Here is a 57,671-nt window from a genome sequence, read left to right on the forward strand (position 1 = left end):
CACGCATTCTACAAATTGGTGAAGAGGGTAGTCGCAAAGCGGATTACCTCGAAATCGAACCTCTCTTAAAGGCTGTGGTTGCGCGCATTGATGAGTTATATAACCGCGATGGCGGGAGCGATATTACTGGAATCGCAACCGGTTTTATTGATCTCGATAAACAAACCAGTGGTCTGCAAAAAGGGGATCTAGTGATTGTGGCTGGCAGACCCTCGATGGGTAAGACGGCGTTAGCCCTAAATTTTGCTGAGAATGTGGCCTTGCATGAAGGTCTTCCGGTCGTTGTGTTTTCGATGGAGATGTCTGGAGCGCAACTGGCAACTCGTTTACTCGGATCGGTTGGGCGAGTTGATCAGAGTCGGATGCGGACTGGTAAGTTAAACGATGATGAGTGGCCACGAGTCACTGATGCGATTGCGCGACTAAGTAATACCCAAATCCTCATTGATGAGACCGGCTCCCTAACCTGTCTCGAGTTGCGCGCCCGAGCTCGTCGCATTGCGCGCAATTATGGCGGCACCCTAGGAATGGTTGTGGTCGACTACCTGCAATTAATGAGTGGTAGCGCGGGTGGCGGCGGAGAAAATAGAGCCACCGAAATCTCTGAGATCTCACGGTCCTTAAAGTCTCTGGCGAAAGAGTTGCAGTGCCCAGTGGTCGCTTTATCTCAGCTCAATCGTGGTCTTGAGCAACGTCCTAATAAACGACCTGTCATGTCTGATCTGCGTGAATCTGGAGCCATTGAGCAAGACGCTGATTTAATTCTGTTTATTTATCGTGATGAGGTGTATCACCCGGATACCACCACTGATAAAGGTGTTGCCGAAGTTATTATTGGCAAGCAACGTAATGGTCCAATTGGTACGGTCCGCCTGAGTTGGCAAGGACAGTTCACTAAGTTCGATAACTTGGCCCCCAATACGCCTTCGTATGGCGGTGGGTTTAGCCCCTTTTAATTACTCGTAATCCGACGGGCCTCGGTATAACGCGCTGCCCAGTACGGCGAATCAATGCGTTCAAGACGCACTGTGCCACCTGCGCTAGGCGCATGCACAAAACGACCTTGGCCGACATAAATTCCAGCATGAGAGTAGCGCTCACCGGTGGTATTAAAAAACACTAAATCCCCTGGAGCTGGGGGCTGTTGACCAATGCCGGTACCGACATTACTCATTTGCTGAATCGTTCTTGGTAGCTTGATGCCTGAGCTATTCTGATAAACATAAGCAATTAAGCCGCTGCAATCAAAACCGCCGGCTGGGGTATTGCCGCCATAGCGATAAGGCACTCCTACTAAACCCATTGCAGCGATCGAAATACCCTCATTACCGGCGCTTGTATCGTTTTTAAAGTGGGCAATACGCGGGTTACTAACAACCCCCCCAGATTTATGAGTTGGGGTGGTTGAGCAAGCACTGAGTATCAATATACTCAGTGCAACCATGGCAGTACGAAGTAAATTTTTATTACAGGGCTTCAGCAGCATGATCGGCTAGTCGCGAACGTTCGCCACGAGCCAAAGTGATATGACCGCTGTGACGCCAACCTTTAAAACGATCGACCACATAGGTAAGGCCGGATGAGCCCTCAGTAAGATAAGGGGTATCGATTTGGGCGATATTCCCAAGGCATACGATTTTGGTTCCAGGGCCGGCTCGTGTAACAAGCGTTTTCATCTGTTTAGGTGTTAAGTTCTGCGCTTCATCAATAATCAGAAATTTACTCACAAACGTGCGACCTCGCATGAAGTTCATGCTTTTAACCTTAATCCGAGAACGGATAAGTTCTTGAGTAGCAGCACGACCCCATTCTCCTGCAGTGTCGTCACTTCGATGCAAAACCTCTAAGTTGTCGTCAAAAGCGCCCATCCAGGGCTGCATTTTTTCTTCTTCCGTGCCTGGTAAAAATCCAATATCTTCACCGACCGGAACGGTTGCTCGAGTAATGATGATCTCGTTATAGCGTTTACTATCCAATACTTGCTCAAGACCGGCAGCAAGGGCAAGTAAGGTTTTGCCGGTACCAGCTTGACCAAGCAGGGTTACAAAATCAATGTCTGGATTCATGAGGAGGTTCATGGCAAAGTTCTGCTCGCGATTACGCGCAGTGATGCTCCACACATTATTTTTCTGATGGGAATAATCCTTCAGAGTTTGAAGCAAAGCAGTCTTGCCATTGATTTCGCGAACCATGGCATAAAAGGGCGTTGTACCGTCTAGATTTTCTTGATAAACAAATTGATTGACGAGCATGCTGGGCACCAGCGGGCCAGTAACCCGATAAAACATCGTGCCGCTCTTGCTATCCGCCCAACTCTCCATGGCCTTGCCATGCTTAGGCCAAAAGTCACTCGGGAGTGCCATCACACCCGAGTACATTAAATCTCGATCTTCTAAGACCTGATCATTGAAGTAATCTTCGGCCGGAAGCCCCAGAGCTCGGGCTTTGATCCGCATATTGATATCTTTCGATACCAAAACCACTTCTTGGTGAGGTTTGGCTTTTTGCAGATCACGAACCACCCCTAAAATTAGGTTATCGCCTTTACCCTCGGGCAACCCCTCGGGTAGAGGAGCGGTGGAAAACTGGGTCTGGAAAAACAACCTCCCGGTAGCATCTTGGTTACCCAATTTATTTAGCGGAATTCCTTCGTCAAGCTGACCGCTGGTACCTGCAATGAGTTGATCAAGCGAGCGACTCACCATACGCGCATTACGTGCAACCTCACTCATTCCCTTTTTATGGTTGTCGAGTTCTTCAAGGGTTGTCATGGGGAGATACAAATCGTGCTCCTCAAACCGAAAGAGTGAGGACGGATCATGCATTAATACATTGGTATCTAAGACAAAAAGACTCGGTGGACCTGTTCGCACTGTGCGCTTTGGCCGCTCTGGCTTAGAGTCCAGTTGCTTTTCCAGGTGTTGGGCTGGAGCAGTGGTCTTAATCTGTTCTAATGCCGCCTCCGCAGCTGATAGATCATCGTCCATATCAATATTGGGTTCTACCTCTTGGGCCCAGCTTGGCGCATGTGCTTTTTTTACCTTCTTGGGGGGATTTTTGAGATCCGGCGTTTTCTGACGACTTAAATTGACTTGATCGGCAATTTGGGTGGGCAGTGGAGGCAATGGCATGCGAGACTTCTCCTAAATGAAAAAACCGCCTACGAAGAGCGAAAGGCGGTTTTGAGGGGTGACGCAGAGGGCGGGGTGATATGCACGATTTAGAAGGGGGCCGGTATCCCATCGTGGTCTAGATAGACCCCGATGCGGGTTTAATGGCATCCATCGCTTACGGTGCATATAGCCATACTGTAACCCAAATTGATGTCTTTGCAAGTACCGTATAAATCCCTAGGACATGGCCTTGGCGGCAGCGAGCACTTCGGCAACATGACCCGCAACCTTAATACCTCGCCACTCCTTTTGGAGAACGCCTTTGCTATCAAATAGGAAGGTGCTGCGGTCAACGCCACGAACTTGTTTGCCGTACATATTTTTCATTTTGATGACATTAAAGATCGTGCACAGTTTTTCTTCGGTATCGGCAACCAATTCAAAAGGTAGACCTAATTTTTGGCGAAAGTTCTCATGCGAGCGCAAATTATCCCGGGACACCCCAACCACCAAAGCATTGGCTTGATTAAATGCATCAATGTGATCCCGAAACTCTCCTGCTTCAACCGTGCATCCCGGTGTTGAATCTTTAGGATAAAAATAGAGCACTAGTTTTTTGCCTTGGTATGCTTTTGGCGAGAAGGTGAGGTTTGATGTTGCTGGAATCTCACACATTGGCATCGTCTGCCCAATCTTAATCGTCATCGTAATTCCCCTCGTCAATGGTTATGTGAAATTAGTTGCATGGCGCATTTGGATCATCAGTTCACCGCTGCGATTGGCAATACTGCCATACTGAAATGGCTCAGTCGCTATTTTATCGAGTTGCCCAGTTGCCAGCCAAGATTTGTGCAACTGACCCATCGTAACTAGTTCGTGCCCTTGCATCATCCACCCCTGGAGTAATGCTTTGAAGGCAGGCAGCAACTTTTGTCCTTCTAACTCAGCGTGCAGGGTAAAGACTTGATCATTCGGATTACTTTGAGTGAGCCCAAGAATTGCCTGGGCCGCTCCAAAGGCATCCCGTCCATCCACTCCAATGAGTTCATCAAAAGTTGGGAGTGTGGTGGGGTACTGAATATGCTTACTTCGCTCTTTGCTAAATTGAATACGGTAAGGCGCAAGATTGGGCTCAGAGCGCCCATCAGAGGCGTATTGCATACCCCAATTGTCCAGTTGCATCAGAGCCGCTTCATTCATTTGCCAGCCCGCAGCACCATGCGTTAGCGGAGGGTGTTTGAATATCTCACAAAAACGATCATAGGCTTTTTGCATTTGGATTCGAGTCCAAGCTGCATCACGTTGATACACATGATCTTGCCAATAGACGTGATCCCAGGTATGGATCCCGGTTTCATGACCGGCCTCATCAACGGCGCGCATTTCATGTGCAGCAGTTTTGCCAATGTCAGGCGCTGGTAGGAGAACCCCGTATAAAAGGGTTTTGATGCCGTAGTGCTCTACCACCGAAGTGCGCGATACTTTTTTCAGAAAACCTGGCCGAAAAACTCGTTTTAATGCCCAACCTGTATGGTCGGGCCCAAGACTAAATAAAAAAGTCGCTTGAATACCGAGCTCTGCAAAAAGCTTAGCTAGATTTGGAGTTCCAACTTGGGTTCCAAGTAAGGTATCAACATCAACTTTCAGTGCAATTTTTGCCATGGGACTCAGTACTATTCAACCAGATGTCGTGCTTTATCGACATCATGGCGATAGGCTTCAAATATCTTGCTTAGTGCATCGTTCATCGCAATAGTAGGTTTCCAGCCTAGCTCTGTCATCGTATTTTCGATGGCAGGAACTCGATTTTGAACATCTTGATATCCAGCACCATAGTAGTTTTTGGAGGTTGTTTCTACCAATTGGACTCGATCAGCTGTGACCGCATACTCCGGAATTTGCTTGGCAATCGCAAGCATCATGGTAGCCAACTCTTTGACGGAGTAATTATTTTTAGGGTTACCCACGTTATAGATCTTGCCATTGGCAATATCACCTTCATTGGTGATGATACGCATCAGAGCATCAATGCCATCGTCAATGTATGTAAAGGCACGCTTTTGCGAGCCCCCATCGACAAGATTAATCGGCTCACCACGCACAATATGGCCCAGGAACTGGGTGACCACCCGCGAGGAACCCTCCTTGGGCGTGTAAATACTATCTAAACCAGGGCCAATCCAGTTAAATGGTCTAAATAAAGTAAAGCGCAGACCTTCCATGCCATAGCCCCAGATGACTCGATCCATCAATTGCTTGGCGCAGGCATAAATCCAGCGCGGCTTATTGATGGGGCCATAAACCAAATTGGATGAGGCTGGATCAAATTCCGCATCTGTGCACATGCCGTAGACCTCGGAGGTTGACGGGAAGACGAGGTGCTTGCCATACTTCACTGCCGAGCGCACGATGGGAAGATTGGCTTCAAAGTCAAGCTCGAATACACGCAGTGGTTGTTGAACGTAAGTTGCTGGTGTGGCAATTGCAACGAGCGGCAGGATCACATCGCACTTGCGAACGTGATACTCCACCCATTCACGATTAATGGTGATATCACCCTCAAAGAAATGCATGCGAGGGTGGTTGAGAAGATCGCCAATCCGGTCGTTTTGCATATCCATGCCGTAGACCTCCCACGACGTGGTCTCCAATATGCGCTTTGAGAGGTGATGGCCAATAAATCCGTTCACACCCAAAATCAAAATCTTTTTCATAACACCATTCCCTTGATGAACTTCAAAAGCCAACGACCGACTACTCTTGTGCTAAAAATAGCTCAAGAACCTTGCCATCGCCGCATAGGCCAAAGTAACGATTATCGACGAGATGCATCCCCAACCCAGATTTTTTGAGGAATGCTGCGATTGAGGGGGGTAGGTCTACGCTAGGTTCCAGTGGTAGGGAGCTTTTGCTAAGAATCACTTTTTCTCCACTCAATTCGGTAAAGGCACCAGGGTAGGGCGGCGCCACCGCTCGAATCAGGTTGTAAATCGACATGGCTGACTTGGTCCAATCAATGCGACCATCTTCGGGTTTACGCCCCCCAAAGTAAGAACCTTCTGTCAAGCGATTGGCGTGTCGAGGCAGGTTTCCTTGCATGAGCTGGGGTAATACCTTCTCCATTACCTGTTTTGCGGCTTGACTGACCTTATCAAACACCTCTTTGCCTGTCTCATGAATTTCAATGGGAACAGCCACTTGTCCCACAATATCTCCGGCATCGGGTTTTGCTTCCATGACGTGCAGAGTTGCCCCCGTTTCAGTCTCGCCATGCAACACAGCCCAGTTCACAGGAGCGCGGCCGCGGTACTTCGGTAAGAGTGAGCCATGCATATTCAGAGCCGTAATGGTTGCGGTCTCAAGTAGCTCTGTGGGTAACATAAAGCGGTAATAAAAAGAAAAGAGATAGTCGGGTGCAATCGCCTTAATCTCGGGGAGCAAGGTTAATAATTCATTCTGTTGCACGATTCGACACGGTAAACCCCGCTGTTCACAAAGTTTTTGAACGTTGCCAAACCAAATCCTCTCATTGGGGTCATCGGCATGGGTGATGACTAGATCAACTTGCATACCTGCATCAATTAAGGCTTGCAAACAAGCAACACCAACATCATGGTAAGCAAAAACAACTGCGCGCTTAGGTGTTTGATTCAAGATTTACGATTTAGATTGCTCTAAGACCGCGCTGACCATATAGCGAGGCCGTTGACGAACCTGTTGGTAAATCCTGCCGATGTATTCCCCGAGGAGACCGAGGCCAAATAGCATGACGCCAATTAAAAAGAAGGTTAGTGCAAAGAGTGTGAATACACCCTCAACTTCAGCGCCCAATACAAAGCGACGGATTAAAAGCAAGAGGAATAGTGAGCCTGCTGCCCCCGCTAGTAGCATGCCTAGAATTGAAAAGAGTTGCAACGGCATCACTGAAAAGCCGGTGACCAAATCAAAATTAAGACGAATCAATTGATACAGGCTGTATTTCGATTCTCCAGCAAACCGTTCTTCATGCTTGACAGTAATTTCAGTCGGATTGTTAGCGAAGGTGTACGCCAAGGCTGGAATAAAGGTATTCGCTTCTTCACACTGCCGAACTAAATCGATGATGCGGCGATGGTAGCCGCGCATCATGCAGCCTTGATCGGTCATGGTGATACGGGTGAGCTTATCGCGTAATCGATTCATGGCACGCGAAGCCGTCTTTCGGAACCAGGAATCTTGGCGATTTTCTCGAATCGTACCAACATAGTCATGTCCTTCTTCGAGTTGGCGCACGATTTTGCCAATCTCTTCCGGAGGATTTTGTAGATCCGCATCCAAGGTAATGATGTATTCACCACGTGAATATTCAAAACCAGCCATGATTGCCATGTGTTGGCCAAAGTTATTTGCGAATAAGACCACACGCGTTACATCAGGCCGCTTTTCATATTGCATCGCGAGCATGGCAGCAGACCGATCTTTACTGCCATCGTTAATAAACAGAAGTTCGTAGCTAAGTGCATACTGACCCGCAACATGATCAAGCGCAGGGTATAGGCGATCAAATAGGGCCTGTAATCCCTCTTCTTCGTTGTATACCGGGATCACGACACTTAAACGTGGATGAGCAAAACTATTCATGACCACATTTTGCCTGATCTAGAGGCGTTTACGCTAAAACCTCTTGTAGTGCCTTGACTACGCGATCAACATCAGTATTGGTCATGGTGGGGAAAAGCGGCAGAGTCAAGATGGACTGACCAATCATATTAGCCACTGGGGTTGCCTGCTCCGAGTACCCATGCTCACGATACAGTGCAAAGCTGGTAATGATTGGGTAATGCACCCCAGTACCAATACCGCGTTCTTTTAAGGCAAGCATGATTTGGCTGCGTGATTGGCTCAAGCGCTCCAAGGGTAGTACGACCTGGAACATATGCCAATTACTATTTGCAAAATCGGCGATTGGTAGACCTAAACCCATTTTGCTCAAACCCGATTGTTCGAACTGATCAAAATAATGACGGGCGAGAGCGACGCGTTGCTCTTGAAAGCGATCCAATTGTTTTAATTGATGAAGACCAATAACAGCATTGACATCGGTCAGGTTGTCTTTGCCACCCAGAACATCGACCTCCATACCATCAGGACCATGACGCACCAATCCTTGCAGCCGCAATTTCTCGGCCAGACTCACTTGATGTTCACCAAAGCGCTCGGTGTTAAAAACCAAGCAACCACCTTCGATGGTGGTTAGATTTTTATTTGCCTGAAAACTAAAACTGACTAAATCGTGCCGACCTTTTGTGCCAATTCGCAATCCATTCCACGAGGATCCGAGTGCTTGCGCGGCATCCTCAATCACGCGCAATTGATGATGTTCTGCAATCGCGTATAGCGCATCAATATCGAGAGGTAATCCAGCCAAATATACCGGCATGATAGCTTTGGTTTTGGCATTAATGGCAGAGCTAACTTGACGAAGATCTAAATTACGGGTCTTTGGATCAATATCAACAAAAACAGGCTTCGCGCCCACAGCCAAGATCACATTGGATGTTGCTACCCACGAAATTGGAGTTGTGATCACCTCGTCGCCTGGACCAATCCCAGCAACTTGAAGGGCGATTTTCATGGTGGCCGTTCCATTCGCAAAGCAACGAACTGTCGCGCCACCTAAATACTGGCTCAAGGCCGCTTCAAACTCTAAAACCTTTGGGCCGGATGTAATCCAGCCGGAGCGCAACACATCCGCTACTGCTGCAATCGTGGCTTCATCAATTGTTGGCTTGGTAAAGGGAATGAATGGCTGGCTCATTTGCTCCATCCACCTATTGTCGCAAAGGCTCTTGTGGATGTCGAACCACAACCCGTCGACTATCGCGACCCAGTACCTCCATGGGTAGCCCGAGACCTTCTAGCTCAACGAATTGATCGGGGCGCATTAGTGCGATGGAATTAGGATCTTGGTTCCAGACAATGATAAATTCATTGAGAGTCGGTATCCATTTTTGGGGTTCTTGTTTGGCACCAAAGGTCAGCTCATCAGTAAACTCGACCATGATGGTGTTGCGTTCAAGATAAAACGGGACGGTGTGATCGAGTAAACGAACCGAATAAATTTTGGCATCCTTCGGGATTTGTGATTTCACCCTTTGTGCCAGGTCATAGCCAGACACGGCGCGACCAAGAGTCTCATGCCCTGTCCCAGCAATGGTGGCGGTTAAGAAAAAGCCAAAAGCAAATAGAGCAATACTAAGTAGCGCATTGCGCTTAGCAAACAGGCTTGCTACCAGACTAAATACCAATAGGCAGCACAGAGCGGCAACAATCCAGAGGGTGTAAGCCTGATACGCATCGACTTCATCGGGCTGACCATTGCGACCAATTTCGGACAAAAAGAAGAAACCGGTGAGCGCGAGTATTGCAAAAAATAAGGTTTGCAATCGCCAGCCAATGGAAAGATGCGCATGCGACTCTAAGTAATCGGCTATTGACTTAGCTGCCAAAATAGCCAAGGCTGGAAAGACCGGCATGATGTAGCCCGGTAATTTTGAGCGCGAGATACTGAAGAAAATAAGGATAACTGCGAACCATGCCCACAGCATCCACTCTGCCGAGAATGATCTGATTCTATATTGCTTGAGGGTTTGCCAGGCGGACCCAAAGAACTGGGGCATCCACGGCAAGAAGCCAACTACCACCAATGGCAAGAAAAAGTAAGCCGGTGCCGTGCGCCCATGCGCAGTCGCAGTAAAGCGCTCAAAATGTTCGTAAATAAAAAAGAAGTGAGGAAATTCCGGATTTTGTATCGATACCGCAACAAACCAGGGAGCCGTGACGATTAGAAAAATTAGTAATCCACTGAGAATATGTAAGCGACTAAACAATTTCCAATCAAAGCGCGTCACGATGTATGCAAATAACACCATTCCTGGAATCACAATGCCGATCAGTCCTTTTGATAGGGTGGCAAGACCCATTGCAAGCCAGCAAACCCACATCCAATGGCGACCTGATTGTGGGCGATGTTGCTCATACGCGTGTTGAGCTAATAAGAGTGAGCATAGGGCCAAATTTAGAAAAGCCGATAAGCCCATATCGAGCGCATTGAAATGCCCGCCGACGACCCACATGGGACTCGATAGCAGAATAAGTGCGGATAGGTATCCGGTAACCCGCCCAAATAATTTAGCCGCAGTAAATCCAACCAATAAAATCGTCAGATAACCAGTCAGCCCACTCCAGAACCGTGCTTGCCATTCCCCAAGTCCAAAGAGTTGAAATGTGATTGCTGAAGCCCAAATATGCAGTGGTGGCTTCTCAAAATATTTGTAGTCGTTATAGCGGGGGGTGATGTAATCGCCGCTCACCATCATCTCGCGGGCCATTTGCGCATAACGACCTTCATCCGTTGGAATCAGATGCCGATAGTCCAGGGTGGCAAACCATAATATGCTCGCAAGGACCAAGACAATCAGCAATGCAACTGCATTGAGCGGTGTGAGTTGGCGTTCAGCAAGCATCGGATTAATTTTTCTCCAAGATGATTGCGGCAAGTACTTTCCGCCCCTCGCCCATCAAGATGTTGTAGGTGCGACATGCTGCTTGGGAATCCATCATTTCAAAACCAATTTTGGCCTTAATCAGTGGTTGTAGAATCTTAGGGTTCAGAAATACCTGTTTCTTGCCGGTCCCCACGATCACTAACTCGGGTTGTAAGGTACTAATCATCGAGAAATGATCTTCAGTGAGCTCGGGGCTTTCTTCAACCGGCCACGCCATCACTTCGCCATCGGGCTGAACGATCAGAGCATGTGAATAGGGGGTTTTGTTGACCTCAATAAAGCCAATTCCGTAGCCAGTAATCGTATTTTGGCTAGATTGTGGGTCAGAATGTAACTTCACGCTGAGGCTCTGTCATAATTAGGGGATTATAGCTAGCAAATTATCCCTAAATTTCAATGGCTTAACCCTGTAGAAGATCTGATTGTGAAACCCATACAAAAGTCCGACAAACTAAATAACGTCTGCTACGACATTCGTGGCCCTGTACTTGAGCTTGCGCAACGCATGGAAGAGGAAGGGCACAAAATTATCAAGCTTAATATTGGTAATGTCGGCGTTTTCGGCTTTGACCCCCCGGAAGAAATCCAGCTCGATATGATTCGTAATCTTGGAAATGCGTCCGCTTACTCGGATTCCAAAGGGATTTTTGCGGCTCGTAAAGCCATCATGCAATATTGCCAAGAAAAAGGGATTCAGGGTGTTACCTTGGATGATATTTACACTGGCAACGGTGCCTCTGAGTTAATTGTTCTGGCGATGAATGCGCTTTTGAACAATGGCGATGAAGTGTTGGTGCCGGCACCTGATTACCCGCTATGGACTGCTGCTGTTTCATTATCAGGCGGCACTCCGCATCATTATTTGTGCGATGAGTCGAAGGATTGGCAGCCCGATCTTGAGGATATGCGCTCCAAAATCACTCCGCGTACCAAAGCCATTGTGGTAATCAATCCTAATAATCCAACCGGTGCTTTGTATTCCAAAGAAGTGTTGCTAGAAATCATTGCGGTTGCGCGCCAGCATAATTTGATCTTATTTGTCGATGAGATCTACGACAAAATGCTCTTTGATGGCGAGAAACACATTTCTCTGGCATCGTTATCGACCGACGTAGTCACGATTACGTTTAATGGTTTATCAAAGAACTACCGCTCCTGCGGTTACCGTTCTGGCTGGATGGTTGTGTCTGGTGATAAGGCAATGGTTGCTGATTACATTGAGGGTTTAAACATGCTGTCCTCAATGCGGCTTTGCGCTAATGTCCCAGGGCAATATGCGATTCAAACGGCATTAGGCGGCTACCAAAGCATTAATGACCTAGTGGCCAAGGATGGTCGATTAACTCGTCAACGTGACCTGGCCTATAAGCTCATGAGCGAGATTCCTGGGGTTAGTGTTGCTAAACCGAAGGCGGCTTTATATCTATTTCCAAAATTAGATCCACAGATGTATCCGATTAAAGACGATCAACAATTCATTGCCGATCTTCTCAAAGAGGAGAAAGTTCTTTTGGTGCAGGGTACTGGTTTTAATTGGCCCAAACCGGATCATTTCCGGATCACTTTCTTGCCTCATGAAGATACCTTGCGTGAGGCTATCAAGCGGATTGCGAACTTTCTTGAGCGCTATCGCATGAAACACGTAAGCAATTCGGTCGCAGCAACCACAGTAAAAGCATGATGAAACCTATTCAAGTTGGACTTCTTGGTATTGGTACCGTTGGTAGCGGAGTCTTCACCGTTCTCGCTCGTAATCAAGAGGAAATACAGCGGCGCGCAGGGCGCGGCATTCGGATTCACACAGTGGCGGATTTGAATACCCTGCGGGCGCAAGAGTTAGTGCAGGGCCAGGCCGAGGTGGTCAACGATGCACGCAAGGTCATTCAGAATCCTGAGATTGATATTGTGGTCGAGCTGATTGGTGGCTATGGGATCGCCAAGGATTTGGTGCTTGAAGCCATTGCGCATGGAAAACATGTGGTCACTGCCAATAAAGCATTAATTGCTGTACATGGTAATGAGATCTTTAAAGCAGCGCATGCTAAGGGAGTGATGGTCGCATTTGAAGCTGCGGTTGCAGGCGGCATTCCAATTATTAAGGCCTTGCGTGAGGGCTTGAGTGCCAATCGGATCGAATGGATTGCTGGAATTATTAACGGTACGACTAACTTTATTCTCTCTGAGATGCGCGATAAGGGTTTGGACTTTAATGTCGTCCTAAAAGAGGCGCAACGCTTAGGCTACGCTGAAGCGGACCCAACCTTCGATATTGAAGGAATTGATGCGGCCCATAAGGCAACTATCATGAGTGCTATTGCTTTTGGGGTACCGATGCAATTTGCGCAAGCGCATGTTGAGGGAATCACCAAGCTCTCTGCCACCGACATTCGGTATGCTGAGCAATTGGGCTACCGCATCAAGCTTTTAGGGATTACCAAGAAAACCCCAAGTGGTATTGAGTTACGTGTGCATCCAACTTTGGTGCCTGCTAAGCGTTTGTTGGCTAACGTCGAAGGCGCCATGAATGCGGTACAAGTATTTGGTGATGCGGTAGGTACCACTCTTTATTACGGGAAGGGCGCTGGTTCAGAGCCAACAGCCTCTGCCGTGATTGCCGATTTGGTCGATGTGACGCGTTTGCAAACGGCAGATCCTGAAAATCGGGTGCCCCATTTGGCGTTTCAGCCAGATGCGCTACAAAATACACCGATCCTCCCAATTGCAGAGGTGACAACCAGCTATTACTTGCGCTTAGCAGTTGCTGATCAGGCTGGCGTTTTGGCCGATATCACACGAATTTTGGCTGCTCACGGCGTATCGATTGATGCTCTCTTGCAAAAAGAAGCCGCCGAGGGCGAGAGCCAAACCGATCTCGTGATTCTGACCCATGAGACTAAAGAAAAAAATATGACGGCGGCTTTGTTAGAGATGCAAGATCTAAAAACCGTGATTGGTGAGATCGTGAAGATTCGTCTTGAAAATCTTTCCTAGACCCAGTTTTTACATATGCGTTATCAATCAACCCGAGGCGCAAGCCCAGAACAAACCTTTCAGGGAATCCTATTAGGTGGCCTGGCACCCGATGGTGGTTTGTATTTACCAACTCACTATCCTCAGGTGACTAAGGCGCAGTTAGATTCTTGGAGGGGTCTGTCGTACCCCGACTTGGCATTTGAAATTATTCGTTTGTATTGCGACGATATTCCTACTGATGATTTAAAAGTATTACTGCACAAGACCTATACCCCGCAGGTCTATTGCAATGGTCGTCCTACTGACGCAGCAAGTGACATTACGCCAGTGCATTGGTTAGGTGAGGAGCATGGTGCAAAGTTGGGGCTTTTAAGTTTATCGAATGGCCCAACCCTTGCTTTCAAAGATATGGCCATGCAATTACTGGGTAATCTCTTTGAGTACGCATTAAAACGTGCCAAGCAGGAGCTTAATATCTTAGGGGCTACTTCTGGTGATACTGGAAGTGCTGCTGAGTATGCCATGCGAGGCAAAGAAGGAATTAAAGTATTTATGCTGTCGCCGCGTGGCAAGATGAGCCCGTTCCAGTCGGCGCAAATGTATTCCTTGCAAGACTCCAATATTTTTAATCTCGCGGTCGACGGGGTATTTGATGATTGCCAAGATATTGTCAAGGCGGTTAGTAATGATTTGGAGTTCAAGGCCAAATATCGAATTGGAACAGTGAACTCTATCAATTGGGGGCGTGTTCTAGCACAAGTTGTGTATTACTTTCAAGGATATTTATTGGCAACGGAGTCGAGCGAGGAGAAAATCTCTTTTGCGGTGCCATCTGGTAACTTCGGAAACGTTTGTGCGGGACATATTGCCCGCATGATGGGTTTGCCGATTGCGCACTTAGTAGTTGCAACCAATGAAAACGATGTGCTCGATGAGTTCTTCAAAACCGGTATTTACCGGGCACGAAAATCGGCCGAAACTTTACATACCTCAAGCCCGTCGATGGATATTTCGAAGGCAAGCAATTTTGAGCGTTTTATTTTCGATCTACTTGGTCGTGACGGCAAGCGCACTGCCCAATTATTTAAACAAGTAGAAACGGATGGCGGATTTGATTTATCGAATGATCCGGCATTTAAAACCATTTCTAAATTTGGATTTGTCTCTGGTCGAAGTACGCATCAAAATCGTTTGGAGACGATTTGCGATATTGATCAGCGCTACGGAGTCATGATTGATACCCATACTGCTGATGGAATTAAAGTGGCGCGCGAGCATTTGCAAGAAGGGATTCCGATGTTAGTGCTTGAGACCGCCTTGCCAATTAAATTTGAAGAAACGATCCAAGAAGCATTGGGTCGCCCTGCGGATTGCCCAGCTGCATTTCGTGACATTAAAAATAAGCCACAACGTGTGACGAATGTGCCGGCCAGTACTCCGACAGTAAAAGCCTTTATTCAAGATCACGTCAATTGATCATGGCCATCAGCTCATCCTCAGGCTCTAGTAATAAACCACCACTACTAAGTGCAGCCGATGCTTTATCGCATTTACTGAAGAACCCTGTGCCGGTTGAGGCCCAAGAGTCAGTCCCCACCCAAGAAGCGCTTGGTCGGGTGCTTGCTGAGGATATTGTGAGCACCGTTGACGTGCCACCCTTGGATAACACGTCGATGGATGGTTACGCTGTGGCGACACAGGATATTACAGCTGCCGGGGTGATCTTAAAAGTGGATCAACGCATCCCGGCGGGATCAGTTGGTGAGCCGCTCAAGCCAAAGACCATTGCCAGGATCTTTACTGGTGCGCCGATACCCCCAGGGGCGGATGCGGTTGTGATGCAAGAGGATTGCGTGCCTCAGACCCAATTAGATTTGGTACAAATTAACTCCATTCCTAATGCAGGGCAGTGGATTCGTCGACGTGGCGAGGATTTAAGTATCGGAAAGGTCGCTTTATCGGCCGGCACTGTTTTAAGGCCTCAGCACCTGGGCGTTGCTGCTTCTGCTGGTTATGCACAGCTGCCTGTTAAACGGAAGGTAAGGGTAGCAGCATTCTTTACTGGCGATGAGTTGTCCTTGCCAGGTGAACCTTTAAAGCCCGGCGGTATTTATAACTCGAATCGGGACACTTTATTGGGGCTTATTCGGAGTATGGGATGTATTGGGACAGATTATGGGATTGTTCCCGATCGATTGGAGTCAACCCGGCAAGCTTTGCGAACTGCCAGTGAAGATCATGATCTGATTATTACCTCAGGCGGAGTCTCGGTAGGCGAAGAGGATCACATTAAGCCAGCCGTTCATGCGGAAGGTCGACTGGATTTATGGCAGATTGGTATCAAGCCAGGTAAACCGCTGGCATTTGGCGCGGTTCGTAAACAAAATCAGTTAAATCGCGAGGCATGGTTTATGGGCCTTCCTGGCAATCCAGTATCCAGCTTTGTGACCTTCATTCTTTTTGTTCGTCCATTTATCTTAAAACTTCAGGGGCGATCTGATTTAACGCCACCATCTTTTCAGGTCAGAGCGGATTTTGATTGGTTAAAGCCAGATCGCCGTAATGAGTTTTTGCGTGTCAAAATGAACGCAGAGGGTGGCCTTGACCTGTTTCCCAATCAGAGCTCGGGTGTTTTGACAAGCGCAGCTTGGGGGGATGGCTTGATTGATTGTCCGGCCGGACAGGGATTCAAAAAGGGTGATATGGTTCGATATATCCCCTTTAGTGGACTACTTTATTAATCCATCGCCATGAAACTCTATCTGCGCTTTTTTGCCTCGATTCGGGAGGGCCTAGGTGTGGCGCAAGAAGAGATTGTGATTCCCGACTCGATCAAAACTATTACAGATCTTCGCGCCTTCTTAACAACGCGAGGCGCGCCGTGGTCCGATGTGTTGTCTAAGGATCGCGTCTTGCGATGTGCTCTCAATCAGCAAATGGTCAGCGCAGACACCGCTCTATTGGAGGGTGCTGAGATCGCTTTCTTCCCTCCAGTAACCGGAGGCTGAAATGCCGGTTCGTATTCAAGAGCGGGATTTTGATCTAACAACTGAAATCGCCAATTTACGAAGTGGTGATGGCACAGTTGGCGCGGTCGCTATTTTTGTTGGCACGGTTCGAGATTTGAATGATGGTACTGCTGTTCGGCAAATGACCTTAGAGCATTATCCGGGGATGACCGAAGCAGCCTTACAGTCAATTATTGATCAGGCTAAGGGTCGCTGGGATTTGAATCAAGCCCTGATTATTCATCGGGTCGGTCCCTTGCAGCCGCTCGATCAGATTGTGCTTGTCGCCGTCACCAGCGCCCACCGTGGCGAAGCCTTTGCTGCATGCGAGTTCATTATGGACTATTTGAAGACGCAGGCACCATTTTGGAAGAAAGAAGATACGCCAAATGGTTCACGCTGGGTTGATGCCCGTGTTTCAGATGATGCAGCTTTGGCCCGCTGGACTAAGAGCTAGGACTGATTACTAAAGAATGCTCTTTTTCGGGCTCGGGGTAAACGTTTTACGGCACACTCCGCCTTAGAGGCCTCTGAGCGGTCAGGATAGTTCTTTACTTCTAGCAACCTCACTGGCCCCCGTCCGCGCGTATAGCGTGCACCAATCCCTTGATTGTGTGCAAGGATCCGTCCCTCCAGCTGATTAGTAATGCCTGTGTAATAACTACCATCAGCACATTCGAGTAAGTAAAGGAACCAAGTCATCACACGTTGCATTGAAATAAAAAACTTGAATAATGGGGTTTTACCCCCATATTCTAAGTAGACTTATTAATTGGTAAATAAATTCATTTAAATCATGCGGATAGATAAATTAACTACTAAATTCCAAGAGGCACTGGGGGATGCACAAAGCCTTGCCCTAAATAACGATAACCAGTTCATTGAGCCCGAACATTTGCTGCTTGCCATGTTGCGCCAGCAAGATGGAGGCGCGCGTAGCTTATTAACCCGTGCTGGTACTAATGTTACTGGCCTTGAAAAAGCTGCCGAGGCGATGATCGCTAAATTACCTCAGGTGCAGGGCACTGGGGGTGATGTTCAGGTCGGTCGAACTTTATTAAGCTGGCTCAATCAAACCGAAAAAGAAGCGAGCAAGCGTGGCGATCAATATATTGCAGGCGAGCTATTCCTATTGGTTTTGGCAGACGATAAAGGTGAGCTTGGCAAAGTAGCTCGTGAGAATGGTCTGAGCCGCAAGGCCTTGGAGGCCGCAATTGACTTAGTTCGTGGTGGGGAGTCGGTGAACTCAGCTGATGCTGAAGGGCAGCGCGAAGCTCTAAAGAAATACACCCTTGATCTAACCGAGCGTGCTCGACTTGGCAAGCTTGATCCAGTGATCGGCCGTGATGACGAGATTCGTCGCGCGATTCAGATTCTTCAGCGGCGAAGCAAAAACAACCCGGTCTTAATTGGTGAACCAGGCGTGGGTAAGACCGCCATCGTTGAAGGCCTTGCGCAACGTATTGTGAACGGTGAAGTGCCGGAAACTTTAAAAGACAAGCGCGTCTTGGTGTTGGATATGGCGCTGTTACTAGCGGGCGCAAAGTATCGCGGCGAATTCGAAGAGCGTTTAAAAGCCGTTCTTAATGATGTGGCAAAAGACGAAGGCCGTACCATTATGTTCATTGATGAAATTCACACCATGGTTGGAGCTGGTAAGGCCGATGGTGCGATGGATGCCGGTAATATGTTAAAGCCTGCACTGGCTCGGGGTGAGCTCCACTGTATTGGTGCCACCACGCTTGATGAATATCGTAAATACATTGAAAAAGATGCCGCTCTAGAGCGTCGCTTCCAAAAAGTGATGGTTGATGAGCCCAGTGTTGAGGCAACGATTGCGATCCTGCGTGGCTTACAAGAGAAATATGAACTGCATCACGGCATTGAGATTACCGATCCAGCGATTGTGGCTGCAGCTGAGCTTTCACACCGCTACATCACAGATCGTTTTTTGCCGGACAAAGCAATTGATCTTATCGATGAGGCTGGTTCTCGCATCAAGATGGAAATTGATTCAAAGCCTGAGGTGATGGATAAATTGGATCGCCGTTTGATCCAATTAAAGATCGAGCGTGAAGCGGTAAAGAAAGAGAAGGACGATGCTTCTAAAAAACGCCTAGACCTCATTGAGGAGGAAATCACCCGTTTGGGTGCCGAGTATGCTGACCTCGAAGAAATTTGGAAGGCAGAAAAGGGTGCGGCTTTGGGGGCTGCCTCTGTGAAAGAGGAGATTGACCGCGTCAAAGCAGAAATCGCCAAGCTGCAGCGTGAGGGTAAGCTCGAGAAAGTGGCTGAACTGCAATACGGCAAATTACCGGAGCTTGAACAAAAGCTGAAGTCAGCGGCGGCTGCTGAGGCAAAAGCAGAGCAAAAAGATACAAATCGGCCGAAACTACTTCGCACTCAAGTTGGCGCCGAAGAGATTGCTGAGGTGGTCTCGCGTGCTACCGGTATTCCTGTTTCAAAAATGATGCAGGGTGAGCGGGATAAATTGCTCAAAATGGAAGATCATTTGCACGAACGCGTGGTGGGCCAAGATGAAGCCATTCGTGCGGTATCGGATGCGATTCGTCGCTCGCGCGCGGGTCTTTCTGAGGAAAATAAACCCTATGGCTCATTTATGTTTTTAGGGCCTACGGGTGTTGGTAAAACAGAGCTATGTAAAGCGCTGGCCGAGTTTTTATTTGATAGTGATGACCGACTCATTCGAATTGACATGAGTGAGTTCATGGAAAAGCATAGTGTCGCCCGCTTAATTGGCGCACCTCCTGGGTATGTCGGCTATGAAGAAGGCGGTTATCTCACCGAACAGGTTCGTCGCAAACCCTATAGTGTGATTTTATTTGACGAGATCGAAAAAGCACATCCAGATGTATTTAATGTGTTGCTACAGGTATTAGACGATGGGCGCTTAACTGATGGTCAGGGTCGCACAGTTGATTTTAAAAATACTGTGATTGTGATGACCAGTAATATTGGCTCTCATTTGATCCAGTCCATGACTGGAAAAAATCAAGCTGAGGTGAAGGAGGCAGTTTTTGGCGAACTTAAGAATCATTTCCGTCCTGAGTTCTTAAACCGGGTCGATGAGATCGTGGTCTTCCATGGGCTTGATCAAAAGAATATTGCCTCGATTGCAAAAATCCTCTTGCAAAACCTCTCCGAGCGCTTGGCGCGTCTTGATATGCAATTGGATATTAGTGATGCCGCGTTGAATAAGTTAGCAGAGGTTGGCTTTGATCCTGTTTTTGGAGCAAGACCACTCAAGCGAGCGATTCAGCAACATATTGAAAATCCAGTATCGAAGATGATCTTAGAGGGTAAATTTGGCCCGCAGGATGTAATTCCGGTGGATGTAGATAAAAAGGGCGATTTCAGCTTTTCTCGTCTCGTGCATTGAGTATTTTGGCGGATTGGGCGACTGGCGCTAAACTAGTGCCATGTCGCTTGCCCAAGGCAGTTTTTACTCTAGTGATAACCGTACGATTGGCTTGATTAGCCTAGCGCACGGCACCTCTCATTTTTATCATTTAGTTCTACCCCCGCTGTTTCCCTGGCTCAAGATTGAATTCGGCTTGTCGTACGCCGAACTCGGTTTATTGATGACCGTCTTCTTTGTGGTCTCATGCGTTGTTCAGGCCTCGTCTGGTTTTCTGGTGGATCACAAAGGTGCGCGACCGATTTTATTTGTTGGGATTGGATTATTAGCTTTATCTGCAGTGACCTATGCTGTGAGTTCAAGCTATTTGGGGCTGATGATTGGTGCAATTTTGATGGGGTGCGGCAATGGTGTTTTTCATCCTGTTGATTACACTCTAATTAATCATAAGATCTCACCAAGACGATTGCCTTATGCGTATTCCTTCCATGGGGTCACTGGTTATCTGGGTTGGGCTTTGGCCCCAGTCTTCATGGTGGCGATTGCAGAGCTGGCGAACTGGCGAACGGCGATGATGGCGGCAGCCATCTTGGCGCTCTCAGTTCTGGTATTGCTGTGGTTTAACCGCGATTTGTTAACGGATGATGCAAAAGAGCGTCAGGCTAGTAATTTAGCGAATGCGCGCAAGGAAGACCCGAACCATAGTCCGTTAGGAACTTTTGATTTCTTAAAGTTACCCGCCGTTTGGCTATGTTGGCTGTTCTTCTTTTTCAGCATGGTGGCGATGTCAGGTATTCAATCATTTGCCCCTAGTGCCCTGTTTAAGACTTATGAAATCTCGGTTGCCTCCGGAAACTTTTTTCTAACCCTCTTGGCCCTCGGAACTGCTGGTGGCATGCTATTAGGTGGTTATCTCGCAAGTCGTTTTGCTGCGCCAGAACGTACAGTCGTGATCTGTTTATTTGTTAGTGCACTCATGTCGGTAACTATTGGGGCAGAGTTGGTATCAGCTACCATTATTCCAACTCTATTTGTTGTGATCGGGATTGGCTTAGGTATCGCTGCACCATCACGCGATTTAATGATCCGGTCCGCAACGCCACAAGGCGCCTCTGGTCGAGTCTATGGCATTGTCTACTCAGGTATCGACCTTGGCGCTTCAGTTGGCCCACTCGCTTTTGGTATTTTGCTCGACGCGGGAAGACCCAATTGGCTCTTCTTAGGGGTTGCCTTTATTCAGTGTTTGATTATCTTTACCGCATTTAAAGTTGCTAGTAAAACCCCTAGTCGACAAACTCAATCTATTTAATCTCACTGTTTTTCGAGGCTCCGGTCAGAATAATTTCGCGGATAGTCTGCATCACTTCGGATTCTTTACCCCTAAATCCATGTTCGGTAAATGCGTTACAGGGGTTACCCTGAAAATTACTTCCTCCAAAAACAGTAATCAATGGAATTCCATACTGATCACTAATCGATTTTGCCCCAGACCATGTTGTTAGATAGCAAGGATCATCCTTATGATGAATAAAGAATTGGGGGATCCCCGATTTTTTATAGTTGAAATTAATTAATTCGCGATACGAATTTCTTGCATAAGGTTCCGTAATGGCTGCCGTATGAATTGCCCCAGAGTATGTTTTTGGTTCATATGTGGGCATAAATGATGATGATATGGTTCCCATGCTAGTGCCAACTAGCCATACCCCTTGAATGGTTGGGTACCTTCTTTTCACTTCGTTGATTAATTTTTGAACATGCGCTTGACGCTCGTTACTTGCCTGATAGCTACTAGAACAGACATCGCCGCTTTCAGATTGGCAATCAATGGTAAGAATCGCGATTGATTCATCGGCAAGATGACGTCTTGAGCGAATTAAAAAATTTCCACTTAGTTTTGTGCTAACCATTGCGCCATTTTCAACAGCCGGTCTAAATACGGAGGGATAGCCTGGCACCAATACAGCTAATCTCGTGTGATTTTTAGAACCGCTTTTGATTGAAAACAATCCTGTTTGTTTTGCATCTTTATCTAAATCAACGGTTATTAGTTCTTCCTGTAAGCCGTCTGACGCATTAGGTAACTGTTGTGCATTATTCGCGTTCGAGAATAAGAAAAGAACGACAAATAAGATTCGGATCATTTTGCTTCTACGTTACATTTTTATAGAAGGATCTTAATACGCGAGAAAGGCCGTTTTATTATTTTCGCAATATGAAATTCTTCTTTCATAAGATAAAAAACTGAATTTAGGTTAAAACTCGAATAATTTCATTTTCTAATTCCATATTTCATATAGCAAAAATTTAATAATAAGTAATTGAATTTAATGATTTAATTTATTTATATATCGCTAGTTAAATTAGTCATTATTAATAAATTACTTTCTAAACTCTTATATAAGACATAAGAGTTTGGGTTTCTCAAGCCCTCGTCGATATCCATTTTTATCGTGAATGAAGGAGAGCAATATGGTGACTCGTAAAGCAGAAGCAGCAATTATTCAGAAGGATTGGGACACCAATCCGCGTTGGCAGGGGGTAAAGCGAGGCTACACCGCAGAAGATGTAGTTCGTCTTCGTGGTTCTGTTCGCCCTGAGTACACCTTAGCAAAACAGGGCGCTGAGAAGTTATGGAATTTGGTGAATAACGAAGCCTATGTAAATTGCTTAGGCGCATTGACCGGTGGTCAGGCCATGCAGCAGGTAAAGGCTGGTGTTAAAGCAATCTATTTGTCAGGCTGGCAAGTGGCTGCTGATAACAATACTTATGCAGCGATGTATCCCGATCAATCCCTCTACCCAGTCGATTCGGTGCCTAAAGTTGTTGAGCGGATTAACAATACATTTGAGCGCGCAGACCAAATTCAGTGGTCAAAAGGAATTAATCCAGGCGATCCTGGTTACATCGATTACTTCGCACCCATCGTTGCTGATGCTGAAGCTGGCTTTGGTGGCGTTCTAAATGCCTATGAATTAAGCAAAGCATTAATTAAAAATGGTGCAGCCGGCGTGCACTTTGAAGATCAATTGTCATCCGTTAAGAAATGCGGACACTTAGGCGGCAAGGTATTGTTGCCGACTCAAGAGTCCGTGCAGAAATTAATTGCTGCTCGCTTAGCTGCTGATGTCATGGGCGTGCCAACCATTATTTTGGCAAGAACCGATGCCGAAGCTGCTGATCTATTAACCTCAGATTATGATGAAAACGATAAACCGTTCTTGACTGGTGAGAGAACACCTGAGGGTTTCTATAAAACTCGTAAAGGGCTCGGACAGGCGATTTCTCGTGGTTTGGCGTATGCAGAGTATGCCGATATGGTCTGGTGCGAGACTGGCACCCCAGATTTGGATTTTGCTAAAAAGTTTGCTGAGGCTATTCGTGAGAAGTTCCCCGGAAAAATGTTGGCCTACAACTGCTCGCCGTCGTTTAACTGGAAGAAAAACTTAGATGATGCAACAATTGCTAAGTTCCAGCGCGAGCTAGGTGCGATGGGTTATAAGTACCAATTCATCACCTTAGCTGGTATCCACTCGATGTGGTACAACATGTATGACCTTTCACAAGACTATGTCAAGCGTGGTATGACGGCTTATGTTGAGAAGGTACAAGAGCCCGAGTTTGCAGCAAGAGATCGGGGTTATACCTTTGTTTCACATCAGCAAGAAGTTGGTACTGGCTACTTCGATGACGTTACGACCGTGATTCAGGGTGGGAAATCATCAGTAACCGCCTTGACTGGATCGACCGAAGAAGAGCAATTCCATTAATCATTCATCCGTCTAATCGACGGCTAATGCAGTCATGGCAGGCGCCTTAAGCATCCCCAAAGGGTGACTTAGGCGCCTTTCTGTTTTACAGTAGTAACTATGAATAATTGCATTCTTTGTCAAGACGAGGGCGGGCATCTAATATGGCGCGGTGATGATGCCCGCGTTGTTCTGGTCGATGCTCCCGATTTGCCTGGCTATTGCCGGGTAATTTGGAATCGTCATATTGCTGAGATGAGTGAGTTATCACGAGTTGAGCGAGAAATCTTGCTGGCCTTGGTGGACGTGGTTGAGTTTGCAGTTCGCCGTGTTATGCGACCCCAAAAAATAAACCTAGCCTCATTGGGCAATCAAGTTCCGCATCTTCATTGGCATGTGATCCCCCGTTTTGCAGATGATCCATACTTTCCAGAGTCAATTTGGTCGCCAAGGCAGCGCGACACGGCTGATGCTGTACTGAAGTTGCGACGTGAGCTTGCTAGGGGAATTCCGGAAGCGATTCGATCGGGTATTGCTGACTTAGCTTAAGCGTTGGTAGGCCCAGGCTTGATGAAAGCCATGGGCATCTAGTAAATCTTCCTGATGAAAGCCCGCCTGGCGGGCGAGCGATTGATATTCAGAGGGGCTCAAAGGAAAGTCATTGGCTCGCACATGCTCAGTAATGCGGGCACGTTCGATGGAGCTGATTGCCACCCAATCATTTTCAACCATGCATAAATATTGATCAAGATAATCATCTCGACTTTGTCCATCATTGCGCATCACATCGATCAACACAAACGATCCTGACTGTTTTAAGACTCGAAAGCATTCCTTAAAAAGAGCCAGCTTGGATTGGTCATTCAAATGATGAATGGCATAACTTGAAAATACTAAATCAAGGGCGCAGTCCGGTATTTGACGAAGTTGCTCAAGCATATCCAGGCAATTTAATTCCAATTGCGAGGACCAGGGTGCCAAATTAGTTTTAGCAAGCTGCAGCGCTGGTTGTGAAAGATCGCACGCCATGTAGCGTGAGATTTGATTATTCTTAAAAAGTGCTTGACTGAGAGAGGCGTCTCCGCAACCAAGATCTACTAGAGACAGTGGTTGATCAATTGATTGAATTAGCTGTTGACTTGCATGAACTAATTCGTGATGAAACATGTAGTTATGCTCAAGTAGTTTTTGATAGGTCGCCCAATTGGAGCGAAATAGAGTAATTGGGTCAGATTCGGCTGCTTGGTTCATTGCAAAACCTAAAGTAATTTTCGGATGGAATCAATGTATGCTAATGCATCTAAAGCCTGACCGTTTCGCTGCGCTTCCCAGAGTGCACGCCCTAAGCATTCCATGATTTGGTGCTGGGCCTCATGCTCCGAATCTAATTTTCGAGTCAGTTGCTCTGCCACTAACTTGATACCCAGGGGTTGATCAATTGAAATTTGCTCACTAATGGATAGGTGCATCGATAAATGCAAAAATGGGTTGGTTTGCCCTTGTTCGGGTGTGAATTCATGAGAGAGCGCTTCGTTGCTAGTCAAAATAGCGTGATACTCGGGGTGAAGCTTTATCCATGAGCAGGCTATCATCTCGATGGGTGTTAATACTCCCCCTGTTAGCTGTTTTTGCCATGCACCGCAAAAGAATTGTCGAACTTCATCACGACTTGGGTTAAACAGTGCCACGTATTTTTCCTTGATTGGATTTATATCGATAGGAGCATAAAGGCTCGACGATGCATTGTGCACATTCTGGATTACGGGCTTTGCATACATAGCGGCCGTGCAAAATCAGCCAATGATGAGCATCCATGAGGTAGTCCTTGGGAATTCGTTTCATGAGCTTCTTTTCAACTTCAAGGACATTTTTGCCAGGAGCAAGACCTGTGCGATTCGATACTCGAAAAATATGGGTATCGACTGCAATCGTTGGTTCACCAAATGCCGTATTGAGGATGACATTAGCGGTTTTGCGCCCAACACCAGGAAGCGCCTCAAGGTCTGATCGGTTTCTGGGGACCTCACCGCCATGGCGCTCAAGCAATATCCGACAGGTTTCTTGCAGATGTTTACCTTTTGTTCGATACAACCCAATATGTTGAATGTAAGGACGTACCCCTTCTTCGCCAAGCTCTAGGATGGCTTTGGGAGTATTGGCGACTGCGAACAATCGACGAGTTCCCTTATTCACCGATATATCGGTTGCTTGCGCAGATAGTAAGACCGCAGTTAATAGTTCGAACGGCGAGCTATATTCCAGTTCGGTAGTCGGCTTTGGATTATTTACCTTCAACTGCTCAAAAAAGGCAATGCGCTGCTCAAGATTCATGATGTTGATTAGCCCGATTGCTTTACTCGTGCAATAGCTGCAGCAATAATCGCTCGTTTTCGTTCGATTTCATCGATTTGTCCTTGATTCTTTGCTTGATCCTGATCCAATGCAGCTAATTTAGCTTTGGCTTTAGTGGCTAATCGCTCCTGTTGATCACGCTCTTCACGTTCCAATCGATTTAAATGTGACTCATAGCGAGCTCTCGCAAGATCGGCCTGGGCAGGTGACCAGGCATTCCAGCCGGTTTGCTCACCCGTTACATTCAGCATAAGAATACAATCTACTGGGCAAGGGGCAACGCATAAATCACAGCCCGTGCACCATTCAGGAAGAACGGTATGCATTTGTTTTGACGCCCCAACGATGGCATCGACCGGGCATGCCTGGATACATAGTGTGCAACCAATACAGGCTTGTGGATCAATCCAGGCGACAGGGCGAGGACGTTCGATCCCGCACTCTGGATTGATGCTACGGGTTTCTTCATTCAATGGGTAATTCAGGATTTGGCTAAGACGAATAATTCCCGCGACACCGCCCGGTGGACAACGATTGGGTTTTTCGCCTTCGGCAAGCGCCTCTGCATAACCGCGGCAATCAGGATAGCCGCACTTTGTACACTGTGTTTGCGGAAGGGCGTCTTCGATTAGGTCGGCCAGCTTAGTTGAGGGCATGGACTTTGAATCCGATGCAATTTAATTTGCGTCTTGATTACTGGGGTTCGATGAGTGGTGAGCCCGAATAAATTGTTGAATACGGGGATAGACCTTATTACGCCAGCGACTTCCAGAAAAAATACCGTAATGACCGGCACCACTCACTTCGTAATGCTCTTTACTCGACTCTTTGATTCCTTTGCACAATTTATGAGCCGCGCGCGTTTGACCACTCCCAGAAATATCATCCATCTCGCCTTCAATCGTCAATAAGGCCGACTCCTGAATATCTTGAGGTTTAACAAGCTCATTGCGAACCATCCAAGTTCCATTGGGTAGCGCATAGTCTTTGAAGACCGTACGAATAGTATCTAAGTAGTAGTGAGCATCCATGTCCAGCACCGCGTTGTATTCGTCATAAAAACGGATGTGGGCTTGCGCATCTTGTTCGTCACCACGTACTAAGTTTTGAAAATAGTCCCAATGCGATTGCAGATGATTGCTTGGATTCATGGCAATAAAACCCATGTGCTGCAAGAACCCCGGATAAACTCGTCGCCCGACACCAGGATGGGGTGGAGGTACATTATGAATCGTATTCGCCTCAAACCACTCAATCGATTTACTCATCGCCAGAGAGTTCACTGCGGTTGGTGATTTGCGTGCATCGATTGGGCCGCCCATCATCACCAGTGAGCGAGGTGTACTCTCACCACGCGAAGCCATCAGAGATACAGCCCCCAGTACTGGTACGGTTGGTTGGCACACCGATATCACATGCAAGTTTTCAGCGCCAATATGGCGAATGAAATCTTCAATGTAATGGACGTAATCATCCAAACCAAATACACCCTGGTCATTTGGAACCATCCTGGCATCGATCCAGTCGGTGATATAGACCTTGTGATCTTGCAACATGGTGCGAACGGTATCGCGCAATAGGGTCGAGTGGTGACCCGAGAGTGGGGCAACAATTAAAACGACAGGGTCTTGCTTCATTTTGGAGATGACTTCAATATCATCTGAAAAGCGCTTGAAGCGGACCAAATTACAAAAAGGCTTGGCTAGGGCTGTAAATTCTTGGACAACAACTTCTTTACCATGTGCTTTGACACTACGAATTCCAAATTCAGGTTTTTTGTAGTCCTTGCCAAGACGGTGCAAGAGTTCGTAACTCGCTGCTAGACGCTCAGCACCTGGTACTAAGGAGAGCGGGTTCGCGGGATTGACAAAAGTCTCAGCGGTTGTTTTGGCCCACTCCGTCAAGGGTTGCAATAATGCTTTTTGGAAATCATAGATTTGATAAAGCATCGAATACTCTCCAGAACCAGCAAAGATTCTATTTTGACATGAGAACTCGGGCAATTGCCTGAGCAACCCGATCTATATTTTTGGTATTTAAAGCAGCCACACAAATGCGCCCTGTGGACAGAGCATAAATACCATCCCGCTCTTGGAGCTTGGCGACCTGATCAGAGGTTAACCCTGAGTAGGAGAACATTCCCCGTTGCGCTTCAATAAATGAAAAATCTTGCGCAACACCAGCCGCCGCCAGTTTCTCTTTTAGGCCATGCCGCATGGATTTAATTCGATCGCGCATCTGGGCTAATTCATCTTCCCACATTTGACGCAGTTTGGGTGAGTTGAGAACTGTTGCCACAATGGCGGCACCGTGGGTTGGCGGGTTTGAGTAATTGGTTCGAATCACGCGTTTGAGCTGTGAAAGAACTCGAGCAGATTCTTCTTTACTCTGCGTCACGATGGACAAGGCACCAACACGCTCACCATACAAAGAGAATGATTTGGAGAAAGAACTCGATACGAAGAAAGACATTCCCGAATCAGCAAACATCCGCACGGCGGCACCATCTTGTTCGATGCCGTCCGCAAAGCCTTGGTAAGCAATATCAAGAAATGGAATCAACTGTTTTTGTTGGCAAATCGAAATAATGGTTTGCCATTGATCTTTGGTGAGATCCGCTCCTGTTGGATTGTGGCAGCAGGCGTGGAGGATCACTAGGGTTTTCGCGGGAAAAGACTCCAGCGATTTCACCATGCCATCAAAGTCTACGCCCCGTGTTTTTGGGTCAAAGTAGGTGTACTCTAAAACGTTGTATCCAGCAGCCTCAAAAATGCCGCGATGGTTTTCCCAGCTTGGGGAACTGATTGCTGCTTTTGCAGTGGGCTCAAGGCGTTTAACAAAATCTCCACCAACTCGGAGGGCCCCAGTGCCACCAAGGCACTCTGCAGTGACCACTCGCCCAGCCTGAATTAATGCTGAGTCCTTACCAAAAAGTAAGTTCTGAACAGCTGAGTTGTATGGATTGGGTCCTTCGATCGGAATGTAGGCGCGAGGCGCTTCTTTGGCAACAACTTCTTTTTCGGCCTCTAGTACAGCACGTAAGAGTGGAACTTTGCCTTCGTCGGTATAGTAAACCCCCACCCCTAAATTAACTTTGCCGGGCCTTTGGTCAGCGTTATATGCCTCAGTGAGGCCAAAAATTGGATCTTTGGGAGCAAGCTGGACGGAAGAAAACAGATTCATGGTGGAAATTTCGATTAGTTGTTGTAAATCAGGCTCTTAGAAGCGGTTGGTATAAACGGAATAAAAACGGCAAAATTGAAGATTATTTATAAATTGCTAGGTGATTCATCCCTAGTCGTAAATGATAGCCGAGATGCCAAAGCTCACCCCAAAATCGACCAGCAAAAAAAAGAATCCAGACCCGGTCATTTTTGCCGATCCTTCTGGAGACGCAGAGGATGTTGCTCTAAAGATTGAGCAGGCGGTGACATTGGATGAGTCGAAGTTTGTTTCGTTTCCAAATTCACCATATCAACTCTATCAACCATTTCCTCCGGCCGGCGATCAACCGGCTGCGATTGATCAGTTGTGTGAAGGACTCGAGGATGGATTGTTGTTTCAAACTCTATTAGGTGTTACCGGTTCGGGCAAAACATTTACCATGGCCAATGTCATTGCGAGAATGGGCCGGCCGGCCATTATCTTTGCGCCTAATAAAACTCTCGCAGCACAGTTGTATTCTGAGTTTCGTGAATTTTTCCCCAGAAATGCTGTCGAATATTTTGTAAGTTATTACGACTACTATCAACCAGAAGCTTACGTACCTCAGCGCGATCTGTTCATCGAAAAAGACTCATCAATTAATGAGCATATTGAGCAGATGCGTTTATCCGCCACGAAAAGTTTATTAGAGCGTCGAGATGTGGTGATCGTGGCAACCGTATCGGCCATTTATGGCATTGGAAATCCAGGCGATTACCACAGTATGGTCTTGACCTTACGACCCGGTGATAAGTTAAGTCAACGCGACATCGTGGCTCGATTGATTTCTATGCAGTATGAGCGTAATGAGATGGATTTTCAGCGAGGCATTTTTCGGGTCCGCGGCGATACGATCGATATTTTCCCAGCCGAGCATAATGAATTAGCTATCCGAGTCGAGCTATTTGATGACCAGGTCGAATCACTTCATTTCTTTGACCCATTAACCGGCAAGATTAAGCAGAAATTACCTCGTTTTACGGTCTACCCCAGTTCACATTATGTGACCCCAAGAGAAACGGTTTTAAGGGCGATTGAAACCATTAAAGCCGAGTTGCGGGAGCGTTTAGATGAGTTTGTTAAAGGTAATAAGTTAGTTGAGGCGCAGCGTTTAGAGCAGCGCACCCGTTTTGACCTGGAGATGTTGTCGGAGCTCGGCTTTTGTAAAGGTATTGAAAACTATTCACGTCATTTATCGGGCGCTAAACCCGGCGAGGCGCCACCGACTTTAGTCGATTACCTGCCTGATGATGCACTCATGTTCTTAGATGAGAGCCATGTTTTGATTGGGCAGCTAAATGGGATGTATAACGGCGATCGCTCCCGGAAACATACCTTGGTGGAGTATGGCTTTCGCTTACCATCGGCGATGGATAACCGCCCACTGAAATTTCCAGAGTTTGAGACTAAGATGCGTCAAGCAATTTTTGTCTCAGCAACCCCAGCCGATTATGAAAACCAAAAAACGGGTCAAGTGGTTGAACAAGTGGTGCGTCCCACAGGTCTGGTCGATCCTGAAATTGAGGTTCTACCTGCCAGCTCTCAGGTGGATGATTTACTGGGTCAAATTCATGAGCGTGTGAAAGCGGGTGAGCGTGTATTGGTCACAGTCCTCACTAAACGCATGGCCGAGCAATTAACAGAGTATTTGGCTGATAACGGCGTCAAAGTACGCTATGTTCACTCGGATATTGATACGGTCGAGCGTGTCGAAATTATTCGTGATTTACGTTTAGGTGTTTTCGATGTATTAGTTGGTATCAATTTATTACGCGAGGGTCTTGATATCCCCGAGGTATCGCTCGTCGCAATCTTGGATGCAGATAAAGAGGGATTTTTACGAGCAGAGCGGAGTTTGATTCAGACCATTGGAAGAGCGGCGCGAAATGTTCATGGCAAAGCGATTTTGTATGCCGACAAGATAACAGACTCCATGAAAAGAGCGATGGGGGAGACTGAGCGTCGCAGAAATAAGCAAATTGCGTTTAACTTGAAACATGGTATCCAACCCAAAGGAGTTCAGAAGCGGATTAAAGACATCATTGATGGCGTCTACGATGTTCAGGAAAAGCGCGTGGAGTTGCAAGTTGCGCAGCGTAAGGCCCAGTATGAGATGATGAGTGAGCGCGAGTTAGCGAGCGAAATTAATCGTCTCGAGAAGCAAATGATGGCTGAAGCCAAAAATCTCGAGTTTGAGAAAGCAGCCGCGACTCGAGACCAGATTGCTAAAATTAAGGAATTAGCATTTGGGGCGCTTGCTAAAGATTCTATATAAATCAAGCGCTTATCTTTTTTATCCCCACACTACCCCTATGGCTTATTCCTGATAAAAATACTCGGGAATATGTTATACTTGACTGAAATTGTCAGGTATCACCCCTCTGGCAATGGCTGTCCATATCAACCCACAACCAAGGTGATTTATGAGACTTACTACTAAAGGTCGTTTTGCTGTAACCGCAATGATTGATTTAGCCTTGCGCGAAGCGCATGGCCCTGTAACCCTAGCTGGAATTAGCCAGCGCCAGAAGATTTCGCTTTCGTATCTAGAGCAACTCTTTGGAAAATTGCGTCGCTTCAACATTGTTGAGAGCACTCGCGGCCCTGGCGGTGGCTATACCTTAGCCCGCAAAGCCGAGGAGGTCAGTGTGGCCGACATTATTGTGGCTGTGGATGAGCCTCTAGATGCTACCCAATGCGGTGGCAAGGGAAATTGCCATAGCGAGGAAGACACCCATAGTCGCTGTATGACTCATGATTTATGGACTAATTTGAATGCCAAGATGGTTGAGTATTTAGACTCAGTCACCTTGCGCGATTTAGTCAAACAGCAAGAAAGCCGCGGAGTGGTGATTGCTGATATGCGCGAGAAAAAAGTACGCGTTGAGCCTGCGAAGCTTAAAAAGCCAGCAGTCGCTGCAGTTGCCAAAAAAGAAGAGGCTCCAAAGCGGCCCCTAATTAATTCAGTATTCAATTTAGCAAGACAAGGTTAAGTATGAACGCTCCATTCAAGGAAGCATTGCAACCCGTTTCGATTTATAGCCCCAAGCATTTTCCGGTCTATATGGATTACTCGGCAACGACGCCGATTGATCAGCGCGTGGTTGACAAAATGCTGCCTTATTTACGGGAGCAATTTGGTAATGCGGCCTCCCGTAGCCATGCATTTGGATGGGCGGCCGAAGAAGCTGTCGAGGAGGCGCGGGTTGAGGTTGCTAAATTAGTTCATGCTGATCCCCGTGAGATCGTATGGACGAGTGGTGCAACCGAGAGTATTAATTTGGCATTGAAGGGCGCAGCCCATTTTTACAAAGAAAAAGGCAAGCACATCATTACCGTGAAGACTGAGCATAAGGCGACACTTGACACCTGCCGCGAGCTCGAGCGTGAGGGATATGACGTTACTTACCTCGATGTCATGGAAAACGGCTTAATTGATTTTGCTCAGTTTGAAGCTGCTATGCGTCCAGACACTATCTTGGCATCGGTGATGTATGTCAATAATGAAATTGGAGTGATTCAAGACATTCCGCGACTTGGCGAATTGTGCCGCTCGCGCGGAGTTATTTTTCATGTGGATGCTGCGCAAGCAACGGGTAAGGTTGAGATTGACTTGGAGAAGCTCAAAGTTGATCTGATGAGTTTCTCAGCGCATAAGACCTATGGCCCCAAAGGGATTGGCGCTCTATTTGTTCGACGCAAGCCCAGAGTTCGGATTGAAGCGCAAATTCATGGCGGTGGTCATGAGCGCGGAATGCGTTCGGGAACCTTACCCGTTCACCAAATTGTTGGCATGGGTGAGGCGTTCCGGATTGCTCGGATCGAAATGGCCGAGGAAGCGGCGCGCATCCGCAAATTGCGTGATCGCTTACTGGCTGGTCTAAAAGACATTGAAGAGGTTTATGTCAATGGTGACATGGACCAACGTGTTGCCCATAACCTCAATATCAGTTTTAACTATGTTGAAGGCGAATCGATGTTGATGGCATTAAAAGACATTGCGATCTCTTCTGGATCTGCTTGTACCTCAGCATCTTTAGAGCCTTCTTATGTATTGCGCGCCTTGGGGCGCAACGATGAGCTTGCCCACAGCTCGATTCGTTTTACGATTGGTCGCTTTACCACTGAAGAAGAAGTTGACTTCACGATTGCTTTGGTCAAAGATAAGATTGCAAAATTGCGGGAACTTTCTCCCCTCTGGGAAATGTACAAAGACGGCATTGATCTCAATACGATTCAATGGGCGGCTCATTAATGATGTTTGTTGTTCTAAACGAGGTAAATTGAAATGGCATATAGCGATAAAGTAATTGATCATTATGAAAACCCCCGAAACGTTGGCTCCTTTGCCAAAGGTGATGAGCAGGTCGGCACAGGAATGGTTGGTGCGCCTGCATGTGGCGATGTGATGAAATTGCAAATTCGCGTGAATGATCATGGCGTCATTGAAGATGCGAAATTCAAGACCTATGGTTGTGGTTCTGCGATTGCATCTTCCTCATTGGTGACCGAATGGGTAAAAGGCAAAACTCTTGATCAAGCCTTGGAGATTAAGAACTCCCAAATTGCGCAAGAGTTGTCATTGCCACCCGTGAAAATTCATTGTTCGATCTTGGCTGAGGATGCCATCAAGGCAGCAGTAAAAGATTACAAAGATAAGCATCCTGTTAAATAAAAATCACCATGTCCATCACCCTCACCGAAAAAGCCGCTAACCACGTCAGCCGTAGTTTGCAAAAACGCGGTAAGGGCTGTGGTTTGCGTTTGGGTGTGCGCACCACTGGCTGCTCAGGCCTTGCCTATCAATTGGAATACGTTGATGAAGCCGCACCAGAAGACCAAGTATTTGAATCTCATGGGATTAAGATTTTTGTTGACCCAAAGAGCCTGACCTATATCGACGGCACCGAGCTTGATTTTGTCCGGGAGGGCTTAAATGAAGGATTTAAGTTTCAAAATCCCAATGTGAAAGATGAGTGTGGTTGTGGCGAATCTTTCCGCGTCTGACAACTACTTCACTTTTTTTGGCCTTACTCCCCGGTTCGTATTTGATACGTTGGCATTGGACCAAGCCTATTTAGCGATTCAAAAGGAAGTCCATCCCGATCGTCACGCCTCAGGATCCGATACCGAGCAACGCCTAGCAATGCAAATGGCGACTTATGCCAATGGCGCCTACCGAACCCTGAAAGACCCCATCGCGCGCGGCCTTTATTTATGTCAGCTTCATGGTGTTGAGGCAAATCTAGAAACGAATACTGCCATGCCGGTTCAGTTCTTGATGAAGCAAATGGAGTGGCGCGAAGCTTTGGATGATCACGCTGATGATTTGGATGCTCTGGAACGTCTTGCTGCCGAAGTTGAGAAGACGCGTCATGATTCGCTGTTGGAGCTCAATCATGCGTTTGAGCAGTCAGCATATACCCAGGCGGTGGATATCCTCCGAGGTCTACTCTTTATCAATAAATTTGCCACCGAGCTCGATGATGCAATCGAGCAACTGGTCTAAGAGAAACGAATATGGCTTTATTGCAAATTGCTGAACCTGGAATGGCATTGGCGCCCCATGAGCGCAAGGTAGCAATTGGGATCGATTTGGGAACGACCAACTCCTTGGTTGCGGTCGTTCGTGACGTTTTGCCCAAAGTCTTAACAGATACTGCTGGTCAGGCTCTATTTCCCTCGGTGATTCGGTATTTGCCAAATGGCAGAACGCAGGGTGGATTTGAGGCTTTGACTCACGTGATTGAGGATCCAAAAAATACGATTGTCTCGGTAAAGCGTTTCATGGGACGCGGGTTAAACGATTTTTCGAGTCACGATTTCCCCTACACGTTCATCGATGAGCCAGGCATGGTTAAGTTACGAACTGCTGCAGGGGATAAAAGTCCGGTGGAGGTGAGCGCAGAGATCTTGGCGCGATTACGACAGTTAGCCGAAGATTCCGTACAAGATGAAATCGTCGGCGCAGTCATCACAGTGCCAGCTTACTTTGATGATGCCCAACGTCAGGCCACGAAAGACGCTGCTAAGCTTGCCGGACTCCATGTCCTGCGGCTATTAAACGAACCTACTGCAGCTGCGATTGCGTATGGCCTAGATAATGCCTCAGAGGGTATTTATGCCGTCTATGATCTTGGCGGCGGAACCTTTGATATTTCGATTCTACGAATGAGTAAGGGCGTGTTTGAAGTTTTATCCACCGGTGGAGATTCTGCCTTGGGTGGTGATGACTTTGATCGATCAGTATGTGACTGGGTTATTGATGAGGCTAAGCTGATAAGCCTTGAGCCTAAGGATCAGCGGGCGCTACTGAGCGCAGCCAAGCGCGCCAAAGAAGAGTTAAGTAATGTGACCGAGACCCCTATTGAGCTCACGCTCATGAACGGACAGTCCATTTCCCTAATTCTTACTCGCGACAAGTTCGTATTGCTTACAAAACCATTGGTGGACAAGACCATGGTTTCAGTTCGTAAAGCACTGCGTGATGCTCAACTCCAGGTGGGTGATGTGAAGGGTGTCGTGATGGTTGGTGGCGCCACTCGAATGCCGCAAGTCCAAGCAGCGGTTGGGGCATTTTTTAAGACCCAGCCCTTAAATAACCTTGACCCTGATCAGGTGGTTGCCCTTGGTGCGGCGATGCAGGCCGATCTTCTAGCAGGCAATCAAAGTAAGAATAATGAGTGGTTACTACTTGATGTCATTCCCTTATCCCTTGGTTTGGAAACCATGGGTGGACTCGTAGAAAAAATTATTCCGCGTAATACGCCAATTCCTGTTGCCAGGGCACAAGATTTCACGACCTTTAAAGATGGTCAGACCGGTTTATCACTTCATATTGTGCAGGGGGAGCGCGAGGTAGTGGATGCTTGCCGATCCCTGGGGCGATTTGAGCTCAAGGGTATCCCCCCGATGGTTGCTGGTGCTGCGCGTATTCGAGTGACATTCCAGGTCGACGCAGATGGACTTTTATCGGTGCATGCGATCGAGCAAAGTTCTGGAGTTCAGGCATCCATTGAAATCAAGCCATCGTATGGACTTAGTGATTCTGAGATTGCACGCATGCTACAAGATGGATTTCAGGCCGCCGGGGATGATATGCGCGCTCGTGCATTACGTGAGGAGCAGGTAGAAGCAAGGCGCTTATTAGAGGCTGTGACTGTAGCACTGCAAGAGGATGGTGATCTGCTGACCGATGTCGAGCGCGCCCTGATTCGTAAGGAAATGGCCCAGTTGCAGGCGCTTTTAGAAGTGGAAACAAGTAGTGATGTGTTGCGTAAAGCGATTGAAAAAGCCGCCAAGACTACCGATCCGTTTGCTGAAAAGCGGATGAATGCTAGTATTCAGCGCGCATTGACTGGAAAAAATGTTGCTGAAATTTAACTCTTGAGATGAATGTAATGACCCAAATTGTTGTGTTGCCACACTCTGAGTATTGCCCTGATGGCGCAGTGATTGAAGCGCAGCCAGGGACCAGTATTTGTGAGACCTTGCTTGCCAATGATATTGAAATAGAGCATGCGTGCGATATGGTGTGCGCTTGCACCACGTGTCATGTGATAGTGCGCGAAGGCTTTGCGAGTCTCAATGAGCCTGACGAAAATGAAGAGGATATGCTTGATCGCGCTTGGGGCTTATCCCCACAATCCCGTTTATCGTGTCAGGCCATTGTGGCCAAAACGGATTTGGTGATTGAAATCCCTAAGTATTCGATCAATCATGCTAAAGAAAATCATTAGTCCCAAATTCCATGTTAGGTCGGATTCGCCAAAAGCAAATTGATTCAATTGAGGCGGCATCAGCAACTCCTAATCCTATTATTTGCCCTATTTGCGAGCGTGAGATTCCTCCCGCTCAAATGGATGCACATCATTTAATCCCACGCTCTAAGGGTGGCAGGGAAACGCAGTATTTGCATCGGATTTGCCATCGTCAGATACACGCTTTATTTACTGAGACAGAGTTGGCGAGGCGCCTAAACTCTGCGGATGCTATTCGCCAACATCCGCAGATGCAACGCTTTATTGAGTGGGTTAAAAATAAGCCAGACGGCTTTTACGAGCGGGTAGCTAAAAGTTCCCGCTTAAAAGAACAGTAAGTTTATTCATCTTCCCGGCGCAAATGGGGAAACAAGATCACATCACGAATATTTGGTACGTCGGTGAGCAGCATCACCAACCGATCGATGCCAATTCCACAGCCTCCCGTGGGAGGCATTCCATATTCAAGCGCCCGAATGAAGTCGTGGTCATAATACATGGCCTCTTCATCACCAGCATCCTTTTGTGCCACTTGTTTTCGAAAGCGCTCAGCCTGATCCTCGGCATCATTGAGCTCCGAGAATCCATTTGCAATCTCACGACCTGTAATAAAAAGCTCAAAACGCTCGGTTACTCCTTTACGAGTATCGGACTCACGCGCCAAGGGACTCACTTCGATAGGATAGTCAATAATGTACGTAGGATCCCAAAGATGCTCTTCGGCAACCAGTTCAAATAAGGCGAGCTGCAAGGCGCCCAAGCCCGCATTTTTTAGAGGCGGAGCATTCAGGTCTTCACCGCCTTTCTGAAGCTCCCCGCGAATAAATTCAGGATTCTCTAGTTGAGTAGCGCTATAGGATTTTTTCGAGAGGGGGCTGTACTTTAAGATGGCCTCGGTAATAGTCAGACGGTCAAAGGGTTTGGCAAGATCTAGTGGGCGACCTTGGTGGGTAAGGGTTGCAGTCCCCTGGGCATCGATGGCTGCGCTGCGAATGAGGTTCTCTGTGAAATCCATGAGCCACCGATAGTCGGTATAGGCTGCATAAAACTCCATCATGGTGAACTCGGGGTTATGTCGGGGGCTTACACCTTCATTGCGAAAATTACGATTAATCTCAAAAACGCGTTCAAAACCACCCACGATTAAGCGCTTTAGATACAACTCTGGAGCGATACGCAAAAACATTTGCATATCAAGCGCGTTATGGTGGGTAATAAATGGTTTGGCTGCAGCGCCACCTGGAATCGGATGGAGCATGGGCGTCTCGACTTCCATGAACTGTGCGTCAGTCATATGACGACGTAGCGAAGTAATCACTTTGCTGCGCGCCAAGAACGTATTTCGGCTCTCTGAATTTACAATCAGATCCACATAGCGTTGCCGATACTTCAATTCTTGATCGGCCAGCCCGTGAAATTTATCAGGCAGAGGCCGCAAGGACTTGCTTAAAAGCCTTAGAGTCGAACACTCAATCGATAATTCACCCTTGTTGGTTTTAAATAAGTAGCCTTCGGCAGCAATAATGTCGCCAAGATCCCAATGCTTAAATGCTGCATGAACATCACTGCCTGTGACATCATCGCTGATATAAAACTGAATTTGACCACTACGATCTTGAATGGTCGCAAAGCTGGCTTTACCCATCACTCGCTTTAGAACCATCCGACCAGCAACTTTCACAAGAATACGCTTGCTAGCTAATTCTTCTTTATTAAAGGAGTCGTAATGCTGATGTAGATCAGCTGCTAAGTGGGTTGGTACAAAATCATTGGGGTATGCAATGCCTGCTTGACGCAATTTTGCTAACTTTTCACGCCGCTCGGCAATGATGTGATTTTCATCCTGCGCAGGAATCGGTGGGTCTTGTTGGTCTAAGTTACTCATAGCAGAATCTTACACGCCCTGTTTAAGGCTAGCCTCAATAAATGCGTCAAGATCACCATCCAAGACTTTCTGGGTATTCGAGATCTCAACATTGGTTCGTAAATCTTTAATGCGACTTTGATCAAGTACGTAAGAGCGGATTTGATGGCCCCAACCAACATCGGTTTTGCTGGCCTCTAACTTGTCTTGTTCGGCACGTCGTTTACGCATCTCATGTTCGTAAAGGCGTGATTTGAGCATGCTCATTGCCTCAGCTCGGTTGCGATGCTGGCTGCGATCGTTTTGACACTGCACCACAATGCCCGTTGGAATATGAGTAAGGCGAACCGCAGAGTCAGTCTTGTTAATATGTTGACCGCCAGCGCCAGAAGCGCGATAGGTGTCAGTGCGGATATCCGCAGGATTGATCTCAATTTCGATCGAGTCATCAATCTCAGGGTAGACATAAATACTGGCAAATGAGGTATGGCGACCGCCTGAGGAGTCGAACGGTGATTTACGGACTAAGCGGTGCACACCTGTTTCGGAGCGGAGGTGACCATAGGCATATTCACCATCCACCTTGATCGTGGCACTTTTGATACCAGCGACATCACCGTCAGATTCTTCCAAAATCTCCGTTTTGTAGCCTTTGCGCTCGCAGTATTTCAGGTATTGGCGATACAGCATACTGGCCCAATCACAAGCTTCGGTACCTCCAGCCCCCGCCTGAATGTCAATAAAGCAATTGCAAGGATCCATTTCATTATGAAACATCCGTCTAAATTCAAGATCAGCAATAATTTTTTCGTAAGTACCTGCATCTACTTCAAGAGAGAGCAGAGTATCCAAATCGTTTTCGGCGCGAGCGAGATCCATCAGCTCCATGCTGCTAATAATGTTTTGCTGTAAATCAGTTAGGGTACTCACTACGCCTTCGAGTAATTTTTTTTCTTTCCCAAAGGCTTGTGCTTGTTTTGGATCATCCCAAATTTTAGGATCCTCCAAAATACGATTGACTTCAACTAGGCGGTTTGATTTAGCATCAAAGTCAAAGATACCCCCGAAGGGCTTGCTCGCGAGCGAGGAGATCTTTGAAGGCGTTGGTAATTTGATTGAGTTGTTCGGCTTCCATGAACGAATTATACGGGTAAGCGCCTAGTGGTGTTGGTCGTCGATGGCCTCAATGATCAGTTGGATGCGTGCCTCTTCGCGAAAACGATCACTCACTAGACGAAATGCCAAAAATGCGAGCTGCGGTAGTGTTTGGGTGCGATTAAACCAAACTGCTGATACGAGGGGTGTATCACTTTCGCTCTGCACAATTGGGCGAAGTAAAAGACGCAAATGTTTATCTTTCATCAGTGATTGTTGCAGTACCTCAAATTCACCATAAAAGAGCGGTTGTGGAAAACCTTGTCCCCAGATCTCTTGCATTAAGCGGTCAGCAATTTCAACGGTAAATTGATCTGGACTCAAGGAGCCATCATGGGTGCAATGCCTTTGCAAAATTTCATCATTGAGCAGGCTTGCGCTGATCTCTCGAAAGTAATTCTCAAAGTCATTAAAGTCGGATTGGCGAATCGTTAGGCCTGCAGCCATGGCATGGCCGCCAAACTTCAAAATGAGCCCAGGGTATTTTTTAGACACCAAGTCGAGCGCATCACGCAGATGAAAGCCCTGAATCGATCGACCAGAGCCGCGTAGCAATCGAGTGCCCGAGTCATCATCGGCAGGTGCAAAAACAATCGTTGGGCGATTAAAGCGATCCTTCAGTCGCGAGGCGACAATGCCCACCACGCCTTGATGCCAATCAGGATGCCATAAGCAAAGTGCAGGTTGTTCATTAACTGATAGGTTTGCAAGGTTCGCGAGCGCGGATTCTTGCATACCAGACTCGATCACACGCCGCTCTCGATTAATGCGATCAAGCTCTTGTGCCAGGGATCTTGCGCGGACCTCATCATCACATAGGAGCAATTGAATTCCTAAGCTCATATCAGCTAAGCGACCAGCAGCATTTAAGCGAGGCCCAATGGCAAATCCCAGATCAAAGGGGCTGGCAGCTCTGGGATCTCGTCCAGCCACCTCAAATAAGGCTAGCAATCCTGCCGGAGCGAGACCCTGACGTATTTTTCGGAGACCTTGTGAGACCAAAATGCGGTTATTGCGATCGAGTTGGGCAACGTCTGCCACCGTGCCAAGCGCCACTAAACTAAATAGTTGCTCTAGTTTTGGCTGGGTCTCGACAGTAAATACACCTCGCTCTCGTAAAAGGGCTCGTAGGGCAATCAAAATGTAGAACATCACACCAACGCCCGCCAGTGCCTTGCTGGAAAATGGACATCCTGGCTGATTAGGATTGACTATTGTGAGTGCGTTTGGAAGTTCCTCGCCGGGTAGATGATGATCAGTCACCAGAACATCGATGCCGTGTGTCTTGGCATAGTCAATTCCTTGATGGCTAGCAATTCCGTTATCAACCGTAATTAAGAGCGATGGTCTTGGATTAAGTTCAAGCGCCATATTAACCACCTCAGGGGTTAGCCCATATCCCATAGTAAAGCGATTGGGAACCAAGTAACCCAATTGCTCGTCAGATGCCCCTAGCATGCGTAATCCTCGCAGGCCAACAGCGCAGGCGGTTGCGCCATCACAGTCGTAATCAGCGACGATCACCATCGATCGTTTTGAGGCTATTGCATCTGCTAATAATCTCGCGGCTGTCTCGCATTCCTTCAGTGATGAGGGTGGCAGCAAATACTTTGCCTCAAGACTTAAGTCTGAATAATCATGTATGCCTCGAGAGGCATACAGGCGAGCAAAAAGTGGATCTAGACCACGTCCTTCTAAATGTTCAACAACTTGATTGGGGTAAGCGCGTTGGCTAAAAATACTCATACCTGCAATTCTTCCCAGGTCGGCGGTTGATTTTTATGCCAAAACTTCCATACAGGGCCCCGATAGTCTTTGGCTCGAAGGGTGCGCTTGCGAATGCCTTGCGGAAAATCAATTAGCGTGATTTCTAGGTCAAGTTCGAGCATCGCTTGTCTTAGTCTTGGCCATTGCTTATCAATATCCTTTAACCAAACAAAGGTATTGCTTGGTTGTTGTTCCCACTGAACAGTTTGGGATCTCAGAAGAGGGATGCCAAGCTGTGCAGCAATCGATGTCATCCAGGGATGATCACTAATAATTTGCGTAGCATTAGTTAATTCAGGGGAATAAGTAATATCGGTTGCTTTACCAATCCCATAGATCCAAACTGAATTAATTCGGGGTAATCCTTGCGCCTCTCGTGCCTCATTAATGGGGTGAATATGCCAGCGCATTTGTATTTCGTTCTGAATCCTGCGCCAACGTTTGGCTAAACCTGACACAACGGTATCTTTTGGAAGCCACCAATCGATATTACGGCCTGTGGCTTGTGTCACGCTATGGGTGTAGAGTGATTGATACGCGTTTGCAGCATAAACCCAAGCATTTGGACCACGCGAGATTGGAATAATTTCCTCTTCACCGAAGATGGTGTTTGCCTCCTCCATCAAGATCATGATTTCATCGGGGGGTATGGATAACTCCGATAATGGGAGTAGAACAAGATGGTCGCGCGTCGCGTGTAAATGAACCGGTTCAATACATAGCTGAACTTGATTGCTCGGATTTGTATGCAGGACACTACCAAGCGCAAAGGAGTCGCCGATCAGATAGCGTTCATGCGGTAAGGCTTTAGGTGCGTACGCAACATCGTGGTTGAGCTGATCCTCGCCGGATAGAAGAATGCTAATTTGTTGACTCATGACCCTAATTTTAGGTGGCAATTACTCAATTTGCTTAGTGGGTGGTGCCAATTGCTTAAACTGTGAAGATGTGGAAGATTCCGATTGAACTGGAGATTGGCCTAAAGTACACTCGCTCGCGACGTAGGAAGGCCGTTGGTCAGCGTGATGGGTTTCTGTCTTTTATTTCTGGGATCTCGATGGCGGGAATCGCGCTAGGGGTTGCGGCCCTTATTGTGGTTCTGTCCGTCATGAATGGGTTTCAGAAAGAGGTTCGAGACCGTATGCTTTCGGTTCTCTCCCATATTGAGATTACCTCCCCAAGTGGTTTGGTCGACTGGGAGCCAATCGCCGAGACACTCTCAAAACAGGCGCATGTTCTCGGGGTTGCCCCAATGGTGAGTTCCCAGGGTCTTTTATCTCGAGCTGAATCAATGCGCGGGGTTGCGTTGCGGGGTGTGGATCCAGCCTTAGAGGGTCGAGTATCTGATCTACCCAAGCAATTGATTGTGGGTTCAATTAGCGATCTCAAGCCCGGGCAATTTGGGGTTGTATTAGGAACCCAATTGGCAGGCGCCCTTGGTGTAAGGGTGGGTGATCGCGTAAATCTATTGGTTCCCGAGGGTGATTTAACTCCCGCTGGGATGATGCCACGGATGCGCTCTCTCCAGGTAGTTGGTATGGTGGATAGCGGTCACTATGAATACGATAGTACTTTGGCTGTGATGCACTGGAAGGACGCCGCCGCCTTGTTACGAATGACCGACCCGACTGGTTTGCGCGTAAAGATCGATGACATGCAAAAGGCCCCTGAAATTGCGGTGCGCTTAGCTCAGGTGGTACCGCAAGCGCTTTGGGTTAGCGATTGGTCACGCTCTAATCGCAATTGGTTCGCCGCAGTCCAAACCGAAAAGAAAATGATGTTCATTATCTTGACCTTAATTATTGCGGTAGCAGCATTTAACTTAGTTTCGACTTTAGTGATGACCGTTACAGATAAGCAGGCAGATATTGCAATTTTGCGAACCATGGGAGCAAGTGCAGGGCTTGTGCAGCGCATATTTTTAGTGCAAGGTTTGGCGATTGGTTTATTGGGCTCGATCCTAGGCGTTGCGTTTGGATTGCTCATTGCTCTTAACATCGATGTGATCGTGCCGTTTATTGAGACTCTCTTCCGAGTGCAGTTCTTACCAAGAGATATTTATTTCATTAGCCAGCTGCCATCGGATGTGCGTCTCGATGATGTACTAAAGGTAGGAATCATGGCATTTGTTCTATCGATTCTTGCGACGATTTACCCAAGCCGTAGAGCAGCGCAGGTCAAACCAGCCGAGGCATTGCGCTATGAGTAAGCCAGTTCTGAAAGCGTCCAAACTTGCTAAAACCTATGGAGTGGGTATTAATGCCGTTGAAGTATTGAAAGCAGTCGATTTGGAGTTAAGTCCGGCCGAGAAGGTTGCGATTGTGGGATCCTCCGGTTCAGGTAAAAGTACCTTGCTCCACCTATTGGGAGGATTGGATACGGCAAGTGCTGGTGAGGTAGAGTTGGCCGGTCAATTACTCAATCGGATGAGTCCGAAGGAGCTTGATCAAATCCGTAATGAACGCCTGGGCTTTGTATATCAGTTTCATCATCTACTTGATGAATTAACAGCGCTTGAGAATGTAGCCTTGCCTTTACGCATTAGAGGCTTGAGTCAGGAGAATGCTCAGGTCCCAGCACAGGTTCTATTAGATGCCGTTGGCTTAGGAAAGCGTCTGCATCACACCCCAGCAGAGTTATCGGGAGGGGAGCGTCAACGGGTTGCAGTAGCACGCGCCTTAGTTGGAAAGCCCGATTGTGTATTGGCTGATGAGCCAACTGGTAACTTGGATACCGAGACTGCTGATCGGGTGTTCGATTTAATGCTCGATATTGCCAAAGAGCAAGGCACCGGATTTTTGATCGTTACCCATGATCCAGTTCGGGCCAAACGGTGCGATCGTATTTTGCGCCTAACCCGCGGTGTACTTGAGCCATTTAGGGAATAGTGAGCGATGTGGCTTGATACCCATTGCCACCTCGATGCCCCAGAATTTTTAAGTGATATCGAGAGCATCGTAGAGCGTGCAAAAAGCGCTGGAGTGGCAGGCATCTTATTGCCCGCAGTACGAGCTCAGGATTTTGAGACCGTTCAAGAGCTTACCCATCGGTTTAAGCATGAGATTCCATATTTGGTCTATACCCTGGGGATTCATCCGCTGTATACCGATCGCGCTAGCGAAAGTGATCTAAAAACGTTAGAGACTGAAGTGGTCAATGCTAAAAATGACCCTCACTTTGTTGGTATTGGTGAAATTGGTCTGGATTATTTTGTCGCTGAGCTAGATCCACATCGACAAGCATTCTTTTTTCATGCACAACTGGATTTGGCCCAACAATATCAATTACCAGTCATTTTGCATGTCCGTCGTTCGCAAGATATGATTTTGAAAGCGCTACGTCAACGAACCATCAGTGGCGGTATTGCCCATGCATTTAATGGTAGTTTTCAGCAGGCTCGGCAATTTATCGAGCTGGGATTCAAATTGGGTTTTGGAGGCGCGGCGACCTATGAGCGTGCTTTACAAATTCGTAGACTCATTCAAGAGTTACCAATGGATGCTATCGTGACCGAGACCGATGCGCCAGATATCCCACCGGCATGGTTACGCTCCGAACAAGAGCGTCGTAATGAGCCAGCATTTTTACCCCGTATTGCGCAAGTGTTGGCAGAAATCCGTAGCGCGCAACCAGACCTGCTATCGCAAGCTGTCATTCACAATGTAAGTCAGGCCCTACCGCGCTGGGGCCAACTTCTGAACCAATAACGTGCTACGCATCGCAATTACGGCATGGATTGCCGGAGGGTCGGCTTTTCTCTTTTTACCCAATTTACCGAATCACGGCCAAGAAGTAAGCATTACTTCCGGAATCTTTTTGCTGATCGTTAGCTATTATTTGCGAGATCGCAATCGCACCCTCTCGCTCTTAGCGGTTGGACTAGCAGTAGGATTATTAGGGTGGGGCTATCACTTTCATTATGCAAAGGAAAGGCTTGCATCCCCCTTACCAATTTCTCTTGAAGATCAAGAATTAACAATCCGGGGCTATATTGCTCAATTACCAAGCGGTGATGGGCAACATCAGCGCTTTGCATTTGAGGTGATGGATTGGAATGATGCTCATCCCGAGTCTTTGCCTAGAAAAATCTACTTAAGTTGGAGTGGGGCATGGCAAAAAATTCGTATGATTCCAGAGCTCGCCCCGGGTGAAGAGTGGCAATTTGTTGTCAAACTCAAAAGACCGCACACCTTAATGAATAACCATGGCTTTGATTTTGAACGATGGATGTTTCATCAAGGCTTTGGAGCACATGGTTCGGTTAGGTCTGGTAAGCGAATTCAAGAGTCTCGATGGATTTCATTAAAAACAGCCATCGAGTATCAACGTTGGCGACTTCGTAATAAGATCAAAGCCGCTCTAGACCCGTCTGCACCTTATGTGGGTGTATTAATTGCCTTAGTGATTGGTGATCAAAATGCCATTGCCCAATCGGATTGGCGGGTATTTAATGCCACCGGCGTTGGGCACTTAATTTCGATATCGGGTTTGCACGTTACGATGCTCTCTGGATTAGGCGCCATGTTAGGGGCATGGATATGGCGACGTCGCGAATGGCCACTCATCATTCCTGTTCAAAAAGTTGCAGCCGGTACCGGATTACTTGTTGCGTTTTTATATGCATGGTTGGCTGGATTTCAAATACCAGCTCAACGAACACTCTACATGGTCGGGATCGTAGCTTATGCGCTCTGGACCTCCAGAATTCCACGCGCCTTTGATATTTGGTGGATTGCACTATTGCTGGTTCTGGTAATTGATCCTATGGCTCCTTACACTCCAGGATTCTGGTTATCGTTTGGAGCGGTAGCCATCATTTTGTATGGAATGGGCTCCTCATCAAGCCTCATTGGTATCCCGAATGGGGGCGAGTGGGAGCGGGGTCGACTCGAGCGACTCAAGCAAGCCTTCCTCGAATCCTGCCGCTTGCAATGGATTGTGACCATTGCGCTCATACCTTGCACTTTGTATTGGTTTTACCAAGTATCCATCGTATCGCCATTAGCCAATGCACTCGCGATTCCAGTGATTAGTTTTATTGTGACCCCCTTGGCGATTACTGGCGCGATTCTTCCTGAGTGGTTTGCACCCATCCCTCTCCAGCTCGCACATGGGGCAATGGAATGGACGGCGAAATACCTGAACTGGCTTGCAAAATTTGACTGGGCAGTGCATTGGTCTCATCAACCAACCCTCTGGGCAATGGCTTTATCGTTTTTAGGCATCTATTGGCATATTCGTCCGGGTCCGATGGCAAGCCATCTAATGAGTCGAATTGTGGGGATTGCCCTTTGCATCCCTTTATTTTGGCAAGTGACCGATTCAATCAATCATGGTCAATTTAAGGCATATATATTTGATATTGGCCAGGGCACTGCAGTCCTAGTTGAGACCAAATCACATCGACTCTTATATGATGCTGGCCCACTTTCTGGAAAAAATGACAACGCTGGAGAACGGGTATTACTGCCGTACTTTCGCGGGGAGGGAATTGATCGGTTGGATCGCTTAGTTATAAGCCATAAAGACTCAGATCATATTGGGGGCGCTAACTCACTGATGAAGAGTCTAAAGATCCAATCATTCTTGGGCACGATGCCAGAGCACCATCCGTTAATGAATGAAATAAAACAATCATCCATACCGGCACTACCCTGTCAGTTTGGTCAAGAATGGCAATGGGATGGTGTGGACTTTAAAGTCTGGCATCCATCTGAGGAGGTAAGCTTCAAAGCAAATACGCACCGAGGAAAGCCTAATGAAAACAGTTGTGTGCTGGAGATCCGTAATGCCAACACAAGCTTCTGGTTAACAGGCGATATTGAAAAACGAGGAGAGCATGAGCATACTCGACGTCTAGAGGAGATGGGTTACCAAAAGCCTAATAAAGTGGTGGTCATGGCCCCGCATCATGGTAGTAAGACGTCATCATCTCAGATATGGCTAGATACTATCCAACCAACTGTGGCATTTTCTCAGCATGGATATCGAAACCGATATGGTCATCCACATAGCGTTGTCAAAGAACGATATCGAGCCAATCAAATTCCGTTTCTTGAAACCACTCATACCGGCGCACAACATTGGCGCGTCACTGCTGACGATCTTACCGTTGAGTTCCTAAGGTCTAAGCGAAAGCGATTGTGGCATCACGAATAGTCGGCAAGAATAAAAACCTGAACTAGGTAATGTGATTCGGTAAGGCTTGAGAGATTGGTTGCGGGGATAGGATTTGAACCTATGACCTTCGGGTTATGAGCCCGACGAGCTGCCAGACTGCTCCACCCCGCGCCTGAGACTGAAATTCTACCATTTTTAATACCCATCTGTCCAGTTAAAAACTATTGTGACGCCTGAAGTGGGCGTATCATAGAGGCACTTTTGCGATGAGGGACCCGCACAATGTCGATTAGTAACCCAGAGTTCTCCAATTCCTCGATGCTTAAACCGGTCGAGATTCAGAGCGCCAATGAGCATCCCAAAAAAAGTTTGCCCCTCATCATGCTCGCTGCGATTGGGGTCGTGTTTGGTGATATTGGCACAAGCCCTCTGTACGCCCTGAAAGAATGTTTTGATCCTGCCCATGGCATTACCTATAGTCGGGAGGCTCTTTTTGGTGTGATTTCCATGATGATTTGGGCGCTCTTGATTGTCGTAACGCTCAAGTATGTATTTGTGGTGATGCGTGCCGATAATAAAGGCGAAGGCGGCGTCCTTTCATTAATGGCTTTAGCACTGCGTTCGATTAAAAGTGATAGCCGACAATATTTTCTGATTATGGTGATGGGCATGTTGGGCGCTTGTATGCTGCTTGGCGAATCCGTCATTACTCCCGCAATTTCAGTACTCTCTGCGGTCGAAGGAATTGCGATCGCAACACCGACCTTGGCTGATGCGGTGTTACCTATTTCCGTCATTATTCTAGTGGCGCTTTTTGTGATTCAACGCTTTGGGACTGCAGCAGTTGGTAATTTATTTGGTCCTATAACCTTGATGTGGTTTATCGTGCTAGCCATATTGGGACTCATGAACATCGGTCAAGCGCCTGAAATTGTGAGTGCATTTAACCCGATGTATGCATTGCAATTTGTCGTCGATCATCCTTTAACTGCTTATATCGTGATGGGCGCAGTAGTCCTCGTGGTCACCGGTGTGGAAGCACTCTATTTAGATATGGGCCACTTCGGTAAAAGTCCAGTGCGCTACGCATGGCTCTTTTTGGTGTTGCCATGTTTATTGATCAACTATTTAGGTCAAGGGGCATTACTTCTTGCCAATCCTGCTGCAGTGACTAATCCTTTTTATCTCATGGTTCCAGAGTGGGCTTTGTGGCCTGTGATCGGTTTGGCTACTGCCGCAACGGTGATTGCCTCTCAGGCTGTGATTTCAGGGGCATTCTCTCTGATTAACCAGGCTATTCTTCTGGGCTTTGTGCCCCGTTTGAATATCTTACATACCTCCGTCTCTGAACGAGGTCAGATTTATATACCTGCAGTGAACTGGGCTTTATTGATCATGGTTATTGTGACCACCGTTGAATTTGGGGAGTCAGTCAATCTCGCTGCCGCATACGGGATTTCAGTGAGTTCAACCATGCTGATCACCACCATTTTATTGAGCATCGTCATGCGGCGTGAGTGGCATATTAATCCAATCATTATTTTGGTGATGATCATCTTATTCTTGGTAATCGACTTTGCCTTTTGGACCGCCACGTTGATCAAAATTAAAGCGGGAGGTTGGTATCCCATCGCCTTGGCATTTTTACTCTTTACTTGCATCATTACGTGGTATCGAGGCCGTCAGCTGCTTCGCAATAAGCTTATTAAAGAATCAATTCCACTGGAGATTTTCATTAAAAACTTATTAGCGCATCCACCCCATCGGGTGGAGGGAACGGCCATTTTTTTAACGCCGCATATTGATTTTGTGCCCGCAGCCATGCTCCACAACCTAAAGCATAACCACGTGATGCATCAGCGTATCTTCTTTCTTAAATTGAGTACTTGGGATGTGCCCTTTGTGCGCGATGAGGAGCGCTTATCGATTAAAGATTTGGGTGGTAATGTATTTGTGGTTCGCAGTGTGCATGGCTTTAAAGAGACGCCCGATATCAATAAAGTGCTTGATTTAATTACCAGGCAGTATGGGTTGCCCTTTGATCTAATGGATACCACCTTCTTCCTCGCGCGTGATGCCATCACGCCATCTAAATCTCCGGGAATGGCCGTTTGGCGCGAACGTCTCTTTGCTTGGATGATGCAAAATGCTGCCAAGCCATCAGATTTCTACAACATTCCAGCCAATCGCTTAGTTGAGTTGGGCGCCAAGGTTGAGATTTAATGAAGCGTATCAATTTATCTTTAGCCTTTGCTATTTTTTTGGGATTGACAATTGCTCCAGTCCACGCATCGACAAATGATGAGCTTGAGCTTGAAAAGCTGAATCAAATCGAAGCTCAACTAACTTTGCAGCGCGAGTGGGTTGAATATCGCTGGAAGAAAACAAACGCGGAGTGTTATGAGAAGTTTTTCGTAAACTCTTGTCTCAGTGATGCAAGAGCCAAGTATCGAAAAGAAATTGACCCGATTCGGGCGCAAGAAGTATTGCTCAATGAAAACCAACGCATTATTAAAGAGCGAATTAAAACGGAGCGCGATGCCCGTCGGGCTGCTGAACGAGCTGATCCCAAACGCGCACAAGAGCGTGCTGAGAATGAAAAAGCATTTTTACAAAAACAAAAGGATGCAGCTGCGCGTGCTACAGATCTAGAGGAGCGTCGCAAGGATGCGCCGCGCCGTGCTCAAGAAAATAAATCTGGCGTGAAATTAGACTAATATGGCGAAGACCAAAACCCTATATGTTTGCCAAGCGTGTGGAGGCAGTTCTCCTAAATGGCAGGGCCAATGTCCTGCATGCGATGCATGGAACACGCTTGAAGAGTCTTTGGCCGAGACTGCCAACCATCGTTTTCAAGGACTTGCGAAATCAATCCCACGACAAAAATTAGTGAGCATTGAAGCGCAGGATTCGCCACGCTTGCCCACGGGAATTTCGGAGCTCGATCGCGTGCTGGGTGGGGGATTGGTGGCGGGTGGTGTGGTCTTGCTCGGCGGTGATCCTGGGATTGGTAAGTCCACTTTATTATTACAAGCCCTCGCTGAGCTGAGTATTCAAGGGATTGATGTTTTATATAGCTCCGGGGAGGAGTCCGCCGCTCAAATTGCATTGCGTGCTCAGCGGATTTCTTTAAATGCACCTCAACTTGAAATCTTGGCAGAGATTCAGTTAGAAAAGTTATTGCTATCGGTTGAGGCTGCTCAGCCACAGGTATTAGTGGTTGACTCTATCCAGACTTTGTATTCCGAGGCATTTACATCTGCGCCTGGATCAGTCGCTCAGGTACGTGAGTGTGCCGCGCAGTTAACACGTCTCGCAAAGTCAAGCGGTATCTGTATTTTATTAGTTGGCCATGTCACCAAAGATGGCCATTTGGCTGGTCCACGCGTACTCGAACATATTGTCGATACCGTTTTATATTTTGAGGGGGATACGCATTCGTCATTTCGCTTAGTGCGCTCGATTAAAAACCGCTTTGGTGCGGTCAATGAGCTCGGCGTCTTTGCAATGACCGAGAAAGGTCTCAAGGGTGTCAACAATCCGTCCGCTCTTTTTCTATCGCAACATCCGCAAACAGTACCTGGTTCCTGTGTATTGGTAACTCAAGAGGGGAGTCGACCGCTGTTAGTTGAGATTCAGGCGCTAGTTGATACGGCGCATATTCCTAACCCTAGACGCCTAGCGGTTGGCTTGGAACAAGCACGTTTGGCGATGCTGTTGGCGGTCTTGCACCGTCATGCCGGCATTGCCTGCTTTGATCAAGATGTCTTTTTGAATGCAGTGGGCGGGGTCAAAATTACCGAACCAGCTGCTGACCTTGCGGTTCTGCTTGCGATCACATCATCAATCCGTAATCGCGCTCTTCCAAAGCATTTAGTGGTATTTGGGGAGGTTGGTTTGGCGGGAGAAATTCGCCCATGCCCGCGAGGTCAGGAGAGGCTCAAGGAAGCTGCCAAATTGGGATTTAAGATTGCGATTATTCCAAAGGCTAATTTGCCAAAAACAAAAATTGCTGACTTGCAAATGATTGCAGTCGAGCGAATTGATGAGGCGATTGCTGCTGTAAACGACTTGTTCTAGCGGCTTAAATCCTCTGCCTCAATCAAGCATACCTGTCGATCACCCGCAGATACCTCCATCCAAATCGGGGAAAGATGCCCAAAAGCTTTTTGGAAATGATCAAATTCATTACCGATCTCAAGTACTAATGCGCCGCGTTCATTCAAGTATTCGCCGGCGGAGTGAATAATTTGTCGAATCAGATCCATGCCATCTGATCCGCCAGCCAGTGCCTCGCGCGGCTCAGCACAGTACTCTGGAGGCAGAGATTGCATCGATTGTTCATTCACATAGGGTGGATTGCAAATAATTAAATCAAATCGTAAGTCCTGCTGGGCAATGGGTTCCCATAAGTCGCCATGCAGTAATTCAATGCGATCGCTTAAGTGATGGCGATCGAGATTGCGAGCAGCCAGAGCTAGAGCCGGCAAAGAGAGATCGCTTGCCACAACCTGCAAGTCGGGGTAGTAAAGTGCCATGAGAACCGCGAGCGAACCATTGCCTGTGCATAAATCAAGCACCTTGCCATCTGCGGGTAACCAGGACTCAAGGGATTCGTGAGCGATTAACTCGGCGATGAATGAGCGCGGGATAATGCTTTGCGGAGTGCAGTCAAAGGGCACTCCCATTAACCACGCCTCGCCCAAAAGGTAGGCAAGGGGTTGACGTGATTCAATCCGTTTTTGTGCCACCTCGAAAGCCTTTTGGCTAAGTCCTCCAGAAATCATCGAGTCTAAATCCTCAAGCGTTTCTGAGGGCGATTGCTCTAATTGCTTACTAACAATCCACAATGCCTCTGCCTGCGCATTACTCGCACCATGTCCGTAATGAAGATCGGCTGATTCCAAAAGACTCTGAATGCGTTGACAACACGCATTAATTGTCATGCTGGGAAAATTGGTTGGTATGGGAATGGGGTCCATGGGCAATAGCTTACCCAGCAAATCCTTAGGCAATTAGCTTTTCAAGTGCGCGACGATAAATATTTTTTAGAGGCTCAATCGAGTTGAGTGCCACGCGTTCGTCAATCTTGTGGCTGGTTGCATTCACGGGTCCAAACTCAATGAGCTGCGAGCAAATTTTGGCAATGAACCGACCATCGCTGGTACCACCGGTAGTCGAGAGCTCCGTTTGAACCTGGGTTTCAGCCAAAATGGCCTCGCGCATAGCGCCCGCTAATTCGCCATCGCCGGTTAAAAATGGTTCGCCACCTAAGGTCCAATCAATACTGAACTGAAGATTGGCGTTACGTAAGATCGACTCAAGCCCAGCTTTTAACTGCTCTGGGGTGCTTTCGGTGGAGAATCGGAAATTAAAGTCAATCACCAACTCGCCAGGAATGATATTGTTCGCACCCGTACCGGCATGAATGTTTGAGATCTGAAAACTGGTTGGCTGAAAGTATTGGTTGCCGCAATCCCACTCTTTAGCGACTAATGCTGCAAGGGCTGGAGCAACCTCATGAATCGGATTGCGACCTAAATGAGGGTAGGCAATATGCGCCTGAATCCCTTTGACTTTTAATTTCCCCGAAAGCGATCCGCGTCGCCCATTTTTGATCATATCGCCCAAGCGCTCTACAGAGGTGGGCTCACCAATGATGCAGTAATCCAGTTTTTGACCACGATTTTTAAGGAGGTCGCATACGACTACGGTGCCATCATGGGCAGGACCTTCTTCATCGCTAGTAATTAAGAAGGCAATTGATCCAGAGTGATTCGGGTGTGCCTGTACAAATTCTTCGGTTGCTACTACAAAACCAGCAAGGGAAGTTTTCATATCCGCAGCGCCACGACCGTACAGAAATTGATCGCGCTCAGTAGGGGCAAACGGGTCATTAGTCCACTGCTCGAGTGGTCCGGTTGGAACAACATCCGTATGTCCAGCAAAGGCTAATACTTTGCCTTGGGAGTTTTTACCTCGTTTGATTGCCCAAAGATTGGTCACTTGAAAGTGTTCTGGACCGCTGACGATGGTTTCGACCTCAAAGCCAATTGCTGCTAAGCGCTTTGCAATCAGCTCTTGGCATCCGCCATCCGCAGGAGTCACCGAGCGACATGCAATTAGCTCTTTGGTCAGCGTAAGGGCCGTATTCATCAATTAGTCACGCAAGAGTTCATTAATAGCCGTCTTCGCTCTGGTTTGAGCGTCAACTTTTTTCACAATCACTGCTGCGTACAAGCTGTATTTACCATTACTGGCTGGAATCGATCCTGGAACCACGACGGATCCTGCCGGAACACGACCATAATGAACCTCACCAGTTTCGCGGTCATAAATCTTGGTACTCTGGCCAATATAGACGCCCATTGAGAGAACGCTGTTTTCTTCAATCACCACTCCTTCAACCACCTCGGAGCGAGCGCCAATAAAACAGTTGTCTTCGATGATGACAGGACCCGCTTGAATGGGCTCTAGGACACCACCAATACCTACGCCGCCAGAGAGGTGAACGTTTTTACCGATTTGCGCACAGGATCCAACCGTGGCCCAGGTATCGACCATCGTACCTTCGTCCACATAGGCGCCAATATTGACATAGGAGGGCATGAGCACAACATTTTTGCCAATGAATGAGCCGCGACGAGCAAAAGCGGGTGGCACCACCCGAAACCCACCTTTGGCAAAGTCTTCGGATGAGTAATTTACAAATTTGCTGGGTACCTTGTCGTAAAACTGGGTAAAGCCACCGGCTGACATTGGCTGGTTGTCTTCAAGGCGAAACGAAAGCAATACCGCTTTTTTGACCCACTGATTGACATCCCATTGACCCACGCCTCGTTTTTCGGCAACCCGAATTGAGCCATTGTTGAGACCGTCTAAAACAGTGCTAACTGCTTGTTTAATGTCGACCGGCGCTGAGCTCGGAGATAAATTCCCACGGTTTTCCCAGGCTTGTTCAATAGTGTTTTGGAGGGCTTGCGTCATAAGGTGTAGATAACTATAGGATTGATAAGGATTTTTAGAAAAAACTGAAATATAAATACTTAATAGTCATTATATTGGGGCTTGTACGGAAGGGTTAAATGGTCCTGGGATTGTTATCATCTTGGATTAGAACGTTTAGACCATTAATCCCCTAATTTGCCTTACTAAGAAGAACATCCGTGCAACTGAAATCAATCAAATTATCTGGCTTCAAATCTTTTGTTGACCCAACCCATTTTGAGTTACCTGGCCAGTTAATTGGTGTGGTTGGTCCGAATGGTTGTGGTAAGTCGAACATTATTGATGCGGTTCGCTGGGTTCTAGGAGAGTCACGGGCGAGCGAGTTGCGCGGTGAGTCGATGCAAGACGTCATATTTAATGGCTCTGGCTTACGTAAACCATCTGGTCGGGCCAGCGTAGAACTCATTTTTGATAATGCCGATGGTCGTGCACAAGGTCAATGGTCTAGTTTTGCTGAGCTCTCAGTTAAGCGTGTTTTAACCCGCGACGGTAACTCAAGTTACTACATCAACAATCAGGTGGTACGCCGTAAAGACGTACAAGATATTTTTCTTGGAACCGGCCTTGGACCGCGTGCATACGCGATTATTGGCCAAGGCACTATTTCTCGTATTTTGGAGTCCAAGCCCGAGGAGTTACGCGTTTTTCTAGAGGAGGCTGCTGGCGTCTCGAAATATAAGGAGCGCCGCAAAGAAACCGCTGCCCGCTTAGAAGACACTCAGGAGAATCTCGTTCGCGTTCAGGACATTTTGCGGGAGCTAGAACAGCAGTTAGCACGTTTGGAAGCACAGGCTGAGGTGGCTAGTCGTCATAACGAACTGCTGACTCAGATGAAATCCCAGCAGCAATTGCTGTGGTTTGTAAAGCAAACAGAGTCGGGCAAGGAACAAGAGAAACATGCCAACTCGATTCGGGAAACCCAGGTCAAATTAGAAGAAGAAACTGCAAAGCTGCGTCACGCAGAGTCCGAGCTAGAAACGATGCGCACGCAGCAGTATGCACTGCAGGACGTGGTATCCAAAGCACAGGGCGATTTATACGAAACCAATGCGGAAATCAGTCAAGTTGAAGCCGAGATTAAATACGTTCATGAATCCCGCCAACGCCTTCAAGAGCAAGTCGCTGATTTGCAGGCCCAGCTTGATCGCTGGACTACGCAAGAGAAGGAGGCCGCTCAAGCGCAGCGCCAGGCTGAGCAAGAGTTCCGGGCTGCGAGTGAGAACGAGACAAAATTGCAAGCAGAGTTTGGGGCTCTGCAATCGCAAGCACCTTCTTATGATGAACGTTTGCAGTCGGCAACCCAAGCACTCGATGGCGCGCGTGCTGCATTAGCAAGCCTTGAGCAGCGACTTGTTAGTCTGCAAGAACGGATTCATGCTGGTGAAGCCCAGTTTGAAGACGCCACCTCACGGTCGACTCGTTTACAGGATGAGTTAGCGACGATGCGTAAACCAGATGACCAAGCATTGCAAATGGCTACAGATCGTCACATCATGGCTTTGCGCAAAGCGGAAGAGGCAAAAGCTAAGGCGCTTCAAAACCAAGAGCACGTGCCTGTCACCGATGCCAAGCGGCAAGCTGCATTGGATCAGATTCAAAAAGCCAATCAGGATGTGCAGCAAAGCGAGGCCAAACTCAGCGCACTGGCTGCTTTACAAGCAAGTGTTCAAGCACAAGGCAAGATTGGCCCTTGGTTAGAAAGTAAAGGCTTAAAAGAGAGTAAACGCTTATGGCAGGAGCTTAAAGTTGAAAAGGGTTGGGAGCCCGCTCTGGAGTCAGTATTACGCGAGCGCCTAGCGGCATTAACCGGTAAAAGTCTGAATGAGACTCTAAGCCTTGCTAAAGAGGCGCCACCAAGTCGCTTAGCCATTCTTTTGACCGATGATTTGGAGTCTGGGGAGATTAAGGCTCCATCGGGATTTGTGCCATTTATCTCACGTGTGCAGGCATCTGGTGTCATCGCCAATGTTTTGCAAGAGTGGTTGAGCAATATTTATATCGCTGATACCTTAGAGGATGCGTTACGGCGACGTACACAACTCACCCGTGGCGCTGCTTTGGTCACCGCACAAGGACATTTGGTGACGCGCGCTGGTGTCCAGCTGTATGCACCTGATTCTGAGCAGGCGGGAATGTTGGCTCGTGCACAAGAGATGGCAAGCCTTGAGAAGCAACTTAAGGCGCAACAGTTAATTCAGAGCGAGTTGCAAAGCGAGCTCGAGCAAGCTAATGCGAACTATCAGGCTGCACTTGCTGCTGCCGATCAATCCCGAGTTGCCGCAGAGCAAGCCGTTCAAGAGGCGCATGCCTTTGAAGTTGAAAAAATGCAATTAGTGCAAGCTAAAGAGCAGTACAGTACTCGGGCTGCACAAATCGATTCTGAGTTATCGGAAATTAATCAACAGTTAAATAGTATTTCTGTGACGAAGACTCAAACTGAAGAGCAGCTCCGGGATACGAACGCACAAAAATCAGACCTGGAATCTCAGCTCTCAACTGCTCAGAATGACCTGGAGCAAGCTAGTGCTGCTCGCGAGGAATTGCGCCTTGCTTTGCGTCAAGCCGAAATGACTGCTCAAGAAGCCACATTTAATACTCGCTCCTTACAGCAACGCATCAATGATCTACAGCGTGATCAAAGTACTGCTAGAACCCAAATTATGGAGCTTCA

The 57,671-nt window shown here is 47.5% G+C and carries 53 protein-coding genes and 1 tRNA gene (2 of these 54 only partly in view); 28 read left to right on the forward strand and 26 right to left on the reverse strand.

The features are described from left to right. Window positions 1–956: the 3' portion of a replicative DNA helicase gene (gene dnaB / locus QUE60_RS02455; protein WP_286227471.1), read on the forward strand. 448 nt of this gene lie to the left of the window's left edge; 956 of the gene's 1,404 nt are visible here — the last part of the coding sequence; its start codon lies beyond the left edge, outside the window; the stop codon is at window positions 954–956. Here dnaB and QUE60_RS02460 read toward each other — a convergent pair. The 10 genes from QUE60_RS02460 to QUE60_RS02505 form a co-directional block, all read right to left on the reverse strand. Beyond that, complete coding sequence (locus QUE60_RS02460) at window positions 953–1,486, reverse strand: C40 family peptidase (protein WP_286227116.1); 534 nt, start codon at window positions 1,484–1,486, stop codon at window positions 953–955. The genes dnaB and QUE60_RS02460 overlap by 4 nt on opposite strands. Beyond that, on the reverse strand, window positions 1,467–3,131 hold the full coding sequence (locus QUE60_RS02465) for a PhoH family protein (protein WP_286227117.1): 1,665 nt from the start codon (window positions 3,129–3,131) through the stop codon (window positions 1,467–1,469). The genes QUE60_RS02460 and QUE60_RS02465 overlap by 20 nt, the downstream gene beginning before the upstream one ends. A gap of 219 nt (window positions 3,132–3,350) precedes the next feature. Then, window positions 3,351–3,818: a peroxiredoxin gene (locus tag QUE60_RS02470; RefSeq protein ID WP_108508023.1), complete on the reverse strand. Its 468-nt coding sequence runs from the start codon at window positions 3,816–3,818 to the stop codon at window positions 3,351–3,353. 21 nt (window positions 3,819–3,839) lie between these two features. Further along, on the reverse strand, window positions 3,840–4,775 hold the full coding sequence (locus QUE60_RS02475; protein WP_286227118.1) for a polysaccharide deacetylase family protein: 936 nt from the start codon (window positions 4,773–4,775) through the stop codon (window positions 3,840–3,842). Window positions 4,776–4,786: 11 nt separating this feature from the next. Then, window positions 4,787–5,827 carry a bifunctional UDP-4-keto-pentose/UDP-xylose synthase gene (locus QUE60_RS02480; RefSeq protein ID WP_286227119.1) on the reverse strand — a complete coding sequence of 347 codons (1,041 nt, stop codon included), beginning with the start codon at window positions 5,825–5,827 and terminating at the stop codon, window positions 4,787–4,789. 40 nt (window positions 5,828–5,867) lie between these two features. Beyond that, a complete protein-coding gene (locus QUE60_RS02485) occupies window positions 5,868–6,767 on the reverse strand; it encodes a formyltransferase (protein WP_286227120.1) in 900 nt (299 codons plus the stop codon). 3 nt (window positions 6,768–6,770) lie between these two features. Next, complete coding sequence (locus tag QUE60_RS02490; RefSeq protein WP_286227121.1) at window positions 6,771–7,733, reverse strand: glycosyltransferase; 963 nt, start codon at window positions 7,731–7,733, stop codon at window positions 6,771–6,773. Between the two features lie 28 nt (window positions 7,734–7,761). Beyond that, complete coding sequence (locus tag QUE60_RS02495) at window positions 7,762–8,919, reverse strand: DegT/DnrJ/EryC1/StrS family aminotransferase (protein WP_286227122.1); 1,158 nt, start codon at window positions 8,917–8,919, stop codon at window positions 7,762–7,764. Between the two features lie 4 nt (window positions 8,920–8,923). Beyond that, window positions 8,924–10,618, reverse strand: a complete 1,695-nt coding sequence (locus QUE60_RS02500; protein ID WP_286227123.1) for a glycosyltransferase family 39 protein — start codon at window positions 10,616–10,618, stop codon at window positions 8,924–8,926. Between the two features lie 4 nt (window positions 10,619–10,622). After that, entirely contained in the window at window positions 10,623–11,000 is a 378-nt protein-coding gene (locus QUE60_RS02505) for an Mth938-like domain-containing protein (protein WP_286227124.1), read from the reverse strand. 84 nt (window positions 11,001–11,084) lie between these two features. On the opposite strand from QUE60_RS02505, the gene QUE60_RS02510 reads away from it, so the two are divergent. From QUE60_RS02510 to moaE, 6 genes are read left to right on the forward strand one after another with little or no spacing between them, the layout of a single operon-like run. Next, the gene (locus QUE60_RS02510) at window positions 11,085–12,341 is read left to right on the forward strand and encodes a pyridoxal phosphate-dependent aminotransferase (protein WP_286227125.1); all 1,257 of its coding nucleotides are present in this window, start codon (window positions 11,085–11,087) and stop codon (window positions 12,339–12,341) included. Then, complete coding sequence (locus QUE60_RS02515) at window positions 12,341–13,651, forward strand: homoserine dehydrogenase (RefSeq protein WP_286227472.1); 1,311 nt, start codon at window positions 12,341–12,343, stop codon at window positions 13,649–13,651. The genes QUE60_RS02510 and QUE60_RS02515 overlap by 1 nt, the downstream gene beginning before the upstream one ends. Window positions 13,652–13,666: 15 nt before the next feature. After that, entirely contained in the window at window positions 13,667–15,109 is a 1,443-nt protein-coding gene (gene thrC, locus QUE60_RS02520; protein ID WP_286227126.1) for a threonine synthase, read from the forward strand. A gap of 2 nt (window positions 15,110–15,111) precedes the next feature. Continuing rightward, window positions 15,112–16,374, forward strand: a complete 1,263-nt coding sequence (locus QUE60_RS02525) for a molybdopterin molybdotransferase MoeA (protein ID WP_286227127.1) — start codon at window positions 15,112–15,114, stop codon at window positions 16,372–16,374. 9 nt (window positions 16,375–16,383) lie between these two features. Then, the gene (moaD, locus tag QUE60_RS02530) at window positions 16,384–16,641 is read left to right on the forward strand and encodes a molybdopterin converting factor subunit 1 (protein ID WP_286227128.1); all 258 of its coding nucleotides are present in this window, start codon (window positions 16,384–16,386) and stop codon (window positions 16,639–16,641) included. Between the two features lies 1 nt (window position 16,642). After that, window positions 16,643–17,098 (forward strand): molybdopterin synthase catalytic subunit MoaE, encoded by a 456-nt coding sequence (gene moaE, locus QUE60_RS02535; RefSeq protein WP_286227129.1) that lies wholly within the window; start codon window positions 16,643–16,645, stop codon window positions 17,096–17,098. Here the strand turns inward: moaE and QUE60_RS02540 are convergent. Continuing rightward, window positions 17,095–17,343, reverse strand: coding sequence for a GIY-YIG nuclease family protein (locus tag QUE60_RS02540; protein ID WP_286227130.1), 249 nt, complete (start codon window positions 17,341–17,343; stop codon window positions 17,095–17,097). The two genes, moaE and QUE60_RS02540, sit on opposite strands and share 4 nt — an antisense overlap. Before the next feature lie 94 nt (window positions 17,344–17,437). Between QUE60_RS02540 and clpB the strand changes: the two genes are divergently transcribed. Beyond that, window positions 17,438–20,041: an ATP-dependent chaperone ClpB gene (gene clpB / locus QUE60_RS02545; RefSeq protein ID WP_286227131.1), complete on the forward strand. Its 2,604-nt coding sequence runs from the start codon at window positions 17,438–17,440 to the stop codon at window positions 20,039–20,041. Between the two features lie 40 nt (window positions 20,042–20,081). Next, a complete protein-coding gene (locus QUE60_RS02550) occupies window positions 20,082–21,329 on the forward strand; it encodes an MFS transporter (protein WP_286227132.1) in 1,248 nt (415 codons plus the stop codon). Here the strand turns inward: QUE60_RS02550 and QUE60_RS02555 are convergent. Beyond that, window positions 21,322–22,164, reverse strand: coding sequence for an alpha/beta hydrolase (locus QUE60_RS02555; protein ID WP_286227133.1), 843 nt, complete (start codon window positions 22,162–22,164; stop codon window positions 21,322–21,324). The two genes, QUE60_RS02550 and QUE60_RS02555, sit on opposite strands and share 8 nt — an antisense overlap. Window positions 22,165–22,492: 328 nt before the next feature. Between QUE60_RS02555 and aceA the strand changes: the two genes are divergently transcribed. Both aceA and QUE60_RS02565 read left to right on the forward strand, forming a co-directional pair. Beyond that, window positions 22,493–23,791, forward strand: coding sequence for an isocitrate lyase (gene aceA, locus QUE60_RS02560; RefSeq protein WP_108508039.1), 1,299 nt, complete (start codon window positions 22,493–22,495; stop codon window positions 23,789–23,791). A gap of 99 nt (window positions 23,792–23,890) precedes the next feature. Next, window positions 23,891–24,319: an HIT family protein gene (locus tag QUE60_RS02565; RefSeq protein ID WP_286227134.1), complete on the forward strand. Its 429-nt coding sequence runs from the start codon at window positions 23,891–23,893 to the stop codon at window positions 24,317–24,319. Here QUE60_RS02565 and QUE60_RS02570 read toward each other — a convergent pair. Genes QUE60_RS02570 through QUE60_RS02595 form a run of 6 tightly spaced genes read right to left on the reverse strand, consistent with a single transcriptional unit; the run spans window position 24,311 to window position 29,305 of the window. Then, window positions 24,311–25,021 (reverse strand): class I SAM-dependent methyltransferase, encoded by a 711-nt coding sequence (locus tag QUE60_RS02570; RefSeq protein WP_286227135.1) that lies wholly within the window; start codon window positions 25,019–25,021, stop codon window positions 24,311–24,313. The genes QUE60_RS02565 and QUE60_RS02570 overlap by 9 nt on opposite strands. An 8-nt stretch (window positions 25,022–25,029) precedes the next feature. Continuing rightward, window positions 25,030–25,452: a DUF1841 family protein gene (locus tag QUE60_RS02575; RefSeq protein ID WP_286227473.1), complete on the reverse strand. Its 423-nt coding sequence runs from the start codon at window positions 25,450–25,452 to the stop codon at window positions 25,030–25,032. Beyond that, window positions 25,445–26,101: an endonuclease III gene (nth, locus tag QUE60_RS02580; protein WP_286227136.1), complete on the reverse strand. Its 657-nt coding sequence runs from the start codon at window positions 26,099–26,101 to the stop codon at window positions 25,445–25,447. Before nth ends, QUE60_RS02575 begins: the two co-directional genes overlap by 8 nt. 8 nt (window positions 26,102–26,109) lie before the next feature. After that, window positions 26,110–26,778 carry an electron transport complex subunit RsxB gene (gene rsxB / locus QUE60_RS02585; protein ID WP_286227137.1) on the reverse strand — a complete coding sequence of 223 codons (669 nt, stop codon included), beginning with the start codon at window positions 26,776–26,778 and terminating at the stop codon, window positions 26,110–26,112. Window positions 26,779–26,799: 21 nt separating this feature from the next. Continuing rightward, window positions 26,800–28,071, reverse strand: coding sequence for a polyhydroxyalkanoate depolymerase (locus tag QUE60_RS02590; protein WP_286227138.1), 1,272 nt, complete (start codon window positions 28,069–28,071; stop codon window positions 26,800–26,802). Between the two features lie 28 nt (window positions 28,072–28,099). Beyond that, entirely contained in the window at window positions 28,100–29,305 is a 1,206-nt protein-coding gene (locus QUE60_RS02595) for an amino acid aminotransferase (RefSeq protein ID WP_286227139.1), read from the reverse strand. A gap of 121 nt (window positions 29,306–29,426) precedes the next feature. Here QUE60_RS02595 and uvrB point away from each other — a divergent pair, with 121 nt between their 5' ends. The 9 genes from uvrB to QUE60_RS02640 all read left to right on the forward strand — a co-directional run bounded on the left by uvrB (window position 29,427) and on the right by QUE60_RS02640 (window position 37,424). Further along, entirely contained in the window at window positions 29,427–31,601 is a 2,175-nt protein-coding gene (uvrB, locus tag QUE60_RS02600; protein WP_458574796.1) for an excinuclease ABC subunit UvrB, read from the forward strand. Between the two features lie 148 nt (window positions 31,602–31,749). Beyond that, window positions 31,750–32,319, forward strand: a complete 570-nt coding sequence (iscR, locus tag QUE60_RS02605) for a Fe-S cluster assembly transcriptional regulator IscR (RefSeq protein WP_108508047.1) — start codon at window positions 31,750–31,752, stop codon at window positions 32,317–32,319. 2 nt (window positions 32,320–32,321) lie between these two features. Next, window positions 32,322–33,581 carry an IscS subfamily cysteine desulfurase gene (locus QUE60_RS02610; RefSeq protein ID WP_286227141.1) on the forward strand — a complete coding sequence of 420 codons (1,260 nt, stop codon included), beginning with the start codon at window positions 32,322–32,324 and terminating at the stop codon, window positions 33,579–33,581. A 33-nt stretch (window positions 33,582–33,614) separates the two neighbouring features. Beyond that, a complete protein-coding gene (gene iscU / locus QUE60_RS02615) occupies window positions 33,615–34,001 on the forward strand; it encodes a Fe-S cluster assembly scaffold IscU (protein ID WP_215371770.1) in 387 nt (128 codons plus the stop codon). An 8-nt stretch (window positions 34,002–34,009) separates the two neighbouring features. Continuing rightward, window positions 34,010–34,333, forward strand: a complete 324-nt coding sequence (gene iscA / locus QUE60_RS02620; RefSeq protein ID WP_286227142.1) for an iron-sulfur cluster assembly protein IscA — start codon at window positions 34,010–34,012, stop codon at window positions 34,331–34,333. Beyond that, window positions 34,311–34,835, forward strand: a complete 525-nt coding sequence (gene hscB / locus QUE60_RS02625; protein WP_286227143.1) for a Fe-S protein assembly co-chaperone HscB — start codon at window positions 34,311–34,313, stop codon at window positions 34,833–34,835. The genes iscA and hscB overlap by 23 nt, the downstream gene beginning before the upstream one ends. A gap of 11 nt (window positions 34,836–34,846) precedes the next feature. After that, window positions 34,847–36,709, forward strand: a complete 1,863-nt coding sequence (gene hscA / locus QUE60_RS02630) for a Fe-S protein assembly chaperone HscA (protein WP_286227144.1) — start codon at window positions 34,847–34,849, stop codon at window positions 36,707–36,709. A 17-nt stretch (window positions 36,710–36,726) separates the two neighbouring features. After that, window positions 36,727–37,065: an ISC system 2Fe-2S type ferredoxin gene (fdx, locus tag QUE60_RS02635; RefSeq protein ID WP_286227145.1), complete on the forward strand. Its 339-nt coding sequence runs from the start codon at window positions 36,727–36,729 to the stop codon at window positions 37,063–37,065. A gap of 11 nt (window positions 37,066–37,076) precedes the next feature. Beyond that, window positions 37,077–37,424 carry an HNH endonuclease gene (locus QUE60_RS02640; protein WP_286227146.1) on the forward strand — a complete coding sequence of 116 codons (348 nt, stop codon included), beginning with the start codon at window positions 37,077–37,079 and terminating at the stop codon, window positions 37,422–37,424. A gap of 2 nt (window positions 37,425–37,426) precedes the next feature. Here the strand turns inward: QUE60_RS02640 and lysS are convergent, their stop codons facing one another. The 4 genes from lysS to QUE60_RS02660 all read right to left on the reverse strand — a co-directional run bounded on the left by lysS (window position 37,427) and on the right by QUE60_RS02660 (window position 42,750). Beyond that, window positions 37,427–38,971, reverse strand: coding sequence for a lysine--tRNA ligase (lysS, locus tag QUE60_RS02645; RefSeq protein ID WP_286227147.1), 1,545 nt, complete (start codon window positions 38,969–38,971; stop codon window positions 37,427–37,429). Window positions 38,972–38,980: 9 nt separating this feature from the next. Further along, window positions 38,981–40,085 (reverse strand): peptide chain release factor 2 gene (gene prfB, locus QUE60_RS02650; RefSeq protein ID WP_286227148.1). Its coding sequence is split into 2 segments (ribosomal slippage): window positions 38,981–40,003 and window positions 40,005–40,085, totalling 1,104 coding nucleotides; the frame shifts between segments, so codons are not numbered across the junction. Between the two features lie 23 nt (window positions 40,086–40,108). After that, the gene (gene recJ / locus QUE60_RS02655; RefSeq protein WP_286227149.1) at window positions 40,109–41,851 is read right to left on the reverse strand and encodes a single-stranded-DNA-specific exonuclease RecJ; all 1,743 of its coding nucleotides are present in this window, start codon (window positions 41,849–41,851) and stop codon (window positions 40,109–40,111) included. Further along, a complete protein-coding gene (locus tag QUE60_RS02660; protein WP_286227150.1) occupies window positions 41,848–42,750 on the reverse strand; it encodes a hypothetical protein in 903 nt (300 codons plus the stop codon). Before QUE60_RS02660 ends, recJ begins: the two co-directional genes overlap by 4 nt. 68 nt (window positions 42,751–42,818) lie before the next feature. On the opposite strand from QUE60_RS02660, the gene QUE60_RS02665 reads away from it, so the two are divergent. Genes QUE60_RS02665 through QUE60_RS02680 form a run of 4 tightly spaced genes read left to right on the forward strand, consistent with a single transcriptional unit; the run spans window position 42,819 to window position 48,031 of the window. After that, window positions 42,819–44,081, forward strand: a complete 1,263-nt coding sequence (locus tag QUE60_RS02665) for a lipoprotein-releasing ABC transporter permease subunit (RefSeq protein WP_286227474.1) — start codon at window positions 42,819–42,821, stop codon at window positions 44,079–44,081. Continuing rightward, window positions 44,074–44,760, forward strand: coding sequence for an ABC transporter ATP-binding protein (locus QUE60_RS02670; RefSeq protein ID WP_286227151.1), 687 nt, complete (start codon window positions 44,074–44,076; stop codon window positions 44,758–44,760). The genes QUE60_RS02665 and QUE60_RS02670 overlap by 8 nt, the downstream gene beginning before the upstream one ends. A 6-nt stretch (window positions 44,761–44,766) precedes the next feature. Continuing rightward, window positions 44,767–45,579, forward strand: coding sequence for a TatD family hydrolase (locus QUE60_RS02675; protein WP_286227152.1), 813 nt, complete (start codon window positions 44,767–44,769; stop codon window positions 45,577–45,579). A 1-nt stretch (window position 45,580) separates the two neighbouring features. Then, the gene (locus tag QUE60_RS02680) at window positions 45,581–48,031 is read left to right on the forward strand and encodes a DNA internalization-related competence protein ComEC/Rec2 (RefSeq protein ID WP_286227153.1); all 2,451 of its coding nucleotides are present in this window, start codon (window positions 45,581–45,583) and stop codon (window positions 48,029–48,031) included. 55 nt (window positions 48,032–48,086) lie between these two features. On the opposite strand, the gene QUE60_RS02685 is transcribed toward QUE60_RS02680, so the two are convergent. Next, window positions 48,087–48,163 (reverse strand) — tRNA-Met (locus tag QUE60_RS02685). A 147-nt stretch (window positions 48,164–48,310) separates the two neighbouring features. Between QUE60_RS02685 and QUE60_RS02690 the strand changes: the two genes are divergently transcribed. Genes QUE60_RS02690 through radA form a run of 3 tightly spaced genes read left to right on the forward strand, consistent with a single transcriptional unit; the run spans window position 48,311 to window position 52,072 of the window. After that, window positions 48,311–50,215 (forward strand): potassium transporter Kup, encoded by a 1,905-nt coding sequence (locus QUE60_RS02690; protein WP_286227475.1) that lies wholly within the window; start codon window positions 48,311–48,313, stop codon window positions 50,213–50,215. Next, the gene (locus QUE60_RS02695) at window positions 50,215–50,709 is read left to right on the forward strand and encodes a hypothetical protein (RefSeq protein WP_286227154.1); all 495 of its coding nucleotides are present in this window, start codon (window positions 50,215–50,217) and stop codon (window positions 50,707–50,709) included. The genes QUE60_RS02690 and QUE60_RS02695 overlap by 1 nt, the downstream gene beginning before the upstream one ends. 1 nt (window position 50,710) lies before the next feature. Beyond that, window positions 50,711–52,072 (forward strand): DNA repair protein RadA, encoded by a 1,362-nt coding sequence (radA, locus tag QUE60_RS02700; protein ID WP_286227155.1) that lies wholly within the window; start codon window positions 50,711–50,713, stop codon window positions 52,070–52,072. On the opposite strand, the gene prmB is transcribed toward radA, so the two are convergent. The 3 genes from prmB to dapD are packed head-to-tail and all read right to left on the reverse strand — an operon-like array spanning window position 52,069 to window position 54,979. After that, window positions 52,069–53,007 carry a 50S ribosomal protein L3 N(5)-glutamine methyltransferase gene (gene prmB / locus QUE60_RS02705; protein ID WP_286227156.1) on the reverse strand — a complete coding sequence of 313 codons (939 nt, stop codon included), beginning with the start codon at window positions 53,005–53,007 and terminating at the stop codon, window positions 52,069–52,071. The two genes, radA and prmB, sit on opposite strands and share 4 nt — an antisense overlap. Beyond that, a complete protein-coding gene (gene dapE, locus QUE60_RS02710; protein WP_286227157.1) occupies window positions 53,000–54,148 on the reverse strand; it encodes a succinyl-diaminopimelate desuccinylase in 1,149 nt (382 codons plus the stop codon). Before dapE ends, prmB begins: the two co-directional genes overlap by 8 nt. Before the next feature lie 3 nt (window positions 54,149–54,151). Beyond that, window positions 54,152–54,979 carry a 2,3,4,5-tetrahydropyridine-2,6-dicarboxylate N-succinyltransferase gene (gene dapD, locus QUE60_RS02715; RefSeq protein WP_286225838.1) on the reverse strand — a complete coding sequence of 276 codons (828 nt, stop codon included), beginning with the start codon at window positions 54,977–54,979 and terminating at the stop codon, window positions 54,152–54,154. A gap of 179 nt (window positions 54,980–55,158) precedes the next feature. Here dapD and smc point away from each other — a divergent pair, with 179 nt between their 5' ends. Beyond that, a protein-coding gene (gene smc, locus QUE60_RS02720) for a chromosome segregation protein SMC (protein ID WP_286227158.1) crosses the window boundary here: on the forward strand, window positions 55,159–57,671 show its 5' portion. It continues 1,003 nt past the right edge of the window; the window shows 2,513 of its 3,516 coding nt (coding positions 1–2,513); its start codon is at window positions 55,159–55,161; the stop codon falls past the right edge of the window.

It is taken from the genome of Polynucleobacter sp. HIN11 (assembly GCF_030297675.1).
GTDB lineage: Bacteria > Pseudomonadota > Gammaproteobacteria > Burkholderiales > Burkholderiaceae > Polynucleobacter.

Coding starts and splice junctions, on each gene's coding strand:
- dapE (WP_286227157.1), bottom strand. CDS start 54,148: ATGAATACGGCCCTTACGCTGACCAAAGAGCTAATTGCATGTCGCTCG.
- QUE60_RS02480 (WP_286227119.1), bottom strand. CDS start 5,827: ATGAAAAAGATTTTGATTTTGGGTGTGAACGGATTTATTGGCCATCAC.
- nth (WP_286227136.1), bottom strand. CDS start 26,101: ATGAATCTTGAGCAGCGCATTGCCTTTTTTGAGCAGTTGAAGGTAAAT.
- QUE60_RS02550 (WP_286227132.1), top strand. CDS start 20,082: ATGTCGCTTGCCCAAGGCAGTTTTTACTCTAGTGATAACCGTACGATT.
- QUE60_RS02570 (WP_286227135.1), bottom strand. CDS start 25,021: ATGAACCAAGCAGCCGAATCTGACCCAATTACTCTATTTCGCTCCAAT.
- recJ (WP_286227149.1), bottom strand. CDS start 41,851: ATGAGTATTTTTAGCCAACGCGCTTACCCCAATCAAGTTGTTGAACAT.
- fdx (WP_286227145.1), top strand. CDS start 36,727: ATGACCCAAATTGTTGTGTTGCCACACTCTGAGTATTGCCCTGATGGC.
- QUE60_RS02610 (WP_286227141.1), top strand. CDS start 32,322: ATGAACGCTCCATTCAAGGAAGCATTGCAACCCGTTTCGATTTATAGC.
- aceA (WP_108508039.1), top strand. CDS start 22,493: ATGGTGACTCGTAAAGCAGAAGCAGCAATTATTCAGAAGGATTGGGAC.
- QUE60_RS02670 (WP_286227151.1), top strand. CDS start 44,074: ATGAGTAAGCCAGTTCTGAAAGCGTCCAAACTTGCTAAAACCTATGGA.
- QUE60_RS02460 (WP_286227116.1), bottom strand. CDS start 1,486: ATGCTGCTGAAGCCCTGTAATAAAAATTTACTTCGTACTGCCATGGTT.
- moaD (WP_286227128.1), top strand. CDS start 16,384: ATGAAACTCTATCTGCGCTTTTTTGCCTCGATTCGGGAGGGCCTAGGT.
- QUE60_RS02665 (WP_286227474.1), top strand. CDS start 42,819: ATGTGGAAGATTCCGATTGAACTGGAGATTGGCCTAAAGTACACTCGC.
- QUE60_RS02660 (WP_286227150.1), bottom strand. CDS start 42,750: ATGAGTCAACAAATTAGCATTCTTCTATCCGGCGAGGATCAGCTCAAC.
- QUE60_RS02640 (WP_286227146.1), top strand. CDS start 37,077: ATGTTAGGTCGGATTCGCCAAAAGCAAATTGATTCAATTGAGGCGGCA.
- QUE60_RS02495 (WP_286227122.1), bottom strand. CDS start 8,919: ATGGAGCAAATGAGCCAGCCATTCATTCCCTTTACCAAGCCAACAATT.
- QUE60_RS02465 (WP_286227117.1), bottom strand. CDS start 3,131: ATGCCATTGCCTCCACTGCCCACCCAAATTGCCGATCAAGTCAATTTA.
- QUE60_RS02555 (WP_286227133.1), bottom strand. CDS start 22,164: ATGATCCGAATCTTATTTGTCGTTCTTTTCTTATTCTCGAACGCGAAT.
- iscU (WP_215371770.1), top strand. CDS start 33,615: ATGGCATATAGCGATAAAGTAATTGATCATTATGAAAACCCCCGAAAC.
- QUE60_RS02490 (WP_286227121.1), bottom strand. CDS start 7,733: ATGAATAGTTTTGCTCATCCACGTTTAAGTGTCGTGATCCCGGTATAC.
- moaE (WP_286227129.1), top strand. CDS start 16,643: ATGCCGGTTCGTATTCAAGAGCGGGATTTTGATCTAACAACTGAAATC.
- uvrB (WP_458574796.1), top strand. CDS start 29,427: ATGATAGCCGAGATGCCAAAGCTCACCCCAAAATCGACCAGCAAAAAA.
- QUE60_RS02540 (WP_286227130.1), bottom strand. CDS start 17,343: ATGACTTGGTTCCTTTACTTACTCGAATGTGCTGATGGTAGTTATTAC.
- QUE60_RS02590 (WP_286227138.1), bottom strand. CDS start 28,071: ATGCTTTATCAAATCTATGATTTCCAAAAAGCATTATTGCAACCCTTG.
- iscR (WP_108508047.1), top strand. CDS start 31,750: ATGAGACTTACTACTAAAGGTCGTTTTGCTGTAACCGCAATGATTGAT.
- iscA (WP_286227142.1), top strand. CDS start 34,010: ATGTCCATCACCCTCACCGAAAAAGCCGCTAACCACGTCAGCCGTAGT.
- QUE60_RS02475 (WP_286227118.1), bottom strand. CDS start 4,775: ATGGCAAAAATTGCACTGAAAGTTGATGTTGATACCTTACTTGGAACC.
- QUE60_RS02695 (WP_286227154.1), top strand. CDS start 50,215: ATGAAGCGTATCAATTTATCTTTAGCCTTTGCTATTTTTTTGGGATTG.
- radA (WP_286227155.1), top strand. CDS start 50,711: ATGGCGAAGACCAAAACCCTATATGTTTGCCAAGCGTGTGGAGGCAGT.
- QUE60_RS02690 (WP_286227475.1), top strand. CDS start 48,311: ATGCTTAAACCGGTCGAGATTCAGAGCGCCAATGAGCATCCCAAAAAA.
- thrC (WP_286227126.1), top strand. CDS start 13,667: ATGCGTTATCAATCAACCCGAGGCGCAAGCCCAGAACAAACCTTTCAG.
- lysS (WP_286227147.1), bottom strand. CDS start 38,971: ATGAGTAACTTAGACCAACAAGACCCACCGATTCCTGCGCAGGATGAA.
- dapD (WP_286225838.1), bottom strand. CDS start 54,979: ATGACGCAAGCCCTCCAAAACACTATTGAACAAGCCTGGGAAAACCGT.
- QUE60_RS02515 (WP_286227472.1), top strand. CDS start 12,341: ATGAAACCTATTCAAGTTGGACTTCTTGGTATTGGTACCGTTGGTAGC.
- QUE60_RS02470 (WP_108508023.1), bottom strand. CDS start 3,818: ATGACGATTAAGATTGGGCAGACGATGCCAATGTGTGAGATTCCAGCA.
- QUE60_RS02525 (WP_286227127.1), top strand. CDS start 15,112: ATGGCCATCAGCTCATCCTCAGGCTCTAGTAATAAACCACCACTACTA.
- QUE60_RS02595 (WP_286227139.1), bottom strand. CDS start 29,305: ATGAATCTGTTTTCTTCCGTCCAGCTTGCTCCCAAAGATCCAATTTTT.
- QUE60_RS02675 (WP_286227152.1), top strand. CDS start 44,767: ATGTGGCTTGATACCCATTGCCACCTCGATGCCCCAGAATTTTTAAGT.
- hscA (WP_286227144.1), top strand. CDS start 34,847: ATGGCTTTATTGCAAATTGCTGAACCTGGAATGGCATTGGCGCCCCAT.
- QUE60_RS02565 (WP_286227134.1), top strand. CDS start 23,891: ATGAATAATTGCATTCTTTGTCAAGACGAGGGCGGGCATCTAATATGG.
- QUE60_RS02500 (WP_286227123.1), bottom strand. CDS start 10,618: ATGCTTGCTGAACGCCAACTCACACCGCTCAATGCAGTTGCATTGCTG.
- rsxB (WP_286227137.1), bottom strand. CDS start 26,778: ATGCCCTCAACTAAGCTGGCCGACCTAATCGAAGACGCCCTTCCGCAA.
- clpB (WP_286227131.1), top strand. CDS start 17,438: ATGCGGATAGATAAATTAACTACTAAATTCCAAGAGGCACTGGGGGAT.